This is a genomic window from Pseudophaeobacter profundi, assembly GCF_029697505.1.
In the GTDB taxonomy this organism is placed as follows: Bacteria; Pseudomonadota; Alphaproteobacteria; order Rhodobacterales; family Rhodobacteraceae; genus Pseudophaeobacter; species Pseudophaeobacter profundi.
In genome coordinates this window covers 569423-625961 of the sequence record NZ_JARJEF010000001.1, presented here as the reverse complement: position 1 = coordinate 625961, position 56539 = coordinate 569423, and the positions used below count along the sequence as shown (strand labels likewise).

Annotated in this window: 56 protein-coding genes (2 of these 56 cut by a window edge); 31 read left to right on the top strand and 25 right to left on the bottom strand. The window is 59.2% G+C overall.

Going from position 1 to position 56539, the window contains the following annotated elements:
• The 4 genes from P2081_RS02975 to fsa all read right to left on the bottom strand — a co-directional run.
• Positions 1 to 585: the 5' portion of a CDP-alcohol phosphatidyltransferase family protein gene (locus P2081_RS02975; protein ID WP_278921376.1), read on the bottom strand. Its footprint begins 108 nt before the window's first position; the window shows 585 of its 693 coding nt (coding positions 1–585); its start codon is at positions 583 to 585; the stop codon falls past the left edge of the window.
• A gap of 404 nt (positions 586 to 989) precedes the next feature.
• A complete protein-coding gene (locus P2081_RS02970) occupies positions 990 to 1931 on the bottom strand; it encodes a tyrosine recombinase XerC (protein ID WP_278921375.1) in 942 nt (313 codons plus the stop codon).
• Positions 1932 to 2030: 99 nt separating this feature from the next.
• Positions 2031 to 2741 carry a DUF484 family protein gene (locus P2081_RS02965; protein ID WP_278921374.1) on the bottom strand — a complete coding sequence of 237 codons (711 nt, stop codon included), beginning with the start codon at positions 2739 to 2741 and terminating at the stop codon, positions 2031 to 2033.
• 591 nt (positions 2742 to 3332) lie between these two features.
• Complete coding sequence (fsa, locus tag P2081_RS02960; RefSeq protein ID WP_278921373.1) at positions 3333 to 3986, bottom strand: fructose-6-phosphate aldolase; 654 nt, start codon at positions 3984 to 3986, stop codon at positions 3333 to 3335.
• A gap of 97 nt (positions 3987 to 4083) precedes the next feature.
• Here fsa and P2081_RS02955 point away from each other — a divergent pair, with 97 nt between their 5' ends.
• Entirely contained in the window at positions 4084 to 6279 is a 2196-nt protein-coding gene (locus P2081_RS02955; RefSeq protein ID WP_278921372.1) for a primosomal protein N', read from the top strand.
• A 21-nt stretch (positions 6280 to 6300) separates the two neighbouring features.
• Here P2081_RS02955 and P2081_RS02950 read toward each other — a convergent pair whose 3' ends face one another.
• Complete coding sequence (locus P2081_RS02950) at positions 6301 to 7374, bottom strand: YeeE/YedE family protein (protein WP_278921371.1); 1074 nt, start codon at positions 7372 to 7374, stop codon at positions 6301 to 6303.
• Between the two features lie 36 nt (positions 7375 to 7410).
• Here P2081_RS02950 and P2081_RS02945 point away from each other — a divergent pair, with 36 nt between their 5' ends.
• The 4 genes from P2081_RS02945 to P2081_RS02930 all read left to right on the top strand — a co-directional run bounded on the left by P2081_RS02945 (position 7411) and on the right by P2081_RS02930 (position 10216).
• Positions 7411 to 7548, top strand: coding sequence for a hypothetical protein (locus P2081_RS02945; RefSeq protein WP_278921370.1), 138 nt, complete (start codon positions 7411 to 7413; stop codon positions 7546 to 7548).
• 9 nt (positions 7549 to 7557) lie between these two features.
• A complete protein-coding gene (locus P2081_RS02940) occupies positions 7558 to 8793 on the top strand; it encodes an MFS transporter (protein ID WP_278921369.1) in 1236 nt (411 codons plus the stop codon).
• A gap of 101 nt (positions 8794 to 8894) precedes the next feature.
• Complete coding sequence (locus tag P2081_RS02935; protein WP_278921368.1) at positions 8895 to 9767, top strand: 50S ribosomal protein L11 methyltransferase; 873 nt, start codon at positions 8895 to 8897, stop codon at positions 9765 to 9767.
• 104 nt (positions 9768 to 9871) lie between these two features.
• Positions 9872 to 10216: a hypothetical protein gene (locus P2081_RS02930; RefSeq protein ID WP_278921367.1), complete on the top strand. Its 345-nt coding sequence runs from the start codon at positions 9872 to 9874 to the stop codon at positions 10214 to 10216.
• Positions 10217 to 10542: 326 nt separating this feature from the next.
• On the opposite strand, the gene P2081_RS02925 is transcribed toward P2081_RS02930, so the two are convergent.
• Complete coding sequence (locus tag P2081_RS02925; RefSeq protein WP_278921366.1) at positions 10543 to 10761, bottom strand: DUF1127 domain-containing protein; 219 nt, start codon at positions 10759 to 10761, stop codon at positions 10543 to 10545.
• Between the two features lie 348 nt (positions 10762 to 11109).
• Between P2081_RS02925 and ruvC the strand changes: the two genes are divergently transcribed.
• From ruvC to folD, 17 genes are all read left to right on the top strand, one after another.
• On the top strand, positions 11110 to 11607 hold the full coding sequence (ruvC, locus tag P2081_RS02920; RefSeq protein WP_278921365.1) for a crossover junction endodeoxyribonuclease RuvC: 498 nt from the start codon (positions 11110 to 11112) through the stop codon (positions 11605 to 11607).
• A complete protein-coding gene (gene ruvA / locus P2081_RS02915; protein WP_278921364.1) occupies positions 11604 to 12296 on the top strand; it encodes a Holliday junction branch migration protein RuvA in 693 nt (230 codons plus the stop codon). Before ruvC ends, ruvA begins: the two co-directional genes overlap by 4 nt.
• Positions 12297 to 12366: 70 nt before the next feature.
• Positions 12367 to 13398, top strand: a complete 1032-nt coding sequence (gene ruvB, locus P2081_RS02910) for a Holliday junction branch migration DNA helicase RuvB (protein ID WP_278921363.1) — start codon at positions 12367 to 12369, stop codon at positions 13396 to 13398.
• A 151-nt stretch (positions 13399 to 13549) separates the two neighbouring features.
• Complete coding sequence (locus P2081_RS02905; protein WP_278921362.1) at positions 13550 to 14185, top strand: hypothetical protein; 636 nt, start codon at positions 13550 to 13552, stop codon at positions 14183 to 14185.
• A gap of 108 nt (positions 14186 to 14293) precedes the next feature.
• Positions 14294 to 14680, top strand: coding sequence for a tol-pal system-associated acyl-CoA thioesterase (ybgC, locus tag P2081_RS02900; protein ID WP_278921361.1), 387 nt, complete (start codon positions 14294 to 14296; stop codon positions 14678 to 14680).
• Positions 14681 to 14857: 177 nt separating this feature from the next.
• Positions 14858 to 15553, top strand: a complete 696-nt coding sequence (gene tolQ, locus P2081_RS02895) for a protein TolQ (protein WP_278921360.1) — start codon at positions 14858 to 14860, stop codon at positions 15551 to 15553.
• Positions 15554 to 15556: 3 nt separating this feature from the next.
• On the top strand, positions 15557 to 16057 hold the full coding sequence (locus P2081_RS02890) for an ExbD/TolR family protein (protein ID WP_278921359.1): 501 nt from the start codon (positions 15557 to 15559) through the stop codon (positions 16055 to 16057).
• 15 nt (positions 16058 to 16072) lie between these two features.
• Positions 16073 to 17221 (top strand): energy transducer TonB, encoded by a 1149-nt coding sequence (locus P2081_RS02885; RefSeq protein ID WP_278921358.1) that lies wholly within the window; start codon positions 16073 to 16075, stop codon positions 17219 to 17221.
• A gap of 136 nt (positions 17222 to 17357) precedes the next feature.
• A complete protein-coding gene (gene tolB / locus P2081_RS02880; RefSeq protein WP_278921357.1) occupies positions 17358 to 18695 on the top strand; it encodes a Tol-Pal system beta propeller repeat protein TolB in 1338 nt (445 codons plus the stop codon).
• A 110-nt stretch (positions 18696 to 18805) separates the two neighbouring features.
• The gene (gene pal, locus P2081_RS02875) at positions 18806 to 19306 is read left to right on the top strand and encodes a peptidoglycan-associated lipoprotein Pal (RefSeq protein WP_278921356.1); all 501 of its coding nucleotides are present in this window, start codon (positions 18806 to 18808) and stop codon (positions 19304 to 19306) included.
• A gap of 4 nt (positions 19307 to 19310) precedes the next feature.
• Positions 19311 to 20165 carry a tol-pal system protein YbgF gene (gene ybgF, locus P2081_RS02870; protein WP_278921355.1) on the top strand — a complete coding sequence of 285 codons (855 nt, stop codon included), beginning with the start codon at positions 19311 to 19313 and terminating at the stop codon, positions 20163 to 20165.
• 5 nt (positions 20166 to 20170) lie between these two features.
• Positions 20171 to 21448, top strand: a complete 1278-nt coding sequence (gene tilS, locus P2081_RS02865; protein ID WP_278921354.1) for a tRNA lysidine(34) synthetase TilS — start codon at positions 20171 to 20173, stop codon at positions 21446 to 21448.
• Positions 21449 to 21522: 74 nt separating this feature from the next.
• Entirely contained in the window at positions 21523 to 23445 is a 1923-nt protein-coding gene (ftsH, locus tag P2081_RS02860) for an ATP-dependent zinc metalloprotease FtsH (protein WP_278921353.1), read from the top strand.
• Between the two features lie 142 nt (positions 23446 to 23587).
• Complete coding sequence (locus P2081_RS02855) at positions 23588 to 24163, top strand: MOSC domain-containing protein (RefSeq protein WP_278921352.1); 576 nt, start codon at positions 23588 to 23590, stop codon at positions 24161 to 24163.
• 187 nt (positions 24164 to 24350) lie between these two features.
• Complete coding sequence (locus P2081_RS02850) at positions 24351 to 26027, top strand: formate--tetrahydrofolate ligase (protein ID WP_278921351.1); 1677 nt, start codon at positions 24351 to 24353, stop codon at positions 26025 to 26027.
• A 58-nt stretch (positions 26028 to 26085) separates the two neighbouring features.
• Positions 26086 to 26391: a chorismate mutase gene (locus P2081_RS02845; protein WP_278921350.1), complete on the top strand. Its 306-nt coding sequence runs from the start codon at positions 26086 to 26088 to the stop codon at positions 26389 to 26391.
• 35 nt (positions 26392 to 26426) lie between these two features.
• On the top strand, positions 26427 to 27329 hold the full coding sequence (folD, locus tag P2081_RS02840; protein ID WP_278921349.1) for a bifunctional methylenetetrahydrofolate dehydrogenase/methenyltetrahydrofolate cyclohydrolase FolD: 903 nt from the start codon (positions 26427 to 26429) through the stop codon (positions 27327 to 27329).
• A gap of 210 nt (positions 27330 to 27539) precedes the next feature.
• Here folD and P2081_RS02835 read toward each other — a convergent pair whose 3' ends face one another.
• The 13 genes from P2081_RS02835 to P2081_RS02775 all read right to left on the bottom strand — a co-directional run bounded on the left by P2081_RS02835 (position 27540) and on the right by P2081_RS02775 (position 39649).
• Positions 27540 to 28847 (bottom strand): DUF8689 domain-containing protein, encoded by a 1308-nt coding sequence (locus tag P2081_RS02835; RefSeq protein ID WP_278921348.1) that lies wholly within the window; start codon positions 28845 to 28847, stop codon positions 27540 to 27542.
• Positions 28848 to 29069: 222 nt separating this feature from the next.
• Positions 29070 to 29576 (bottom strand): prepilin peptidase, encoded by a 507-nt coding sequence (locus P2081_RS02830; RefSeq protein WP_278921347.1) that lies wholly within the window; start codon positions 29574 to 29576, stop codon positions 29070 to 29072.
• 2 nt (positions 29577 to 29578) lie between these two features.
• On the bottom strand, positions 29579 to 30427 hold the full coding sequence (locus tag P2081_RS02825) for a tetratricopeptide repeat protein (RefSeq protein ID WP_278921346.1): 849 nt from the start codon (positions 30425 to 30427) through the stop codon (positions 29579 to 29581).
• Positions 30428 to 30452: 25 nt separating this feature from the next.
• Positions 30453 to 31061, bottom strand: a complete 609-nt coding sequence (locus P2081_RS02820) for a tetratricopeptide repeat protein (protein ID WP_278921345.1) — start codon at positions 31059 to 31061, stop codon at positions 30453 to 30455.
• A gap of 2 nt (positions 31062 to 31063) precedes the next feature.
• Positions 31064 to 32044, bottom strand: a complete 981-nt coding sequence (locus P2081_RS02815) for a type II secretion system F family protein (RefSeq protein ID WP_278921344.1) — start codon at positions 32042 to 32044, stop codon at positions 31064 to 31066.
• Between the two features lie 10 nt (positions 32045 to 32054).
• Entirely contained in the window at positions 32055 to 33023 is a 969-nt protein-coding gene (locus P2081_RS02810) for a type II secretion system F family protein (RefSeq protein ID WP_278921343.1), read from the bottom strand.
• Between the two features lie 2 nt (positions 33024 to 33025).
• Positions 33026 to 34474, bottom strand: coding sequence for a TadA family conjugal transfer-associated ATPase (locus P2081_RS02805; protein WP_278921342.1), 1449 nt, complete (start codon positions 34472 to 34474; stop codon positions 33026 to 33028).
• Between the two features lie 44 nt (positions 34475 to 34518).
• Entirely contained in the window at positions 34519 to 35757 is a 1239-nt protein-coding gene (locus P2081_RS02800) for a CpaE/TadZ family protein (protein ID WP_278921341.1), read from the bottom strand.
• A gap of 139 nt (positions 35758 to 35896) precedes the next feature.
• Positions 35897 to 36526: an OmpA family protein gene (locus tag P2081_RS02795; RefSeq protein WP_278921340.1), complete on the bottom strand. Its 630-nt coding sequence runs from the start codon at positions 36524 to 36526 to the stop codon at positions 35897 to 35899.
• 20 nt (positions 36527 to 36546) lie between these two features.
• Positions 36547 to 37929: a type II and III secretion system protein family protein gene (locus P2081_RS02790; RefSeq protein ID WP_278921339.1), complete on the bottom strand. Its 1383-nt coding sequence runs from the start codon at positions 37927 to 37929 to the stop codon at positions 36547 to 36549.
• A gap of 242 nt (positions 37930 to 38171) precedes the next feature.
• Positions 38172 to 39032 carry a Flp pilus assembly protein CpaB gene (gene cpaB, locus P2081_RS02785; protein WP_278921338.1) on the bottom strand — a complete coding sequence of 287 codons (861 nt, stop codon included), beginning with the start codon at positions 39030 to 39032 and terminating at the stop codon, positions 38172 to 38174.
• A gap of 116 nt (positions 39033 to 39148) precedes the next feature.
• Positions 39149 to 39325: a hypothetical protein gene (locus P2081_RS02780; RefSeq protein WP_278921337.1), complete on the bottom strand. Its 177-nt coding sequence runs from the start codon at positions 39323 to 39325 to the stop codon at positions 39149 to 39151.
• 105 nt (positions 39326 to 39430) lie between these two features.
• Positions 39431 to 39649 (bottom strand): hypothetical protein, encoded by a 219-nt coding sequence (locus tag P2081_RS02775; RefSeq protein WP_278921336.1) that lies wholly within the window; start codon positions 39647 to 39649, stop codon positions 39431 to 39433.
• Positions 39650 to 40010: 361 nt separating this feature from the next.
• On the opposite strand from P2081_RS02775, the gene P2081_RS02770 reads away from it, so the two are divergent.
• The gene (locus tag P2081_RS02770) at positions 40011 to 40904 is read left to right on the top strand and encodes a lytic transglycosylase domain-containing protein (RefSeq protein WP_278921335.1); all 894 of its coding nucleotides are present in this window, start codon (positions 40011 to 40013) and stop codon (positions 40902 to 40904) included.
• Between the two features lie 72 nt (positions 40905 to 40976).
• On the opposite strand, the gene P2081_RS02765 is transcribed toward P2081_RS02770, so the two are convergent.
• From P2081_RS02765 to tldD, 6 genes are all read right to left on the bottom strand, one after another.
• Complete coding sequence (locus P2081_RS02765) at positions 40977 to 42011, bottom strand: fatty acid desaturase (RefSeq protein WP_278921334.1); 1035 nt, start codon at positions 42009 to 42011, stop codon at positions 40977 to 40979.
• A gap of 347 nt (positions 42012 to 42358) precedes the next feature.
• Positions 42359 to 42988 carry a 3-oxoacid CoA-transferase subunit B gene (locus P2081_RS02760; RefSeq protein ID WP_278921333.1) on the bottom strand — a complete coding sequence of 210 codons (630 nt, stop codon included), beginning with the start codon at positions 42986 to 42988 and terminating at the stop codon, positions 42359 to 42361.
• A 3-nt stretch (positions 42989 to 42991) separates the two neighbouring features.
• Positions 42992 to 43714 (bottom strand): CoA transferase subunit A, encoded by a 723-nt coding sequence (locus P2081_RS02755; RefSeq protein WP_278921332.1) that lies wholly within the window; start codon positions 43712 to 43714, stop codon positions 42992 to 42994.
• A gap of 432 nt (positions 43715 to 44146) precedes the next feature.
• Complete coding sequence (gene topA / locus P2081_RS02750) at positions 44147 to 46843, bottom strand: type I DNA topoisomerase (RefSeq protein WP_278921331.1); 2697 nt, start codon at positions 46841 to 46843, stop codon at positions 44147 to 44149.
• 268 nt (positions 46844 to 47111) lie between these two features.
• Positions 47112 to 48398: a DNA-processing protein DprA gene (dprA, locus tag P2081_RS02745; protein ID WP_278921330.1), complete on the bottom strand. Its 1287-nt coding sequence runs from the start codon at positions 48396 to 48398 to the stop codon at positions 47112 to 47114.
• Between the two features lie 309 nt (positions 48399 to 48707).
• Entirely contained in the window at positions 48708 to 50129 is a 1422-nt protein-coding gene (gene tldD / locus P2081_RS02740) for a metalloprotease TldD (protein WP_278921329.1), read from the bottom strand.
• A 195-nt stretch (positions 50130 to 50324) separates the two neighbouring features.
• Here tldD and coxB point away from each other — a divergent pair, with 195 nt between their 5' ends.
• From coxB to P2081_RS02700, 8 genes are all read left to right on the top strand, one after another.
• On the top strand, positions 50325 to 51164 hold the full coding sequence (gene coxB / locus P2081_RS02735; protein WP_278921328.1) for a cytochrome c oxidase subunit II: 840 nt from the start codon (positions 50325 to 50327) through the stop codon (positions 51162 to 51164).
• Positions 51165 to 51277: 113 nt separating this feature from the next.
• The gene (cyoE, locus tag P2081_RS02730; protein WP_278921327.1) at positions 51278 to 52219 is read left to right on the top strand and encodes a heme o synthase; all 942 of its coding nucleotides are present in this window, start codon (positions 51278 to 51280) and stop codon (positions 52217 to 52219) included.
• Position 52220: 1 nt separating this feature from the next.
• Positions 52221 to 52385 carry a cytochrome c oxidase system small membrane protein gene (locus tag P2081_RS02725; RefSeq protein WP_278921326.1) on the top strand — a complete coding sequence of 55 codons (165 nt, stop codon included), beginning with the start codon at positions 52221 to 52223 and terminating at the stop codon, positions 52383 to 52385.
• Positions 52385 to 52984, top strand: coding sequence for a cytochrome c oxidase assembly protein (locus P2081_RS02720; protein WP_278921325.1), 600 nt, complete (start codon positions 52385 to 52387; stop codon positions 52982 to 52984). The genes P2081_RS02725 and P2081_RS02720 overlap by 1 nt, the downstream gene beginning before the upstream one ends.
• Before the next feature lie 11 nt (positions 52985 to 52995).
• Positions 52996 to 53808, top strand: coding sequence for a cytochrome c oxidase subunit 3 (locus tag P2081_RS02715; protein WP_278921324.1), 813 nt, complete (start codon positions 52996 to 52998; stop codon positions 53806 to 53808).
• A gap of 126 nt (positions 53809 to 53934) precedes the next feature.
• Positions 53935 to 54609: an SURF1 family protein gene (locus P2081_RS02710; RefSeq protein WP_278921323.1), complete on the top strand. Its 675-nt coding sequence runs from the start codon at positions 53935 to 53937 to the stop codon at positions 54607 to 54609.
• A gap of 4 nt (positions 54610 to 54613) precedes the next feature.
• Positions 54614 to 56002, top strand: coding sequence for a threonine synthase (gene thrC, locus P2081_RS02705; RefSeq protein ID WP_278921322.1), 1389 nt, complete (start codon positions 54614 to 54616; stop codon positions 56000 to 56002).
• A gap of 10 nt (positions 56003 to 56012) precedes the next feature.
• Positions 56013 to 56539 carry the start of a M16 family metallopeptidase gene (locus tag P2081_RS02700; RefSeq protein WP_278921321.1) on the top strand. 736 nt of this gene lie beyond the right edge of the window, so only the first 527 of its 1263 coding nucleotides appear in the window; the start codon lies at positions 56013 to 56015; its stop codon lies beyond the right edge, outside the window.

Sequence of the window (56539 nt, the reverse complement as noted above, 5' to 3'; positions counted from 1 at the left end):
GGCGGCCCAACCGGCAAAAAAGGTCCAGGCCAGCGCGATGGGCAGCGACAGGCGACGCCAACGCTCGGTGCGGACGGGATGGATGAATTTCAGCGGCAGGAACATGGCAACAGACAGTAGCGTTACCAGTACCAGAATGGTCCAGTGATTGGGTTCTAGCGCAAAAATCACCAGCACCAGCATATTCCAGCAGCCGGGAAATCCGGAAAAGGAATTGTCCTTGGTCTTCATCCGGGTATCGGCAAAATACATTGCGCTGGCAAAGGTGATGACGATGATCGCAAACCAGCCGGTCCATCCCGACATCAAGTCTGATTTGAACAGTGCAAAGGCCGGGATGAAGACATATGTCAGGTAGTCGATGATCAGATCCAGCAAGACGCCGTCAAACTGCGGCGCATAGCGTTTCACCTGATAGTGGCGGGCCAGCGGGCCATCGACACCATCCACCGCAAAGGCAACCACCAGCCAGACAAACATCAGGCTCCATTTGGCGTCCACGGCTGCCAGCATGGACAGCATGGCAAAAACAGCGCCTGTTGCGGTGAGAAGGTGAACGGAGAGGGCGCGGATCTGTGGTGTCATGCCCCCGTGATGGCGAATTTCATCCGCGGCTGCAAGGCTTCAGTGCAGCCAAACGGGCGATTCGTCGTGGGCCTGAAGCAGTTTTCTTGCATTCAACTGTGCCTGCCGCAGCACCATTCTGGCCCGGCTGGTGCCTGGAGCCGGTAGGTCGGGCCTGCGGTTTTTGTGTGGCATCTGGGGAAAGCGGATCTGCGAGGGTGCAGGCGAAGGCGCCGCTGGGGCAGGATGAAGCGAGAGCGTTTCAAATGTCATCTTTTGGCATCCTTTCTGGAGCATCGGGTGCCTTTAGATACGGGTGAAGGGATTAACCACTCATGCAGTCCCGCGTGAATATTAGCTCAAATTTTAGCGGGTGCCGGGGCAGGGGGTAGACGGGCCGCTGATGCCAGGCCGCTGATGACGAGTCACGCCTTGGGGTGGCTGCGGTTGTAAACTGCCATCAGATGGGCGGTATCCACCGCGGTATAGGCCTGGGTCGTCGACAGTGACGAATGCCCCAGCAGTTCTTGGATGGCGCGCAGGTCTCCGCCCGCTTCCAGCAGGTGGGTGGCAAAGCTGTGGCGCAGCGCATGTGGCGTGGCACTGGCCGGCAGGCCCAGCTGGGCGCGAGTCTGGGCCATCACCGTCTGGATCTGGCGGGGGTTCAGCGCCCCGCCGCGCACGCCACGAAACAGCGGCTTGTCGTCTTCTTGCGGATGGGGCGACAGGGCGAGATACCGGTCGACGGCACTGCGGGCGGCTGCGATCACCGGCACCAGTCGTTCCTTGCCACCCTTGCCTGTTATGCGCAGGCTGTTTGGCAGTGGCGCTGCGCTGCCGGGCAGTGCCAGCGCTTCAGAGATACGCAGGCCACAGCCATAGAGCAGGGTGACCACAGCCACATCACGTGCAGCCACCCAGCTTTTGCTCGATTGCATCTCGACGGTGTCCAAGACCGCGCGGGCGGCATCTTCTGCGAGGGGGCGCGGCAATTTCTTTTGAAACTTGGGGGCGCGTGCCGCCAGGACGGCTGTCGGTTCAAACCCTTCCCGTTCGGCCAGCCAGCGATAGAAGCTCTTCACCGCCGAAAGCTTGCGCGCCAGAGAGCGCGGGCCAGTGCCGCTGTTGCGCTCCTGTGCCATCCAGGCCCGCATATCCGAAGTGCTGATCTGCGCCAATGCGCCCAGTCCCTGACGCGCGCCGCTATGGGTGGTCATGAAGCTGAGAAACCCAGTCAGGTCCCCCTGATAGGCGTTGATGGTATTGGCCGCAGCCCCTTCGAGCGCGCTAAGCCCCTGTAGCCACAGCTGCAAGGCGTCGCGGCCGGCGGGGGAAATCAGAGAAGGGGCGGCGTCTGTCGTCTTCATGCGGGGCCCTTCATATGGAAGCCGTCATGTTTGTTTGCCAGTTCTTATTGTACCAGTGTTTCCGTGTGCCCATGGTACAGTGTCTCCAGGCTGCAGGGATCAGGACAACCAGCGGCACATGCTGCGTTCAAATACCCCGGCAAAAAAGGTCAGAAGATCAGTGCCATGCTGCGGGGTGAACTGGTTGGGATCCGCGGATCCCAGCACCAAGAGCCCCGGCAGGCGTCCGGTGCCCAGGTCCAGCCTCAGACAGGCCTCTGATCGGATGTCCTGCGCCTTTGCGCCAAACACACTGTCCGTGCCAGCCTGCAGCTGGCGCAGCAGAACGCGGCGCTGTGGATCGCCACGCCCGGTATCGGCGTAGTAGTTGACAAAGCCAGGGGCGGCGACTTTCAGCACTTCGCCCATGCGCGCAGCCGCGGCGGTGCCGTCATCCTGATGCGTTTCCAGCACGAGTGCCACGCAGTCTACCCGCAGGATCTCTGCCAGATCGGTGTTGAGTGTGTGCAAAAATCCGGGAAAATCGACAGGATCCAGCAGGCGCAAAACTGCGCGGTGGATCTGATTCGTGCCGGCCAGGTTTTCATAGGCCGCTGCAATCACCGAACGGTGGGTATCTTCCAGCCGATCCAGCCGTGCCTCCATACGTTCCATCGCAATGCCACGCAGGTCAACGATATTGGCCCCCATGGCACGATCACTGGCCGAAACCAGGGCATCCATCAGGCCCTGATCTTCGAGAACCGCGTCTGGCTTTGCCAGAATTGCATCGCGCAGGGGAGCGTCTAGTTTGGCTGTTGTGCTGCTCATTCTTGAACCTCTATTGGGCGTTTGGCCTAGGGTATAACACAGGCCTTGCGGCAAAGTGGCTAAAAAATCCTTACGGGCAGGAAAAGGCCTAAAGGCCCTGCGCAGCGCCAGAGGGTCGATTGCGGGAGGGCGGAACGGTTCTGTATGGGGCTGGGACAGGGCAAGGGGGCGCTCCCGCCCAGGGCGGCTGGATCAAAGATCCCTTGCCCCGGTTGGGCCGGGCGCCGGGCTTTGCCCGGCGCAAAAGACAGGGGCTGAGAAGCGGTTTAGGGGCTGGACTGCCCCTAAACGCGCCTTTGCAAGTCTATAAGGGCTATTGCGGCCTCAAGGGCAAGCCGCGCCAGAGGCGCGGGCGCTTGCGCGCCCCTTGACCCCGAAAAAGCAAAAAAAGGCAGCGACTGGGCTGGCAATGAGACCTGTCAGAGATGGGCTGGATGATTCGTGATCTGGGTCAACGGATATCGTTGATTGCCAAGCGCTGGCCAGGGCGCCGAGGCGGGATGCGGCGATTGTCGAGCCGCGCGGTGGTGGCCCCGATCTGTTGGAGCCACCATCACCAAGTTCATACCGGTGGGCGTATGCGCAATATCCTTACAGGATTTTGATATCGGCGGCTTTGATGTCATCCAGGAAAGTTGCCAGGCCCTTGTCGGTCAGTGGGTGGTTGGCCAGTGATTTGATCACGGCAGGGGGGGCGGTGATCACATCGGCACCGATCAGGGCGCTGTCGAGGATATGGTTGGCCGAGCGGATCGAGGCGGCGAGGATTTCGGTATCGAAGCCATAGTTGTCATAGATCTGGCGGATATCGTTGATCAACTCCATGCCGTCTAGGTTGATATCGTCGAGGCGGCCAATGAAGGGTGAAATGAATGTGGCGCCGGCCTTGGCGGCGATCAGCGCCTGATTGGCCGAGAAGCAGAGCGTCACATTGACCATATGGCCATCATCGGACAGGACCTTGCAGGCCTTGAGGCCATCCCATGTCAGCGGCACTTTGACGGCGATGTTTTCGGCGATTTCGACCAGCTTGCGGCCCTCGGCGATCATGGTCTCGGCGTCTGTCGCGGTGACCTCGGCAGAGACGGGGCCGGTGACCATGGCGCAGATCTCTTTGGTGACCTCGATAATGTCACGGCCGGATTTTTTGATCAGCGAGGGGTTGGTGGTTACACCGTCTACCATTCCAAGGTCGTTCAGCTCGGCGATGGCGTCGATTTCGGCGGTATCTACAAAGAATTTCATCGGCAGGGATCCTTTTGGGAAAGTTTGGCCTTGATTGCGCTAGCCTTTAGCGCATGGCGCAGGCATTAAAAAGCCCCGAGGTTTGGAGGCGGTACAGGTGAGCGGGCAGGAATTTTTCCATCAGGGCGACAGGGTGGCTGTACTGACCGCGCAACCTCTTGATCGGCTTTTGGATTATCGCGCCCCCGAGGGCGGTTGTTTTCGCGGTGCCTTTGTCGAGGTGCCGCTGGGGCCGCGCAAGGTTCTGGGGGTTATCTGGGGCGCGGGGGGCGGTGACTTTGATTCGGCCAAGCTGCGGCAGGTCAATCGGGTGCTGGATGTGGCACCGATGCGCGAAGAGATGCGCCAGTTCCTAGGCAAGGCCGCCGAATACACCCTGACGCCGATGTCGGCGATGCTACGGCTGGCTACCCGCGCGCCGGGGCTGGCAGATCCGCCGTCGATGCGCCGGGTGCTGCGTCTCGGCGATAAGGAACCCGACCGGATGACACCGGCCCGTGGCAAGGTGCTTGCGGTGATGGATGAGTTCGCCTCCATGGCCTTTACCCCGAAAGAGCTGGCCGACATGGCCGGGGTGACGCCTTCGGTAGTCAAGGGGCTGGTGACCCAGGGGACGCTGCGCGAGGAAGAGACCCCTCGGGATTTGCCCTATCCTGTGTTGGACCCCGCACGCCCTGGCAAAGAGCTGACAGCGGATCAGGCCAGCGCGGCCTTGACCCTGGCGGCGGGCGTCGAAAGCGGCGCCTATGGCACCACCTTGCTGAAGGGGGTGACGGGGTCGGGCAAGACCGAGGTCTATCTGGAAGCGGTTGCGGCCTGTCTGCGTAAGGGGCGCCAGGCGCTGGTGCTCTTGCCTGAAATTGCCCTGACGGCGGAGTTTTTGAAACGTGTCGAGGTGCGTTTTGGGGCCACCCCCGCCGAGTGGCATTCCGGTGCCACCATGACAGAACGCCGCCGGGTCTGGCGAATGCTGGGGCAGGGGAACGCGCAGCTGGTGATCGGCGCGCGGTCGGCGTTGTTTCTGCCATTTCGCGATCTCGGGCTGATCATTGTCGATGAAGAACACGACACCGCCTACAAGCAGGAAGAGGGGGTGCTGTATAATGCCCGCGATATGGCAGTGCTGCGTGCGGCCATGTGTTCGGCGCAGGTAGTTCTGGCCTCGGCCACGCCCAGCCTGGAAACCTGGGCCAATGCAGAGGCGGGAAAATATCAACGGGTCGATCTGACCGCGCGTTTTGGTACCGCCGTGCTGCCCACGATGCGCGCTGTGGATATGCGCAACGAGGATCTTGCCCCCGCCACCTGGATTTCGCCGCGCCTGAAATCGGCGATGCAGGATCGGATCAGCCGGGGCGAACAATCGCTGCTGTTCCTCAATCGGCGGGGGTTTGCGCCGCTGACCATCTGCCGCGCCTGTGGGGCGCAGGTGGCCTGTGACAATTGTGATGCGCGCATGGTGGAGCATCGCTTTATGAAGCGGTTGATGTGCCATCAGTGCGGCGAGACAAAGCCGATCCCCGAGGTCTGCCCCTCCTGTCAGGTGGAGGGCAAGATGGCCCCGGTTGGGCCGGGTATTGAACGGTTGGGAGAAGAGGCCGCAGCGCTGTTCCCGCAGGCGCGCATTGCGGTGCTGAGTTCTGATCTTTTTGGATCAGCCCGGGCGCTGAAGGCGCGGATCGAAGAAATTGCCGCCGGAGAGGCCGATATCATTTTGGGCACCCAGCTGGTGGCCAAGGGGCATAACTTCCCCCTGTTGACCCTGGTGGGGGTGATTGATGCGGATCTTGGATTGCAGGGCTCTGACCTGCGGGCCGGAGAGCGCACCTTTCAGCTGATGCGCCAGGTGGCGGGGCGGGCGGGGCGCGCGGAACGCCCCGGAGAGGCCCTATTGCAGACCTTTCAGCCGGAACATCCGGTTATTCGCGCGATCCTGAGTGGCGACGAAGAGGCCTTTTGGGCGGCCGAAGCGGCACAGCGCCGCGAAGCCGGGGTGCCGCCCTATGGGCGCATGGCGGGGATCATCCTGTCAGGAACGGATCTGGCGCAGGTGTTTGATCTGGGCAATGCGCTGGCGCGCAACGATGGCCCGTTGCGTCAGGTTGGAGCCCAGCTATTCGGCCCGGCGCCTGCGCCGATCGCCCGAGTGCGGGGGCGTCACCGGGTGCGGTTGCTGGTCAAGGCGGCCAAGGGGGTGCCGTTGCAGGTGGCCCTGACCCGGTGGATCCAGCCCTTTCGCATGAAGGGCGATCTGCGCCTCAGCATCGATATCGACCCGCAGAACTTTTTCTAAACCTCCGGGACGAGGCAAAGCCTAGGCTGTGGCGGGCTGGAGACGCTGATCAATCAGCAGATCTGTCGCCATTGCCCCGATCCACATGCAAAACAGCGCCAGCCAGGCGGTGCCAGCAAAAATGGATCCACCGGTGACACCTGCGCCAATGGCACAGCCACCGGCCAACATGCCGCCAAAGCCCATCAGAACCGCGCCCATCATCGCCTTGCGCATGGTTGCGGTATCGTCAAAGGCCTGCAATTTCATCTCGCCCGCAGACCAGGCCGCCAGCATCGCGCCGATAAAGACGCCGGGAACCAGGCCGATGTCAAAATCCAGAACGGCATTGCGGTCGAGAAAAAACATCAGCGTATGCGCCGAGGGTCCGGTGAAGGTGGCGCTTTCGATCTGCACCGGATCAAAGGCAACCTGGCTCAACCCATAGGTCAGCACCCAGCCCAGTGCCACGGCAAAGCCGACGCCAGAGGCAAAGACCAGCCGCGCCGCACTAATCCGATTGTGCCGCGACAGTGCCAGCGCAAGAGCCGCGATGGCCAGCCCAAGTGCCAGACCGCCCCAGTCGGGCAGGCCAAATTCCACCAGCAAATCCATATTGCGCCCGCCCGTGGTAACCCAGAGCTGGGCAAGTGTGTCGCGCAGCGGCGACAACATGCCAGAGAGGCTCATCTGGGCCACCACGGCAAAGATCAGCCCAGAGACAACTGAGCGCAGATTGCCAGTAGCGGCCAACACCAGAAGCCGCCCTGAACAGCCCCTGGCCAGCACCATGCCAACGCCAAAGATCAGCCCGCCCAAGATGGCACCAGACCAACTGCCCGGCACTGCCATCATTCGGGCGTCTGCCCTGTGCATCAGGCCCAAAAGCTCGGCCATCTGCACCCAGACCACGGCGGTGGAAAAGGTCAGCAGCCAGACAGCCATCCGATCGCCCAGCTGGCCGCGGGCAAATTCCACCGTGGCAGCGCGCAGGCAAAACCGAGAGCGCTGGGCCGCGATGCCAAAGGTGACGCCGGTCACCAGACCAAAGAGCGCCGCCAAGGGCGCTTCGCCCAGGCGTTCGGCCAGGGTCTCTATCAGCAGAAGCAAATCCATGCCTTGGCCCTTTCCCAGAAGAATTCAATAAATCATATGCGTGAAACTGATGCGGGCAACCTTGATGCAGATCAGTTTGCAGGCAGGCGGGGCTTGTTCCGCCTGCTGTGCGCGGATGCAGCGATCTATGTGCGCGATGTCTTTGCACTCGCGCTGGATCAGAAAGAGGCGTAAACCGCATCCATGACTACACCTCTTTCCCTGGAGGCGGCCCATGATCTGCCGCTATGGCGTCGCCCAACCACATTGCTGTTTGTGATGGCGATCTGCATGCCCATTGCCTTTAATGGCTGGTTTGCCTTGCTCAATAACTTTGTCATCGAGGTGGCACAGTTTGACGGGGCTGATATTGGCCTGTTGCATACGGTACGCGAAATCCCCGGCTTTTTGGCGGTGGGGGTCATCGCCATCATCCTGTTTGTACGCGAGCAGGTGCTGGGGCTGATTTCATTGGTGATGTTGGGCATTGCCACCATGCTGACAGGCTGGTTTCCCTCGCTCGGGGGGATCTTGATGATCACCTTGCTGAGCTCGATCGGGTTTCACTACTACGAGACGGTAAACCAGTCTCTGCAGCTGCAATGGCTGCCAAAGGACCGTGCACCACAGATGCTTGGCTGGCTTATCGCCACCGGGTCGGCCTCGACGTTGGTAGTCTATGGGCTGATCGTGCTGCTGTGGGAGACCTTCGATCTAAGCTATAACCTGGTCTTCATGACGGCGGGCGGTGTGACCACAGCAATTGCTCTGCTGTGCCTGCTGGTTTATCCGCAGTTCGATTCACCGACGCCACAGAACAAGAAGCTGATCCTGCGGCGGCGCTATTGGCTGTATTACCTGCTGCAATTCATGGCCGGGGCGCGGCGCCAGATCTTTGTCGTTTTTGCCGGCTTCATGATGGTTGAACGTTTTGGCTTTGACGTGCATGAGGTCACAGGCCTGTTTCTGATCAACCTGGTGATCAATATTCTGGTGGCACCGCTTTTGGGGCGCTTTGTCGCCTATTTTGGCGAACGCCGGACATTGGTCATCGAATATACCGGGCTGACCCTGGTCTTTGCCCTTTATGGCGGGATCTATTGGTTTGGCTGGGGGGTGCTGCTGGCGGCCTGCCTCTATGTGGTGGATCATGTGCTGTTTGCCTTGGCGCTGGCGCTCAAGACCTATTTCCAGAAGATTGCCGATCCGGCAGATATTGCGCCAACGGCGGCGGTGGCCTTTACCATCAACCATATTGCTGCAGTGTTTCTTCCGGTTCTGCTGGGGCTGTTGTGGGTGGTGTCGCCGGCGCTGGTCTTTGTGCTGGCCGCCCTGATGGCGCTGCTGTCGTTGGGCCTGTCCTGCCTGATCCCGCGTCACCCCAGCCCAGGAAATGAAACGATTTTTGCCAAGTTCCGCTTGGCAGCAGCGGCAGAATAAGGCCAGGCCGGGACCTTTCGTCAGAGGCTGTGAAAGAGCTTTGGTCTTGACCCTGCCAAAGCTTGGGCCTAGGCGCTTGGCAGCCCTGATGGAGATCTGACATGCCGACCTTTACCGCTTTGACCACCCTGCCTGGAAAACCTCAGGCGGAAGCCTTGGGCGCGGCGATGGAACATCTGATCCCCGAACCCACAGGTGTTGGCGTTTTTGAAATGGAAGATGGCTCTGGCCTATGGGAAGTCGGTGGCTATTTCACCGAAACCCCCGATCAGGCCGGCCTTGCCCTGCTGGCGAGCATGCATGGTGCCAAGGAATTTGCCGTGTCAGAGCTGCCGGAAACCGATTGGGTTGCGCATGTGCGCCGCGAACTTGCCCCCGTCGAAGCCGGGCGGTTTTATGTCTATGGCAGCCATGATGCCGAGACCGTGCCCGAGGGGCGTATCCCTCTGCTGATCGAGGCGGCAATGGCATTTGGTACTGGCCACCATGGCACAACGCTGGGCTGTCTCAAGGCGTTGGATCATCTGATCGACGAGGGCTTTACCGGTGCCAAGGTGGCGGATATTGGCTGCGGCACCGCCGTTCTGGCCATGGCCGCCGCACGGGTCTGGCAGGGAGAGTTCATCGCCAGCGATATCGACGAGGTTGCCGTAGAGGTGGCCGAGGCCAATCTCAAGGCGAATGGCATGGCCGGGGCTGTCACCTGCCTGGAAGCTGCCGGCTTTGACCATCCGGGCCTGAAGGCGGCGGCCCCCTATGATCTGATCTTTGCCAATATCCTGAAAGGTCCGCTGGTGGCCCTGTCGCCGGATCTCTGTGGCAATCTGCGGCTAGGCGGATACGCTATTCTTTCGGGGATTCTGAACGAACAGGCCGAAAGTGTGATTGCGGCTTATGCCGAAAATGGAACCAATCTTGTGCGTCGCGACATGATTGGTGAATGGACGACCCTGCTATTGCAGCGAAATGTCTAATTTTACGAAGGATTAAGTTAGATTTTAGGCAACTGCCTTGGAATTGCCTTAATTCAGTTCTATAAACTTTCATCCGCTGGTGGGGGCCAGTTCGGGGCAAGTTTATGACTGTTCAACATAAAGAGTTTCACGGCCGTGTGGCCCGTTTGCAGACAAAACACGCTGCTTTTTCACGGGGCTATACTGCACGTGTCCAATCGGATGGGCTTATCATTGTGGAGCCACGCAGGCTCCGTTCGCGGGTTTCTGGCCGTGTTTTCCTGTTGATATTGACCGGTTTTCTGATCTTCAAGGCCTTCCTGATGGCGGCCGTCGGATTTGCCAGCTATGATGAGCGGGTGAATAAACTGGCCTCTGGCACCATGATTGAAAAGCTGGGCGCGGTGCTGATGCAGGCGGATCCGGTTTCGACTTGGGGGGCGCAGAAAATGGGCCCCATCCTGCGCTGAGATCGGCCAGGTTCCATCCCGTTTGGCGGTGACGCCGGGGCAGAGACGCGAAACCATCACTTTGCCCGTCTGCCGGAGGTGCGGTCTGATAGGATTGCAGTCTGCAGGGGCCAGTCAAACAGGGCAGAGGGGCTGCAGCACCTAAATGACAATACGGTCGGTATGCAGGCAGGACTGGGTTTGCGCAGATCCGGTTCGACGCCGGTTTCGCATATAAAAACCGCCGCGGCCTGTTTGGCGCGCGGCGGTTTTGTTTTGCTCGGTATGCAGCGGGTCGCCCGCAAAAGGGACCGCTCTTGCCGGGTTTTACCTGAACGGCGGCGGCCTTAAAAGACGGGCTTGCCTGCCGCGATATCTTCGATGTCGCCGCGGCACAGACCGATGTCTGCCAGTTCGCGGTCGGTCAATGCTCCAAGGGTCTTTTTAGCCGTGCGGGCGTCACTCCAGGACATTACGGCGGCGGCTGCCGCGACAAAATATGTGCCGATACGGCCAAACAGGCCGGTGGAGCCATAGGTGGTGCGGGTGGTGTCAAATGCAGCCATATCCTCATCCTTCTTATTTGAGTGAACGTGCTTCTGCGCTGGCGATTTCCAGCATTGTGTTGTTACGGATTCCGGCTCTAGAGACGAATTTTCCGCCAGGCAAGAGCGAAATTTGCATGTGTTCCATGTGCAAAATGCATATCTTGAACATGACAAAATAAGGCAGTTTTTCCCTTGTTAATATAGGGCCGGAAAATGTCGCGACACCTGTCGCAAAGGGTCGGTTTTGGAACAGGATTCTGGTATTTTCCCAATCCGGGCACCTTGGGAAAGCAATTGGACATGTTCGCGTTTTGTGCTATTTGATGGAAAAATAATTCGAACACTCAGGCAAAGGCCGGGCAGCACATGCGTATTTTGGGAATTGATCCGGGGCTTCGCAACCTTGGCTGGGGGGTGATCGAATCACAGGGCAGCCGGTTGAGCCATGTCGCCAACGGTGTTTGCACGTCGGATGGCGATGATCTGGGCGAACGCCTTTTGTCACTGCACAATCAGGTCACCGAGGTCATAGAAACCTATCAGCCAGACCAGGCAGCGATCGAACAGACCTTTGTCAACAAGGACGGGGTGGCGACGCTGAAACTGGGCCAGGCACGTGGTGTTGCGCTGTTGACCCTAGCCAAGGCCGGGCTGCCAACGGGTGAATATGCACCCAACCGGGTGAAAAAGACGGTTGTCGGGGTGGGGCACGCCAGCAAGGAGCAAGTGATCCATATGGTCAAGCTGCAGCTGCCGGGCAGCAACCCAAAAGGGGCAGATGCGGCGGATGCTCTGGCGATTGCCATTTGTCACGCCTATTACGGGGGCACCCAGCAAAGGCAGCTCAGGGAGGCGCGGGCATGATTGGCAAACTGACAGGGCGTTTGGAGTATCGCGCCAGCGACCACGTGCTGATTGATGTGCGCGGGGTGGGCTATCTAGTCTATTGCTCGGAGCGCACCCTGATGCAGTTGCCCGGTGCTGGCGAACCTGTTGCGCTCTATACTGATCTGGTGGTGCGCGAAGACCTGATGCAACTGTTTGGCTTTACCTCCCTGGTGGAAAAAGAATGGCACCGCCTGCTGACCTCGGTGCAGGGGGTCGGGGCCAAGGTGTCGCTGGCAATCCTGGGCACCCTGGGGCCGGATGGGGTTGGCCGGGCGATTGCTCTGGGCGACTGGGGCAGCGTCAAGGCGGCCAAGGGGGTTGGCCCCAAGACTGCGCAGCGCATCGTGCTGGATTTGAAAGACAAGGCTCCCGGCGTCATGGCTCTGGGCGGCACCCTGCCCGAGGCGATGGAGGGCGTGGATCTTGACGCGGTGGTTGAACCGGCAGATCCGACCCCAGCAAAGAAGGCCGCGCGCAAATCAGTCGCCAAGCACCCCGCAGGCGCGGCAGCTGCTTCGGCAGGGGCGCTCTCGGCGCTTGGCAACCTGGGGTACAGTCCTGGCGATGCGGCTTCTGCTGTGGCCACTGCCGCAGGCGAGAATCCAGAGGCGGATGAGGCCGGGCTGATCCGCGCCGCCCTGCGGCTCTTGGCGCCAAAGGGATGAGTGCGGAGATGCCTGACCCAACCGTGCCCGCCGACCGTCAAGACGTGCAACGCCGCGAGAGGCAACTGCCATGATCGATGCGGATCCGACCCTGCGCCCCGAACCAATCCCCGAAGACAGTTCTGGGGAGGGGGATCGCGCCCTGCGTCCGCAGGGGTTAAGCGAATTCATCGGCCAGGCCGAGGCCCGCGCCAACCTGCGGATCTTTATCGAAAGTGCGCGGCGGCGCGGCGAGGCAATGGATCACACGCTGTTTCATGGGCCGCCCGGTCTGGGTAAGACCACGCTGGCGCAGATCGTGGCGCGCGAACTGGGGGTGAACTTCCGCATGACCTCGGGGCCGGTACTGGCCAAGGCGGGGGATCTGGCGGCGATCCTGACCAATCTGGAAGCGCGCGATGTCTTGTTCATTGACGAAATTCACCGGCTGAATCCAGTGGTCGAAGAAATCCTTTATCCGGCGCTAGAGGATTTTGAGCTGGATCTGGTGATTGGCGAAGGGCCCGCCGCGCGTACCGTGCGGATCGAGCTGCAGCCCTTTACCCTGGTGGGGGCAACGACGCGTATGGGGCTGCTGACCACGCCGTTGCGCGACCGGTTTGGCATTCCAACCCGGCTGCAGTTTTACACGGTGGATGAGCTGTTTGAGATTGTACGGCGCAATGCCCGCAAGCTCGGCACCCCGGCCGATGACGATGGCGCCCGTGAGATCGCGCGGCGCGCGCGGGGCACCCCAAGGATCGCCGGGCGGCTCTTGCGCCGCGTGGTGGACTTTGCGGTTGTGGAGGGCGACGGGCATATCACCCGAGACCTTGCCGATGGGGCCTTGACCCGGCTTGGCGTGGACAATCTGGGGCTTGATGGCGCGGATCGGCGCTATCTGCGACTTATTGCGGAAAACTACGGCGGCGGGCCGGTGGGGATTGAAACCCTGTCAGCCGCCTTGAGTGAAAGCCGGGATTCGCTGGAGGATGTAATCGAACCCTATCTGCTGCAACAGGGATTGATTCAGCGCACGCCACGTGGGCGGATGCTGGCACAAAAAGCCTGGACTCACCTCGGCATTGCCCCGCCGCAGCGGGCAACGGATTTGTTCGGCTAAACCGCGATCATCAGCAGCCATGCCGCTGCTCGCTGCCCCGTTCCCTTTCGTTGCTCAGCTTGGTCGGCGGGGCGGGGTGGTGCCTTGTCGTTTGGCGCGGCAGCAGGCATAAGCCCGCATTACGATGTTTCAGCCTTGATGGAGCCCTTGCATGTCCCTGGATCTGACGCCGGAAGAAATCCAAGCACTGTTCACCCGCAGCGATGGCTCTTACGGGTTTGCCCGCTGGGGGCGCCCGATTGCGCCAATTGTCTTTGGCGTGCAGGACGAAACCCTGAAGGTGGTGAAGGGGGCGATTGAAGCCGTTGCGACCCTTGCAGGGCAGCCCATGGCAGAGACCGATCCTGAGTTGGGATCCAACCTCATGTTCTTTTTCTTCCGCAACTGGGATGAGCTGCTGGATGTGCCCGATCTGGATCGCCTGATCCCGGATCTTGCGCCGCTGGTGGCGCGACTGCAGGCGGCGGATGCCAGCCAGTACCGTGCCTTTCGATTCGATGACACAGGGGCGATCCAGGCCAGCTTTGTTTTTTTGCGGATGCAGGGTGCCATGGCGGAACTGCCAGCCGAAACTCTAGCGCTGAGCCAGGCAACTCAAATCATCCTGTTGTGGTCGGATCAGGCCTTTGCCCAGACCTCGCCGCTGGCGATCCTGCCAGACACCGGCGCAACCATTCTGCGCCCCGAAATTGCCGCCATTATTGCGGCGGGCTATGATCGCATGATGCCCCCCAGCGCCAATGATGCCTCGCATGCGCTGCGGCTGTTTGCGCGGCTGCAGGGGTAGGCGGGGCAACATGTCGGGGCAGAGCAGTGATCCGCGCCTGATCCGCGCCGGGCTTGCGGGCCGGGGCGGCGAATTCTAGGGTGGCGCGACGAAACAGGATACTCTTTGATGCCGCATATCTTCCCGGTTCGGGTATATTACGAAGACACTGACATGGGTGGCATAGTCTATCATGCCAACTATCTGCGCTTTATTGAACGTGCCCGCAGCGATTGGGTGCGCGGTCTGGGCAATGACCAGAACGCAATGCGGGACGCTGGCGTGATCTGGGTCGTGCAACGGATAGAGGCGGATTATCTGGCCTCGGCCAAATACGATGACCTGCTTTCCATCGAGACCGAGGTGCTTAACCTTTCCCGCGCGCGGCTGACCATGGCGCAGCTGGTCAAGCGGGGGGAGGCTGTATTGTTTCGCGCCACTGTCACCGCCGTTTGTGTTGCCTCCGATACTGGTCGGCCCACCCGGCTTCCGGCAGAGATTCGCGCATTGCTGTAACATTCCGGTCCTGGGCGCGTTGTTTGCTTGGCTTTTGGCATGAAACTGAGCTAGCCTCGCGATAATGAAAGCCGCAACAGACGGCTCGGGGCTGAAGGCGCAGTGCTTCCCCTTTTGGGGGGCAGTAGGGCGAAAACGAGCAAGACCGGAGCGATCCGGCAGAGATAGAGCAGGCAAATGGAAGCAGAAACTCTGGCGTTGGCGCAAGAGATTGATTTCTCTATGTGGGGTCTTTTCGCGCGGGCCACCCTTACCGTGAAACTGGTGATGCTGTTGCTGACCGGGGCTTCGATCTGGTCTTGGGGCATCATTATCCAGAAGCAGATCAACTATCGCCGTGCCCGTCGGCAGGCTGCCCGGTTTGATCAGGCGTTCTGGTCCGGAGAGCCGCTGGATGGCTTGTTCGAACAGCTGGGCCCGGAGCCCTCCGGTCATTCAGAACGTATTTTTGCCGCAGGCATGAGCGAATGGCGTCGCAGCCATCGCAGTGATGGCGGCCTTATTCCTGGGGCGCAGGCGCGAATTGACCGCTCCATGGATGTGGCGATTGCAAAAGAAACCGAAAATTTGCAAAGCGGGTTGTCGGTGCTGGCAACCGTCGGATCAACCGCGCCCTTTGTCGGGCTGTTTGGGACTGTCTGGGGGATCATGACCGCGTTTATCGAGATCGCGCAGCAGCAAAGCACCAATCTGGCGGTGGTTGCCCCTGGTATTGCCGAGGCGCTTTTGGCCACTGGCTTGGGGTTGCTGGCGGCGATTCCAGCGGTGGTATTTTATAACAAGCTGAGCGCCGATAGTGATCGCATCCTTGGCGGCTATGAAGCCTTTGCCGATGAATTTGCCACTATCCTCAGCCGCCAGTTGGATTCCTGATCCATGGGCGCCGCTGTACAACAGTCTTCCTCTGGTGGGCGCCGTCGTGGACGGCGTCGCAATCGGGCCAAGCCGATGGGCGAAATCAATGTGACGCCCTTTGTGGATGTCATGCTGGTCTTGCTGATCATCTTTATGGTGGCGGCACCGTTGACTACGGTTGGCGTGCCGGTTGATCTGCCCAAAACCGCTGCAGGCGCCCTGCCGAGCGAACAGGAAGAGCCCTTGACGGTTACCATGATCGCCGGTGGTGAAATCCAGATCCAGACGACGCCAGTTGCACGCGAAGAATTGGTGGGCAAACTGCGGGCCATCGCGGCGGAGCGGAGCTCTGACCGGGTCTATCTGCGCGCAGATGGAGCGATTTCCTACCGCGACGTGATGCAGGTCATGGGGGCGCTGAATGCCGGGGGCTTTGCCAATGTCGGGCTGGTCACGGACACGGCGGGCCCTGCGTTGGACGGTGGCGCCACGGATGGTGCCTCAGTCGGCGCGACGGAATAGGCGGGGGCACGCAGCGTGCAGACCGGAACCAAAATTTCCCTTGCAGCACACGGGTTTCTAGTGAGCTGGGCGGCCCTGGGCGGCTGGTTTTCGTCGGAACCCCTGCCCATCAAGGTGCAGGAGGTCGCGGTGATTTCGGCGGCGGAATTTGCCAAGCTTAGCCAGCAAACCCAGGCCCCCGATGTAAGCGAAACCCCAAGCAGCCTAGCCGCGCCAGACCCCGCACCAGAGCCGCCGGAGGTGTCAATGCGCCCGGCGGACCGCCCCGATGTGACGCCCCCCGAAAGCACCGCCATCCCAGAGGTGGAGGCCCCGGTTCCCGCTGAGCCTCAGCCCGAACCGGAGCCAGAGGTGAGCGACAGCCTGCCCGATCCGGTGGTGCCGCCAGAAACGGCAGAGCCGCTGCCGCCGCTGCCGGACACAACAGAGCCTGAAGCGCTCCGCCCGGCGGATCGTGTCGCCCCGGTCCCGGTAGAGGCACCGGAGCCAGAGGTGGCGCTGGATGATCTGGTGCAACCGGAAGTGAGTCCTGACGCGGGCGCTGAAATTGCGCAAGAGGTGCAAGAGGCCACTGCGCCCGAGGCGGCCAGCGACCGGATTGTCACCGAAGCAAACGAGAGCGACGAGGCCGAGCCCGCGCCGCCCGTGACTGCCCCTGTGACTTCGGTACGGCCCAAAACGCGCCCCCGCAGGCCCACGCCGACGCCAGAGCCCGCAACAGAGGTGGCTGAAACCACACCGGAGGCGCCGGAAGACGAGGCGCAGTCTTCGGCGATTGAGGATGCGCTTGCGGCGGCCATTGCAGGCGGCGGCGAGGTGGCAGCGCCTGAACCTTCTGGCCCGCCGCTGACCCTGGGGGAAAAAGAGGCCCTGCGGGTGTCGGTCTCCAAGTGCTGGAATGTCGGCTCGCTGTCTTCTGAAGCGCTTAAGACCACTGTCGAGGTTGCGGTTAGCCTGGAACGAGATGGCCGCCCAAAGGTCGGAACCATTCGCATGGTATCCAGCACTGGTGGATCCAGCGGCGCGGCGCGGCAGGCCTATGAGTCGGCGCGGCGGGCGATCATCCGCTGCGGTAGTGATGGCTTTCAGTTGCCAGGCGATAAATATGACCACTGGCGCGACATCGTGATGACATTTAACCCTGAAAAGATGCGTATCAAATGAGACACGAAAAAGTGACAGCGCCGCAGGCTGGGCGCGGCTATGACACAGGGAAACGGGCGGGCGGTTTGCCTGCCGCATCCCGGCGCGGACCATCCAATACTCACATGACATTCATTTCTGAAAGGACGCGAGGCAAATGAGGCGCAAACTGACAGCCCTGGTGGCAAGTCTTCTGCTGGCGGCACCGCTGCTGACATCCGGCAGCGCAGCCCTGGCCCAGAATGGTCCCCTGCGGATCGAAATCACCGATGGCGTGATCGAGCCCTTGCCCTATGCCGTGCCCGATTTCCTGGCTGAAACCCCGGCTGCGGCCGATCTGGCCAATCAGATAACCCGGGTAATCGCGGCGGACCTGAACGGCACCGGATTGTTCCGCGAAGTGCCCGCAACGGCGCATATCTCAACGGTGAGCGACTTTAACGCGCCCGTGAAATTTGCCGATTGGAAAGCGGTGAATGCCCAGGCACTGATCACCGGGGCGGTGTCGGTCAATGGCAAGCAATTGACGGTGCGGTTTCGCGGCTATGACGTCTTTGCCGACAAGGAGCTGGGGGCGGGGCTGCAATTCAGTGGCACCACCGATGGCTGGCGGCGCATGGCGCACAAGGTGGCGGATGCCATCTATAGCCGGATCACCGGCGAGAGCGGCTATTTCGACAGCCGGGTTGTGTTTGTTTCCGAAACCGGCCCCAAGAATGACCGCCGCAAGCGTCTGGCAATCATGGATTATGACGGCGCGGAAGTGCAATACCTGACCAATAGCGCAGCCCTGGTGCTGGCGCCGCGGTTTTCGCCAACTGGAGATCGGGTGCTCTATACCAGCTATGAAAGTGGCTTTCCGCAAATCCATGTTCTGGATGTTGGCAAGGTGCAGCGGCGGGTCCTGTCGGCGGACAATGGCATCATGAGCTTTGCCCCCCGATTTGCGCCCGATGGCAAGATGGTGGTCTATTCGCAGGCCGAAGGCGGCAATACCGATCTTTATACCATGGATATTGCTACTGGCAGCCGCACCCGTCTGACCAATGCCCCCTCGATCGAGACGGCCCCCTCCTATTCGCCCGATGGCAGCCAGATCGTGTTTGAAAGCGACCGCTCCGGCTCGCCGCAGCTTTATGTGATGGCCGCCTCGGGCGGCGAAGCGCGCCGGATCAGTTTTGGCAAGGGGCGCTACGGTACACCGGTTTGGTCGCCGCGCGGTGATCTCATCGCCTTTACCAAACAGAACAAGGGGCGTTTCCATATTGGCGTGATGCGGGTGGATGGCAGCGAAGAGCGCCTGCTTACGGCGTCATTTCTGGATGAAGGTCCAACCTGGTCGCCAAATGGTCGGGTGATTATGTTTACTCGTGAAACCCAGGGGGCCAATGGTCGGGCGCTGCTATATTCGGTGGATATTCTGGGGCGCAACCTCAAACCGGTGCGCACACCGGATGGGGCCTCGGATCCGGCCTGGTCGCCGCTACAGCAATAAGGCACAGTTCGGCGTGATCCGGTGGCAAAAGGCAAGACAGAAGACCTGCATAGAATCGACCCCGCCTCTGTGGTAGGTTGTGGTCAGAAACCAAAGGAATAGGCATTGTGATGAGCGGTTTTAAAAAGGCATTCGTACTGGTTGCGGCCCTGGGGCTGGCAGCCTGTAGCAACACATCCTGGAATGATGCCGGAGCGGGCGGCGCTGGTGGCAGCGGAACTGCCGGGTCCAACCTTGATCCTGCCAGCCCGGCCTATTTTCAGGAAACCATTGGCGACCGGGTGCTGTTTCTGATCGATCAGTCCACCCTGAATCCCGAAGCCGAGGCGATCCTGCAGGGGCAGGCGCGTTGGCTGACCAGTAATTCCGACTATGTCGTCACCATTCAGGGCCATGCGGATGAACAGGGTACACGGGAATACAACCTTGCCCTGGGCGCACGCCGCGCCAACTCTGCCCGTGAATATCTGATCTCGCAGGGCGTTGCCGGCTCGCGCATTCAGGTGGTCAGCTATGGCAAGGAACGTCCGCTTGAAATTTGCTCGGCTGAAAGCTGTTATGCCAAAAACCGGCGCGCGGTGACCGTGTTGGCTGGCGGATTGACGGGGTAAGATGATGCGCCTGTTGCGAGCTGCCTTCCTTTTGACCACCCTTTTGACTGCGCTTCCTGTTGCGGGGCCCGTCTTGGCGCAGGACCAGCAAACCCTGGCGGATATCCGCCAGGAGTTGACAGTACTGCACGTGGATATCCAACGGCTGAAACGTGAACTGTCGACCACCGGCGGTGTCGGGTCAGGCGCAGCGGCGGGCAGTTCGGTGCTGGACCGCGTTGGTGCCATCGAGGCCGGGCTGCAGCGGCTGACCGCGCAAACCGAACAGTTGGAATACCGGATCAATCGCATCGTTGCAGATGGCACCAACCGGATTGGCGATCTGGAGTTTCGCCTGGTTGAACTGGAAGGTGGCGATATTGCCGCCCTTGGTGAAACTACCACGCTGGGCGGCGTAGAAACGCTGGAACAGGCAGGGGCTGGGGCTGGCTCCGGGGCAGGGGGCAACACCGCGGATGCGCAGGATACCGAACTTGCAGTGGGCGAACAGCAGGATTTCAACGCCGCCGTGCAAGCCCTGAGCGAGGGGGCGCATCAGGTGGCTGCAGAAAAATTCGCCATCTTCTCGCAATCTTATCCTGGCAGCCCATTGGCCCCAGAGGCAGATTTCAACCGAGGTAAGGCGCTGGATGGGCTGGGCGACACCCGCGAAGCGGCACGCGCATATCTGGCATCGTTTTCTGGCGATGCGACCGGCTCCATCGCGCCTAAGGCGCTGTTCGAGTTGGGCGCGGCGCTGGGGCGGCTGGGGCAGCTTGATCAGGCCTGCATCACCCTGTCCGAGGTTGGTGTTCGCTTTCCAGGGGATGAGACCGTAGCGCAGGCCAATTCTGAAATGGCCACGCTGGGGTGCTCTTGACGGGAATGAACCCGGATCAGACAGAGACGGAACAGCGGCGCCAAGCGCTAGTGGAGCATCTGCGCGGCCAGTTTTCGTCGGACCTGCCGGCGCGCATCGGCATTGCGGTGTCAGGCGGCAGTGATTCTGTCGCCTTGATGCATTTGCTGCAGGACTGTTTTTGCGACACCCCAGTGGAACTGATGGTGGCAACGGTGGATCACGGATTGCGCCCCGAAGCAGAGCAAGAGGCGGCGGAGGTCGCCGATATGGCGCGGGATCTAGGCCTGTCGCATACCCTGTTGCGCTGGACTGAGGGGCCAACAACGACCGGAAACCTGCAGGATCAGGCTCGCCGCGCCCGCTACGGGTTGTTGACGGGCTGGGCGCGTCAGAACGGCATTGCGAAGCTGGCGCTTGGGCATACGGCGGATGATCAGGCTGAAACTGTTTTGATGCGGCTGATGCGCGCATCTGGGGTCAAGGGGCTGGCGGCAATGCCGCGGCGACGCACCCAGGATGGTATCACACTGATACGCCCACTGTTGGGCCTGCGCCGCGCAGAGTTGCGGGCCTATTTGCGGTCTCGTGAACGGACCTGGATCGAGGATCCTTCGAACCAGGATGAACGGTTCGACCGCGTCAAAATCCGCAAAGCTGTTGGCGCCCTGGAGGATCTGGGGCTGACAGTCGAGGCGCTGTCAACGGTTGCTCAGAATATGGGCAAGGCCCAGCGGGCACTGGGGTGGTATGCATTTTTGGCTGCACGTGATATGATTCAGTTTGAGTGCGGTGCCATCGTGATTGAGTTGCGAAAGTTTCGCGCTTTGCCGGATGAAATCTCTCATCGGCTGATGTCTCAGGCGCTTTTGTGGATCTCTGGCAGCCAATACCCGCCCAGACGCCAACCAATGATCGAGGCTGTCGCACTTGCGCAAAGGGGCGGCTCTCTGACGTTGTCGGGCTGTCGTATCCTTGGCCATAAGGGCAAGATCTGGATCTGCCGTGAAGGTGCTGCTGTGCAAAAAACGACGGCCTTTCCAGGGCAGGTTTGGGATCAGAATTGGCGAGTTTATGCAGGTAATTTAAAGGCTTGCGAGGTCAGGCCGCTGGGCGAAGAGGGGCTGAAATCTTGCCCCGATTGGCGTCAGACCGGCTGTCCAGCTGCGGTTCTGGAGGTCACTCCGGCGCTGTGGCGCGGGGGGGGGCTGATGGCCGCGCCGCTGGCCGGAGTGAGCAATGGAAGCCGCGCAGAAGTGGTAAATAGTGTAGAAGAGTTCTACGCATCGCTTTTATCGCATTGAACCTGCCTGAATGTTCCTTATTTTATGCGTAACGAGGGCCCCCTGTGAGGGGCCCGGATATTGGGAGATATTCCTTGGGTAATGCACGCAACATCGCTTTCTGGGTTGTTCTGTTCGTCTTGATCCTGGCGCTGTTCAATCTGTTCAGTGGCTCAGGCGGAACGATGCAGAGCAATGAACGCACCTTTTCTGACTTTGTAACCTCGGTGGAGTCAGGTCAGGTTGCCACTGTGGTTCTGGATGGGGAGCAGGTTCGCTATTCCACTTCGGATGGCAGCAGTTTTGTCACCATCAAGCCAGCCGATGCAGAAGTCACCGCGCTACTGATCGAAAACAACATTCCGGTTCGCGCCGAAAAGCAGCAGCAGTCGGGTTTTCAGTCCTTCCTGATCACCCTGTTGCCCTTTGTGTTGCTGATCGGCGTCTGGATCTACTTCATGAACCGGATGCAGGGTGGCGGCAAAGGCGGCGCTATGGGCTTTGGCAAGTCCAAGGCGAAGATGCTGACCGAGAAACACGGCCGCGTCACCTTTGATGATGTTGCAGGCATTGATGAAGCCAAAGAAGAGCTAGAAGAGATCGTGGAATTCCTGCGCAACCCGCAGAAATTCTCGCGGCTCGGCGGCAAGATCCCCAAGGGGGCGCTGCTTGTTGGCCCTCCCGGTACTGGTAAGACCCTGCTGGCCCGTGCCATCGCAGGCGAGGCCGGCGTGCCGTTCTTCACCATCTCGGGCTCTGACTTTGTGGAAATGTTCGTTGGTGTCGGGGCGTCCCGTGTGCGCGATATGTTCGAGCAGGCAAAAAAGAACGCACCTTGTATCGTCTTCATCGATGAAATCGATGCGGTTGGCCGCCATCGTGGTGCTGGCTATGGCGGTGGCAATGATGAACGCGAACAGACCTTGAACCAGCTGCTGGTTGAAATGGACGGTTTTGAAGCCAATGAAGGCGTGATCATCCTGGCCGCAACCAACCGTAAAGACGTGTTGGACCCTGCCTTGCTGCGCCCCGGCCGTTTTGACCGGAACGTCACCGTAGGCAATCCCGACATCAAAGGTCGCGAAAAGATCCTGGGCGTACATGCCCGCAAGACCCCGCTGGGCCCTGACGTCGATCTGCGCATCATTGCGCGCGGCACCCCTGGGTTCTCTGGTGCCGACCTTGCCAACCTGGTGAATGAATCTGCCTTGATGGCTGCGCGCGTTGGCCGCCGCTTTGTCACCATGGAGGATTTTGAAGCCGCCAAGGACAAGGTAATGATGGGGGCCGAGCGTCGCTCTATGGTGCTGACCCAGGACCAGAAGGAAAAGACCGCCTACCATGAGGCAGGCCATGCTGTTGTTGGCCTGAAGCTGCCGGAATGTGATCCTGTCTATAAGGCAACCATCATTCCACGTGGCGGAGCCTTGGGCATGGTTGTGTCGCTGCCGGAAATGGACCGGCTGAACTGGCACAAGGATGAGTGCAACCAAAAGCTGGCCATGACCATGGCAGGCAAGGCAGCCGAGATTATCAAATACGGCGAAGACCATGTATCAAATGGTCCGGCGGGTGATATCCAGCAGGCCAGCCAATTGTCCCGCGCGATGATCATGCGCTGGGGGATGTCCGATAAGGTTGGCAATATCGACTATGCTGAGGCCCATGAGGGCTATAGCGGCAATACCACTGGATTCTCGGTCTCTGCGCATACCAAGGAGATGATCGAGGAGGAGGTCCGCAGCTTTATTCAGAACGGCTACGACCGCGCCTTTGAGATCCTGACAGAGCATAAGGACGAATGGGAGCGCCTGGCACAGGGGCTGTTGGAATATGAAACCCTGACTGGCGACGAAATCAAACGCGTCATGCGCGGCGAGTCACCCCATGAAAGCGGTGATGATTCCGACGAGGACGCGGGCAATTCTTCGGTGACGGCCATCCCAAAGGCCAAGCTTAAAAAGCCAGCTTCTGAAGGTGACAAGGATTCCGGGCTGGAGCCTGAACCCACCTCATAGGTGCTAAGAGGCCTGCGCCCCTGTGCCACGATTAACAAGAGAAAGCCCCAAAAACCGCTGCTGGTTTTTGGGGCTTTCCATTGGTTTCATTGCCTTTATGGTTGCGCGCAGAACAACTGCTGCAACAAGGATGGGAACGGACATGCCGGTCTTGCTGGAAACCGAATACAAAGGCGATGTGGTCTGGGCTGGTGCAACACCGGCTGATGGTGGCGTTTCGGCGACGCCTTCTGGGGCGCTGACCCTGGGGTTTCACGGGCTGCTGGGCGAACGCCACCAGGGTGAAAACCGCGCCTCGTGTGTGCGGGTCTCCAATCTTTACCCGCAGGGCACCACCATCCGCAACGTGCGACAGCTTAGCATCCTTTCCGAGGAAGAGCTGGCGCTGATTGCTGCGGACATGGGACTGGAGCAGGTAGATCCGGGTGCATTGGGGGCCAATCTGGTGCTGCGCGGGATCCCGGATTTTACCTTTGTGCCGCCCTCGTCGCGGCTGCAGGGGCCGGATGGGGTAACCTTGACGGTCGATATGGAAAACCGCCCCTGCATCTTTCCGGGGCGTGAAATAGAAAAAACGCACGCAGGCTTTGGACCCAAGTTCAAACCCGCAGCACGCGAACGGCGGGGAATCACCGCCTGGGTCGAACGCCCCGGCCAGTTGAAGATCGGCGACAGCCTGCGCTTGTTTGTACCCGATCAGCGGGCCTGGGCCCCCTGAGGACGGGCAAATTGGGGCAGGGATTTCGTTTGCACGCCATTCGTTTCCGGCAAACTTTGGAGGAACGCCGCTTCATGGCCGGATAATGTCGGAAATCACGCGCGCGTTGTGCCGCATTCTGTCTAGATCTGAAACAGAACCGGCGTTGACATGCCAATGATCTATACTCTCAGTCAGGAACCAGGCCATGAGCTACAAGAGTGATATCGAGATTGCCCGCGAGGCACAGAAGCTCCCGATTCAAGAAATCGGTGCCAAGATTGGCATTTCCAGTGACGATCTGCTGCCCTATGGCCACGATAAGGCCAAGGTGAGCCAGTCGTTCATCAATTCGGTGCAAGACCGGACTGATGGCAAGCTGATCCTGGTGACTGCGATCAACCCGACCCCTGCGGGCGAAGGCAAGACCACCACCACCGTGGGCCTGGGCGATGGGCTGAACCGCATTGGCAAGAACGCCATGGTCTGCATCCGCGAAGCCTCGCTCGGACCAAACTTTGGCATGAAGGGCGGCGCAGCGGGCGGCGGCTATGCACAGGTTGTGCCGATGGAGGATATGAACCTCCACTTCACCGGTGACTTCCACGCGATCACCTCAGCGCATTCACTGCTGTCGGCGATGATCGACAACCACATCTATTGGGGCAACGAATGCGAGATCGATATTCGCCGCGTGGCCTGGCGTCGTGTGGTCGATATGAACGACCGTGCTCTGCGTCAGATCACTGCCTCGCTGGGTGGCGTGTCCAACGGCTTTCCGCGCGAAACCGGTTTTGACATTACCGTCGCATCCGAAGTGATGGCAATTCTGTGCCTGGCCACCGATCTAAAAGACCTGGAGCGCCGCCTGGGCGATATCATCGTGGCCTACCGTCGCGATAAAACCGCCGTATATTGCCGCGACATCAAGGCCGAGGGCGCGATGACCGTGCTGTTGAAGGACGCGATGCAGCCAAACCTGGTGCAGACGCTGGAAAACAACCCCGCCTTTGTGCACGGCGGTCCCTTCGCCAATATCGCCCATGGCTGTAACTCGGTAATTGCCACCAAGACCGCGATGAAAGTTTGCGATTACGTTGTGACCGAAGCGGGTTTTGGTGCGGATCTGGGCGCTGAGAAGTTCATGAACATCAAGTGCCGCAAGGCCGGAATCGCGCCTTCGGCCGTGGTTCTGGTTGCGACTGTGCGCGCAATGAAGATGAACGGCGGCGTTGCCAAGGCGGACCTGGGCGAAGAAAACGTGGACGCGGTGAATAACGGCTGCGCTAACCTTGGTCGCCACATCGAAAACATCAAGAGCTTTGGGGTGCCGGTTGTTGTCGCGATCAACCACTTTGTCACCGACACAGAGGCCGAAGTCGATGCGGTCAAGGCCTATGCCGCGACCCATGGCGTCGAGGCAGTGCTGTCGCGCCACTGGGAACTGGGCTCGGAAGGTTCTGCCGCACTGGCGGAAAAGGTCGTGGAAATTGTTGATGCCGGTCAGGCCAACTTTGCCCCGATCTACCCGGATGAGATGTCCCTGTTCGACAAGATCGACACCATCGCCAAGCGCATCTACCGCGCCGATGAGGTGCTGGCCGATACCAAGATCCGCAATCAGCTGATGGAATGGGAAGCAGCCGGCTACGGTAATCTTCCGGTCTGCATGGCCAAGACGCAGTATTCCTTCTCTACCGACCCAAGCCTGCGTGGCGCCCCGGTAGGCCATTCGGTGCCGGTACGTGAGGTACGGCTTTCGGCAGGGGCAGGGTTTATTGTCGCAGTCTGTGGTGAAATCATGACAATGCCGGGTCTGCCCCGTACTCCTGCGGCGGAAAGTATCCGCCTGAATGATGGCGGCCAGATCGAAGGCTTGTTCTAAGACGTAAAATACGTCATCTGCGGCCCGGAGAGATCCGGGCCGCAAGAGTTTTGAACCGATGAGTGACCGCAAACCGCCAGAAGCCTGTGCCGACATGCCGGAACTGCGCCAGCAGATTGATATGCTGGATGCAGAACTGATACGGATGTTGACTGTGCGGGCAGGCTATATCGACCGGGCGATCAGGCTGAAGCAGCAAAACGGCTGGCCGGCCCGGATCCCGGATCGGGTTGAAGAGGTGGTCGAAAACGTGCGCCGCCGGGCCCTGGCCGAAGGGTTGGACCCTGATCTGGCCGAAGATTTGTGGCGGCCGCTGATTGATTGGTCGATTGCCCGCGAGGCGCGGGTTATTCGCGAGACGTGATCGGGCTGCAGGCCCGTGTCGAAAGGAAGAAAGCAATGGCAGCAAACATCATCGACGGCAGAGCTTTTGCCGCAACTGTGCGCGACAAAGTGGCAGGCCACGTGGCGCGTCTGAAAGACGAGAACGGCATCACCCCGGGCCTCGCCGTGGTCTTGGTGGGTGAAGATCCCGCAAGCCAGGTCTATGTCCGTTCCAAGGGGCAGCAGACTGTGGAAGTCGGCATGAACTCCTTCGAGCACAAGCTGCCTGCAGATGTCTCCAAGGAGGAGCTTTACACCCTGATCGACCAGCTGAACACCGATCCCGCTGTGCACGGCATTCTGGTTCAGTTCCCGGTGCCCGATCACCTGAGCGAAACTGAAATTGTTTCGCGGATTGATCCGAGCAAGGATGTCGATGGCCTGCATGTGGTCAACGCCGGTCTGCTGGCCTCTGGTCAGAAAGCCATGGTGTCCTGTACCCCGCTGGGCTGCCTGATGCTGCTGCGCGACCAGCTAGGGTCTTTGTCGGGTCTGGATGCCGTTGTTGTTGGCCGCTCGAACCTTGTGGGCAAGCCGATGGCTCAGCTGCTGATCCGCGAAAGCTGCACCGTGACCATTGCGCACAGCCGCACCAAGGACCTACCTGACGTCGTGCGCCGCGCCGATATCGTGATTGCTGCCGTTGGTCGCCCGGAAATGGTGCCCGGCGACTGGATCAAGGAAGGTGCCACGGTAATTGACGTCGGCATCAACCGCATCCCGGCACCTGAAAAAGGTGAAGGCAAGATGAAACTGGTAGGCGACGTTGATTTTGCCAGCTGTTCAGAGCGCGCAGGAGCCATTACGCCGGTTCCCGGTGGTGTGGGCCCGATGACCATTGCCTGCTTGCTGGCAAATACGGTCACGGCTTGCTGCCGCGCGAATGGTCTGGCAGAGCCCGAAGGCCTGACGGCCTGATCCTGGCCACGGCAGGTTGCGATTGAACAGGGCCCCCATTTTTGGGGGCCTTTATTGTGCCCGCTGTTGCACAGGGCCGGGTGCTGCGACATCAGCGGCAAAAGGGGCGGTGATTTTTGCATATGGTGGATGCTACGGCGGTGCCGATCAGTCGTAGCTACAAACCCGCCGCCCAGGGCTGCGGCCTGATGTAAGAACGGGTCGGCACCTCTACTTCACGATATGCTCGTCCTTGACAAACATATTGGCCCAGGCGCGGTCGATCAGTTCGGGGGTCATTTGATAGGGGATACCTTCGAATTCGCAGATGGCGATCATCTGGTCGATGAGAAAGATCGGCTGATAATTGGCATAGATGTTGTCGATTGTCGGGTACTTTGCTTTCAGCAGATGCACCAGCGCGCCTTCGTTCAACGGCATGCGCCGCTTGCGTGCGACCATGGCAAAGATCTTGAGAAAGTTTTCCTGGTTCGGCCCGTCGATCTTGATCTTGAAAAAGATCCGCCGCAGCGCCGCTTGGTCAAAGATCTCATTGGGGTGAAAGTTGGTGGAAAAGATCACCAGCGTGTCAAAGGGGACCTCAAACTTTTCCCCGGATTGAAGGGCCAGGATGTCCTTGTTTTCTTCCAGCGGCACAATCCAGCGGTTGACCAGCGATTGGGGGGGCTCTGCCTGCCGCCCAAGGTCATCAACGATGAAGATGCCGCCGGTTGATTTCAGCTGCAGTGGTGCCTGATAGGTGCGCGCGGTAGGGTTGTAGACCAGATCAAGCATGTCCAGCGACAGCTCGCCGCCGGTGATGACCGTCGGGCGTTCGCATTTCACATAGCGGCTGTCGAACCGTTTCGGGCGGCGCAGGGCGGTGGGGTCCTCGGGGGCTTCCTCTATCAGGCTGTGTACGATCGGGTCATAGACGGTAATCACCTGCCCGGCATATTCAATCGCCCGCGGCACATAGACATGATCGCCCAGAGCATCGCGAATACCGTTTGAAATTGAGGATTTACCGTTGCCTGGAGGGCCATACATCAGGATGGAGCGCCCGGCGCTGACTGCCGGCCCCAGATGATCAAGCAGGCTGTCCGGCAACACCAGATAGCCCATGGCACTGACCAGCTGCGCGCGGGTGACCATGATATTGCGGATCGATTGGCGTTCGATCTGCTCACGGTAGACCGCCAGAGGCACTGGCATGGCACCAAAGTATTCAGACTGGCTCAGCGCATCCTGCGCCCGCGATTTGCCCGCATCCGTCAGCTGATAGCCCATCTCATTGCCGCTGTTAGCGTTGAGCGTACCTGTTGCCTGCAGCAGTTTTTGTTCGCGGGCCAGGTCGATCAGCTCTTGGGTAACGGGGATTGGCAAGCAAATGGCCTCGGCCACTTCGCTGACGACATTGACGTTTTTGCGGTAGATCGTTTTCAGCAGGATATCCCGCATCATCACGATGGGAAGTTGCATCTGCGCCAAGCCCTTGGGGGCGGGGGGGGCCGTTACGGGGCTGTCGTGCATATTCATCGTAAAGGGCCTGCTGTTGTTGGCATTCCGGTAGGGCCGTTCCGCTTAAAAGCTGCGGGCAGGCGTGGGCAACAGTCTATTCAGCACTGCGGCAAGACTGAGGCAAAGCCATAGCATTTTGACGATAGGCTGCGGCGAATTTGAAATGGATTGGCGGCAATGGGCGATTTCTGCCCCAGCCTGAGGTTTGTCATCGGGGATCGCCGCCGTTAAAAATCGCCTTCAGCGCCCGAAACAGGCCACCAGTATCAGATAGATGGCCAAGGTCCCACCAAGGCTAAAGCCCATGGGGAATTTCTTGCCGACGTTCCAGCTGCTCCAACTGGGTGCGAGGCTGCGCAGGGGGGTAAATTTTGTCAGGCGATGGGTGGCAAAGGCGGCCAGCAGGTTGGCAGAGTAAATCATCACCAGAGCAGGGAGGTCTGCAAGGACAACCAGCGGCGCAGCCGCGCCGATGAATTTGGCATCCCCAGCCCCCATGACCCCGGCGGAAAAGAACACAAACCCCAGCGCCACGCCAATCGGCAGGTGCAGCAGTTGCCAGCCATAGTCAGCCCAAGTCGGCATGATGAACAGCCCAAGGATCACATAGACTGCGCCGAGGCTGTCATTGATCCAGTTGGGGATGCGCATCATGCTCAGGTCGGTATAGGCGGCCGCGAAACACAGCGGCAGCACAAAGGGCAGGAACCAGCGGGCAACCTCGGCCGAGCCGACAAGCCCCACCATGATCAGCTGTTCTCCAGGGCGTCCAACGCCTTGGCTGCGGCCTCAAAGTGCTGCGGGTGGGTGGCCACGGCCTGACGCAGCAGGCCTTCGCCTGTCTTTACATCGCCCTGTTTGACCGCTGCAAGCGCCAGCGTATGCAGCAACTTGGCCTGTTCGGTCTGGGTCATGGACATCACCGGCAGATCATAGTTGCGCTGTGCGCCGCGGGCCAGAACCAGATTGTTCTTTGCGGTAAACAGGCTTTGATCCTGATGGATGGCTTCGCCAAACAGCCGCTCTGCCTCGCGGTAGTCGCCGCGGGTCAGCTTGGAGTATCCCCAGTTGTTCATGATCTTGGCGGGGCTGGTGGTCAGGCCTGCGGCGATTTCATAAAAACTGTCGGCGCGTTTCCAATCCTCATTGGCATCTGCCACCATGGCTTCCAGGCGATAGCGTTGGTAGGTTTCATGGGTGGGCGGAATGGCGTTCAGTGCGACCTTGGCGCCTTCCCAGTCGCCGGTGCGGATCTGGGCATCGGCCAGACCGAGATGATCATCGTTGTTTGCCTCTGGCAGAGCGACCACTTTTTTCCAGGCCGCGACGGCTTCGGTGTTGCGCTTGGCGCGGATTAACGAAATGGCCAGGCCGCGCTGCAGATCGATCCTGTCGGGGCTGTCCTTGACGGTGTCGCGGAAGTAATTCACCGCCTGATTGGGATCAGCCACCGTCATCATCACGTCGTTGAGGTTGCTTTCGTCAATGACATTGACGTCCTGAAAGGCGCGTTCAACGGTTTCATCCGCATCTTTCTCGCAGGCCGACAGCGCCAGTGCGCCTGCCAGACATGCAGATGTTAGAAATACATGGCGCATTTTGCGTCCCTTTGCTGCTCTGCCTCTAGAGATCGGGGGTTTTGCGAATTGCGTAGCTTCCCCCGCCCTGTTGCACCAACTTATAGATGTTGCTTTCTGTGCTTTGCGGCCCAGTATGGGGGGTATTTTCAAATTTTTCGAGGGCCATGCGCAAATTATCCCGAATTGCGTCACTTTCGCCATTGTCGAGCGCATAGGCGCGCTTGAGAATTTGCACCGCCTCGGGGGTTTTGCCGCGTTCAAGCAGCACGACACCCAGATTATTGTGCGGGGCAGCCCAGTCAGGGGCGGCTTTGATGGCGCGCCGCAGCAGGTCTTCGGCCTGACCCAACCGCCGAAGCCCAAGGTTGGCAGAGCCGAGGCTGGACAGGATTTCCGGCGTCAGCCCGTGGTCCAGCGTGGCCCGCATAAACGCATCCAGGGCCAGTTCGTATTCTTCCGCCGCCATCAGGCGATGCCCCACCACCAGCGGATCTTCGCCCTCTTGCCGGGTGTCGACGCCCGGGGCCCAGGTGCCAGAGGTGTTTTCGGAAATTGCAGATGGAGAACAGCCAACTGCCACCCAGCAGAAAGCAAGGGCGGCAGTGCGCGGTCCATATCGGAAAACGGAAAAGATCCGTTTGAATGTCGTCATCATCAGTTGCCAGTGTTGCCCATATTCGCAATGTTTTGCATCGACGGACCAACGAGGATTATCAGCAGCGGCGGCACCGTCAGCATCATTGTGGCGATGGTCATCTTCACTGGCAACTTATTTGCGGCCTCTTCGGCGCGCATGACTCGTTTATCTCGCATTTCGGCGGCATAGACCCGCAGCGCTTCGGCGATCGAGGTCCCAAAGGCCGCAGATTGGATCATCACGGTCACAAAAGAGGAAATATCCTGCACCCCACAGCGGGTGCCCATGTCGCGCAGCACCTTTTCCTTGTCCTTGCCGGCCTTCATTTCCTGGGCGACAATTTCAAATTCAAAGGCCAGCTGCGGGTAGGAGGCCTGCAATTCAGACGCAACGCGCACGATGGATTGATCCAGTGATTGACCGGCTTCAACGCAGACCAGCATCATATCAAGCGAATCCGGGAAACCGGATTCGATTTCTTCCTTGCGCTCGGCAATGCGGCGGGTGACCCAGTATTTTGGCAGCAGATAGCCCGCACCACCGGGGCCAATGATCCGCAACACCATGGCCTGGGTGTCGAATTTGAAATCGGCGTTCAGCACATAGACATAGAATAGCCCGGCTGCCAGGCCAAGCAACCCCAAGGCCATCTGGGCAAAGTGAAACACCCGTACTGCATCCTTGGAGGCATAGCCCGCCTGGCGCAGCTTCAACTCCATCGCTGAGAGCTCTTCGGCGTTTTGTGGTTCCAGGAAGCTGGCAAATTTTTGCAACTGCTCGTTGCGGTTTTTTTGGCGCAGGCGCTCTGTTTGCGGCTTGTTGCTGGGGCCGGGGGCTATCTCGCGCTGCAGCTTGCTGAGTGGATCTTCTGGCTGGTTCAGCAGCAAAAGAACGGCCAGCAGAACCATAAACACGCCCAGCACCCCCAGTACCAAAAGCGGGCCAAAGGCGCCAAATTGGTCGGTCAGGAATGTTTCTATTGTGGTCAGGATGCTCATGTCGTGCTCCTCATACCTTGATGTTGGTCAGGACGCGCATGACAAACAGATTGACCGTTAGCATGATCCCAACAAAGAAACAGGCAGGAATGAACCAGGGGTGATCCATGACGCCGTCATAGTAGTGTGGATCCTTGACCAGGGTGCCAATCAGCGCCAGCAAGGGAAAGGCAGACAGGAATTTTCCTGACCACTGGGCCTCGGCCGTGATCGCCTTGACCCGGCGAAACAGGCGGAATCGTGCCCGGATCACCTTGGCCAGGCCGGCCAGCACTTCGGCCAGGTTGCCGCCTGATTGCTGCTGGATGGTCACCGCCACCGACAAAAACCGCAGATCCTGAATATCAAGTCGTTCGGCCATTTCCTTCAGGGCTTCGCCAATATCGCGGCCATAGGTGCTTTCATCTGCGATGATGCCAAATTCGGTGGCCAGCGGGTCTTCGATCTCATTGGCGACGATCTGCACAGTCGAATTGAACGGATGGCCGACACGCAGGCTGCGCACCATCAGCTCAACCGCATCGGGCAGTTGCTCTTCGATCATGCTCATGCGTTTAGCGGCTTTTTTGTTGACCCAGAAGAACACACCGCCAATGCCGATGACAATCGCGGCCAGGATCCGCGCGGGCAGGGGGGTGCCGGTGCCGATGCTCAGCCCGATAAAGGCAAAGGTGGCAAGGCCCGCCATGATCAGCATCAATTGCTTGGGACTAAAGGCAATTGCCGCCTTCTGTGCCCGTTCCGCCAGCAAAGAGTAGAGCGGGATGGTCTTGGATTTCCCATGTTGCCCCATCTCTTTGCGCAGCTGCTCCAGTACCTGTTGACGGGAACTGCCCTTTTCCATCATTTCAAGGCGACGGTTGACCTGGCTGTTCAGCCGGATGGATTTGCCAAAGGCAACCAGGTAGATGCCTTCGACCAGCACCACCACCCCAACAAAGATCAATAGATAGATGACCGGCTCTGCACTCAGTTGCATGTTCAGACCTCCACTTGGCTGGGTTCGTAGATCGACGGCGGCAGATCATAGCCCCAGAGGCGGAAGCGCTCGGAATAGTGGCTGCGCACACCGCTGGCGGTGAAATGGCCAATAATCTTGTTGTCGGGGGTCAGGCCTACGCGCTGAAAGCGGAACAGCTCTTGCATGGAGATTACATCGCCTTCCATGCCGGTGATTTCGGTGATCGACGTCATGCGGCGAGAGCCATCCTGCAGGCGCGAGGCCTGTACAATCACGTTTACCGCTGAAGAGATCTGGCTGCGGACTGCCTTGATTGGCATCTCCATGCCGGCCATGGCGATCATGTTTTCCAGTCGTGAAATCCCATCGCGCGCCGAGTTGGCGTGAATGGTGGTCATCGACCCATCGTGGCCAGTGTTCATCGCCTGCAGCATGTCGATGACTTCTTCGCCACGGGTTTCACCGACGATGATGCGATCAGGCCGCATCCGCAGGGCGTTTTTCAGACAGTCACGCGGGGAAACTTCGCCTTTGCCTTCCACATTGGGTGGGCGGCTTTCCATCCGGCCCACATGGGTCTGTTGCAGCTGCAGTTCGGCGGTGTCTTCGATGGTGAGGATACGTTCGGAATTATCGATAAACGAGGATAGCGCGTTCAACGTGGTGGTTTTACCAGAACCGGTCCCGCCCGAGACGATCACGTTGAGCCGGGTGGAGACCGCCGCCTGGAGGTAGGCGGCCATTTCTTCTGTGAAGGCGCCAAATTCAACCAGATCATCAATGCCGAGTTTGTCCTTTTTGAACTTTCGGATCGACACCAGCGAACCATCCACCGCAACCGGGGGAACCATGGCGTTGAAACGCGAGCCATCGGCAAGGCGGGCATCGACATAAGGGTTGCTTTCATCGACCCGGCGGCCAACGGCCGAGACGATCTTGTCGATGATCCGCATCAGGTGCTTTTCATCCTTGAAGGCGATATTGCTCAACTGCAGTTTACCGCTGCGCTCGATAAAGATCTGATGCGGACCATTGACAAGAATATCGCTGACCGTGTCATCCTGCAGCAGGGTCTCTAGCGGGCCAAGGCCGGTCACCTCGTCGTAGAGTTCCTTGTTCAGGGTCATGCGGTCTTCGCGGTTGAGCACAATGCCCTTTTCCTCGAGCAGCTCTGAGGCGATGGCCGATATCTCGCCGCGCAATTCCGCTTCCGGGGCGGTTTCCAGGGCTGCCAGATTGAGGTTTTCCAGCAGATCGCGGTGCAGCTGAACCTTGATGTCGCTCAGTCTCTCCTGGCGTTTGCGCTCTTTGTCCTGGGCTGTGGCCTCGGCGGCTATGCGCGCGGTTGTGGGGCGGCGCAGGCTTGCGCTCGGCTTGGCGGCAGGCACGGGGGCTGCGGCAGCTAGGGCCGCTGGTTTGGCGATTTCTGCTTTTGGTTTGGTGACTGGCTTCTTGTATTTGGAAAACATGAGAGACCCCCAAGGTTGCTCTATGACGTTTCAGAGGTTCGAAACTAGGCGGCGGCCTCGGCCTCACTGGCCCCCAGATCATGCAGAGAGCGCGCCAATTTGGCGATTTCTTTGCGCAGGGGGTTCTTGGCGTTGGACATGGCCAGTGGCAGCCCGTGATCGCAGCTTTGGGCGATGGGCTTACCGCCATCTGGCAGCTGCAGATCAATGGCAATGTCCAGGCTTTCGGCCATCCGTTTGACGCGGCTTTTACCGCTGAGATCGGTGAACTTTGGCGCCCGGTTCAGGGCAAAGCGCAGCTTGTCAAAAGGTAGGCCTTCGGATTGCAGCGCCCGTTTTAGCCGCAGCGCGTTCTGGGCAGAGCGCATGTCCAGCTCGATCAGGGCGAAATACACATGCGCCATTTGCAGGATGGTTTCAGACCATTGCACCAGCGTATGAGGCATATCAATGATGACAAAATCAAAATGGCTGCGGGCCATTTCCACCACGCGTTCCACATCTTCAACCGTGATGAATTCAAGCGGGATCATTTCGCTGGGTGCGGTCAGCACCTGCAGTTTTTCCTGAAACGGCAACAGGGCCTGGCCAAACATTTCGGCATCCATGTTCTCGGTTTCGTTGAACATCTCCATCACCACCTCTCGGCGGGGCAGGTCCAGATAGGTAGAGACAGACCCCTGCTGCATGTCGAAATCCAACAGGCAGACCGAAGGCGATTTCTGTGTGCTGATCTCTGCCAGTTCCCAAGCGAGATTCACGGCCAGGGTGGTCGAACCGGTGCCTCCGGCCAGCCCGTGGCAAACGATCACCGCGCCTTCACGGCGGGAGTTTTCCTGCAATGGGTGCAGGGTGCTTGCGGCGACGGGCTCTGGTTCAGGTGTGCTCAGCCGGTCAATTGCCGCCTGTAATTCGCGTTCGGGCAGCGGGTAGGGGATGAATTCATCAGCCCCCTGGCGCAGCAGGGTATGCAATGCCGCGGGGCTGACTTCTTCGGCGATCAGGATTACCTTGATGTCGCGCGCCTTGGCCTGGCTGATGATCTCTCCCATCTGGGCCAGGTTGGCTTCGTCTTCGCCATCCATCGCCAGGGCTACAAATTCAAGGGTTTCGGCTTCGGGTTGGGCAAAGAAGGCCAGGGTTTCGTTAAAGCCCAGATCGCCCCAGGCCTCGCCCAGGGCCGCTTCCATGTCTTCAATCAAGAGGTCAAAGTTCTGCACGTCGCGGCTGATGGTGCAGGCGACAATGGCAGGGGTTTCTGTTTGCGGCACTTCACTGCTCATCGACATCATCCTCTTGGTTTCAAGGTCGCCTGACGCAAGACGGAACGCAGGTTACCTCTGAGGCTCAATGTCGATGAAGATCTGGGCAAGATTGGGGCCAAAAAGCCCCAAATGTAGGGAATTGTTAAAGGAACCTTACCTATTCCAGGTTGGTGTTCAGCGCTTGATCGGAGGTAAGCGTGGTACTGGATACTGCGCTGGCCACATAGTCCCGGTAGATGATCTGCGCATATTTCCCATCCAGAACCGTAGGATGGCGCTTCAGAAAGCCGCTGACTTCGGTCACGGTGCGGCGATTGCGGCGTTCGGCCTGTTGGGTCAGGATCAGCGGCTGGCTTTCCCCCTGCGATACCATGGCCTCCAGGCGATTACGGCTGATACCACGGCTGACCAGATGGTTGACGGCAGCGCGGGCGCGGCGCAGGCCCAGACGTTTGTTGTAGCTGCTGCTGCCAACAGAATCGGTATGACCATAGACGCGGAAGCGCACTTCGGGGAATTGCTTGATCCAGCTGGCCTGACGATCCAGAACCGCGCGGGCTTCGCCGTCCAGCCTGGCGTCATCAAAAGCAAAATTGATGGTGGTTGGCACTTCCTCGGCAAAGCGCGTCGCCAGTTGGATGGCATAGGCGTCTTCGCCGCTCATCATCGCGGCGTTGTTGCGCGTCGATGCCCCCAGAAGGCTTTCATCAAGTGGCTCTCCTGCCTGATTATAGCTGCAGGCTGAGATGCTAAGAACCAGCCCAACGAGGGTCATGCTTTTGATCATTTTCCCGGTCATCCTTTAGGTCAGTCCATCACATAGCCGTAAGAGCCATTGAAGTCTTGCTTGGCAACTTCGCTGGCGGGGCCTTTCTGTGTATTGGCCGTACGGCCCAGCAGGAACAGTTCAGCCTCGCTTGGCGGCTTGATGCGATCGGTCGGCAGGCTGAGGGCTTCGCCACGGGTGGGCGTGACCAGATGGGCGCTGACAATGATCACCAGTTCGGTCTGATTGCGCTGATAGTCCGCGCTGCGGAACAAGGCGCCAAGCACCGGAATGTCACCGAGCCAAGGTACCTGGCCTGAGTTGTCGCGAAACTCGTCTTCAACAAGGCCCGCGATGGCAAAGCTTTCGCCATCACGCAGCTCAACCGTTGTTTCGGTTTCACGACGTGAAAATGCATTTACGCTTAGTCCTGCTGCAGTAATCGAATTGGCGGTATCAATCGCCGAGACAGCGGCGCGAAGTTCAAGATTGATCAGGTCACCATCCACCACCCGCGGGATAAAGTTCAACTCGATCCCGAAGGGTTTGAATTCAATGGTTACAACCCCTTCTTCCTGAGACACAGGGATCGGATATTCCCCCCCTGCGAGGAACTTGGCTTCCTGACCTGACAGGGCCGAAAGGTTTGGTTCTGCCAGGGTCCGGACCACGCCCTTTTTTTCCAGCGCTTCCAGGAGCAGACTAACCTGTGTTGATCCGACACCAAAATTCAATGCCAAAGCGCCTTCTGATCCGGGCAGACCAGTGCCGCTGAGAAGGCTACCAGTTACAGATGCGGCAGTACCGGTACCTGAATCGATGCTTCTGGACAGACCAACGGAGGAGCGCAGGGCCTTAGAGACCGAGCGCTGCATTTCGGCAAAGCGTACCTTGAGCATCACCTGCTGCACGCCACCGACGCTCATCAAATTGCTGACACGTTCGGGGGCGTAGCGTTCGGCCAGATCAAGGGCACGTTGCAGTCGGGCCGCGCTAGAGACATTGCCGGACAGCACGATACCGTCATTGGCCGTGCGGACCTCGATCTTTTCACCGGGCAGGATCTGGCCAAGGCGCTGTTTGAATTCCGACACATCTGCCGCAACCCGGACGTTTACATTGGTGATCAACTGGCCAGAGGCATCCAACAACGTCAGCGTGGTAAGGCCCGGTGATTTGCCCAGCACATAAATGGTACGATCCGATAGGGATGAAATATCGGCGATATTGGGGTTGGCGATGCTCAGCTCGGCAAAGGGGTCGTCGCTTTCGACCACCACTGCGCGGTTCATTGGCACGTCCAGGGTGACAGAGGTGCCGCGCTTGACAACCCGCAGCCCATTGGCCTGCGCCACATCTGGCGCACTCATGCAGAGCAGCGAAAGCCCAGTGAGCGCCGCCGTCATAATTCTACGAATTTTCATGTGACCTGCCTTTCCGATCACGCCTCAATTTCGGGTCTTTTTGCCCGGTGTTGTGGGGCACTGTGCTGCAATTTGTGAATTATTGCAAGAATCAATGGCTTCTGAGGCGGCTTTGCTGTGGGCCGATGGCAACAGACAAAACCGAGCCACCCTTTTGGGATGGCTCAGTATATGGGGCAATTTATTGAGAACACATCAGTTATCGCTCTGGCGAGATGGTGGCCAGGAGGGGGGCGACCGGATCAGTTGGTGCAGGGGATCGGGATCTCGACCACCTCTGCACCGCGTCGGGTGCGGATGGTGCAGACGCGTTTTTGCTCTACCGGCTCTGGTATCTGGCGTTCGCCCAGCCCCAAAAGACTGCGCTGGTTCACTTCTATGACGGAAGCAACAGTATCGTCACCGGCCCCAACAAGCGACAGCGACAGCCGCCCGGTTGTCTGCGCCTGTGCCAGCGCAGCAACCTGTCCGGGCTGTACCGCGACGGTCACGGTGCGGGCGATGGTTGCACCATTGATTTCAGAGCTGGCGCTTTGGTCAACGGCGATCAGTTCAATGCTGGGTTCAATCAGCCGGGTGATTTCCTGATTGCCGCCACTGCTTTGACCGCGTACCGACCCGGTCCAGTAAACGTCGACACGGTCACCGGGGCGCAAAAAGCCAGAAACGCCAGAAGAGACATCAACCTTGATCGCAAAGGCGCGCATGCCGCGCCGCAACTGCGAGGTAATCCCGGCACCCTGGCCCGGATTGGTCAGCTTGGCGGTCAGCAGGGCCTCGTCCTTTTCCATTGTCCGCAGCACAACCCGCAGATCGCCGGGATTGGCCGGAGGGAACAACTCGTCCAGCGAGGTAAAGGCACCTTCGGGAATGGATTCGCTGGGCCAGCGCACCTTGCGCACGGCCTCTTTTGTCAAGCGTTCGCCATATTTCAGCGGCTTGTTAGCAACAAAAACATCTGTTGTCGGGATCACTTCGCCACGATTGGCGCGTTCCCGTGCAAGCTCATTCTGGTAGGCGGTGATATAGTTCTTGGCCATCATCACGGCGCCACCGGCGAGGGCGACCCCGACAATCAGGACTAATCCAAACACTGCGCGCATGGTTGAGACCTCTCAATTATTGTCCAGACCGGGTCAGAGTTCCCTGGCAAGGTCGGAGCTGTGTCGTGGTAACAGGGCAGGCTCTGCATTCTGCAGCAGCCTGGCTGGCGATGGCGTCAGAAGAAATCGATGCTTTCCAGGTAGATTTGGGTATTCTCCGCCACGGTAGAGATCGCAGTGGGCATCATTGTGTAGATGATGGCAGCCAGTAGAACCACAACCGCCGTCATGACCACCCAGTCTACAGTCACGGCACCGTCGTCACTGGCAATGAACAACCAGAACTTTTTCATAGCACACTCGCAATCGTTCAGCCTAGGACAAGAGGCCGCGTCCTTTTGAAAGACGCGGCCTCGGAACTTATGCAGGCCTAAGCCAATAGCCTAGGAGACAAGACCTTATGGCGTCACGTTTGCGTTCGCACCACCTGCACCAACGGTGTTTACACCGGTGGTGGTGATGAAGCTTGCGGTGTCGCCAGACACGGTGTCTGTGGCGGTTTCGATGGCAGTGTATGCGGCACCGGCCAGGGCAGCGACGGCAGCGGTCAGAACAACCCAGTCAACGGTCACGGCGCCAGAGTCGTCTTTACGGAAGTTTTTGATGAACTTGATCATTGTGTTGTCCCTCCAAAGGATCACTAAATATATTCGATGTCCTGGCGACGTTGTTTCAGGGTCTGTCTCTCTCTCTCACCGACCCTGTGTCGCTTGGATGAATATATATAGCCGGGAGAGCATGGCAGCATTTGGGCTGGAATCTGGAAAACCCTGCCTAAATTTAACTTTTCCACAAGGAGGGTTTTAACTGGTTGATAATGTAGATTTTATTTCTTTACCTTTTATCAACCTCAGAGGCCGTTCAGCGGCAGAACAGGCGAAATAAGGCGATTTTGCCTGATTTGCCCCGCTAAAACTGGCATTTGTCGCCGCGATCGGCGAGTCTGCTGGGCAAAAGACCCTTTGAGCGAGCACGGATATGACCAAGAGATCAATATTGGGACTGCAGGTGTTCTGCGCAGCGCTTGCCCTGGCCCTGGCTCCAGAGCCCGCCGCAGCCCAGCAAAGTGGCAGCGCGACTGGCATTGGCACCGATAATGGCCACGGGGCGGTTGGTGCGAAATCGCCGCCGCCGCCCTTTCCCAGCTTTGAAGCGCGGCGTGTCACCGCGCCAAAGCCGGGTACACCACCAAAGATCACCATCCAGATTACCGAGCCCGCGCCTCTGGCTCGGGTCACCAGCCCAGAGATCACAAGCGGTCCGGCAGGGGAGGCAGCAGAGGTTGGCCGCTATGGCTGGTTCTGGCAGCGGGTCCCTGCCGGGCTAGAGGGCGAAGGGCAGCGCAATCGGCTAGAAAACGCCCTGGCCGCCCTGCAGACCGCGCCCACACCTGTTTCGACGCCGGGCCTGCAGCTGATGCAGCAGATCATACAAGAGCAGGCGGCGCCGATCCTGTTGTCTTCGGCGGGGACAAAGGTTTCGCCTGCGCTGGTCTTGGCGGTGATTGCGGTGGAATCCTCGGGCGAAAGCGATGCGGTGAGTTCGGCGGGCGCTGGTGGGCTGATGCAGCTGATGCCGGATACCGCCGCGCGCTTTGGCGTCGATGACGCGTTGAACGCCGCGCAGAATATCAGCGGTGGGATTAAATATCTGGATTGGCTGCTGGAAGAGTTCTCGGGGGATGCTGTGCTGGCGCTGGCGGGCTACAACGCCGGAGAGGGCGCGGTGCGGGCGCATCAAGGTGTGCCGCCTTTTGCCGAGACTCGCGACTATGTTCCCAAGGTGCTGGCTGCCTACCAGGTGGCACGGGCGCTTTGCCTGACCCCCCCCGAGTTGATTTCCGATGGCTGCGTTTTTCGCCAGTTGAAATAGGCATCTGCAGGGGCAGGGGAGGGAACGCGGGGCCAGTCCGTAAGAGCCCCGCGTCTATCGGTGCTGCGCGGCTTAGCCGTAAAGCGCACGCGCCTGAGAGAAAGACAACAGGCGTTTGCTATTCTCGTCCCAGAGATGCAGCCGGGCACAGGACAGGCTCTCTCGGATGGTGAGCCGGTTCTTCATCCCCAGTTCGGAATGATCGCGGATCACCTCTGTCAGGCGGTAAAACGGGATGCGGCTGTAAAGATGATGCACCTGGTGAATGCCGATATTGGCAGAGAACCATTGCAGCACTGCTGGCAGCACATAGTAAGAGCTGCCATTCAACGCCGCATCGTGCAGTTGCCAGTCTTCGGCCGTTTCCCAGTGGGTGGTTTCAAACTGGTGCTGGACATAGAAGAGCCAAACGCCAGCCGTGGCTGCCAGAATAGTCGAGGGCAGAAAGATCAGCAGCAGCGGCAGCAACCCGCCAAAATACCAGATCACCGCCAGCGCTGCCAGAATGGCCAGATTGGTGCCCATGGCGCTGGTCCAGTAGCGCAGGCTGTTCATCAGCCCCAGTGGAATACGGTTCTGCAACAGGAACAGATAGCTAGGCCCCAAGCCAAACAGGGTAAAGGGGCTGCGATAGACCCGGTAGTGCAGTTTGCCAAAGGTCGACAGCGCCTTGTATTCGGCCACGGTCAGCGTATGCACATCGCCCATGCCGCGCTTGTCGAGGTTCCCCGCCGCGCTGTGGTGCTCTGAATGGGTGCGGCGCCATACGTCATAGGGGGTGAGTGTCAGAACCCCCAGCACCCGGCCGACCCAGTCGCTCAGCCGACGGTTCTTGAAAAAGGCACCATGGCCGCAATCATGCTGAATGGTGAACAGGCGCAGCAAAAAGGCCGCATTCAGTACCGATATGCCAAAGGTCAGCCAGTAGCTGATCGAAAGCGCCCACCAGGCCAGGGCCCAAAGCAGGACAAACGGGATGGCACTGACACCAAGCTCAAAGCTGCTGCGTAGTTCATTCGGCTCGCGGTATTTTGCCAGAATCTTCACCCAATCGCGCGAAGACCGCTCCGTTGGTTGCGGTTTGGGAAGGTCATTGGGGTTTGTCATGCGCCTGCCGTATTATCGTTGGAATGTGGACCATCGGATAAACTACCTGTGCTGCTTGGCAAGGTATTTGTGACAGCAATCTGTGCACATGGTCTTTATGCTATCAAAAAAGACGCAGGTATTCTGGGTTTTGAGCTGTAGACCAGCCTTTGGATCCAATGGCCATCTGACGTTACGTTAAGGTCAGGATTGGCAAACACCAAACCGGTGCAATGACTTGGCCGTTCAGATGTTAAAAAGGGCCCAACTGCGCAGGCAGATGGACCCAGGGAATGTCTGCAAGGTCTGAAAACACCGCCGCCGATGCCTATTGCGGCCCGCTCGGCGGAAATCAGCGCTTTGCGGTTTCAGTTAACAAGCGTTGCCTGTGTTGCGGCCCGCAGCTCGTCTTCGGTGACGCCTTCAGCGCATTCAACGATTTTCAGGCCCCCTTCGACGACATCCAGCACACCAAGGTTGGTGATGATGCGATCCACGACCTTTTGACCGGTGAGGGGCAGGCTGCATTCCTTCAACAGCTTGCTGTCGCCGTGTTTGTTGGTGTGATCCATGACCACAACGACACGGCCAACACCAGCGACCAGATCCATGGCGCCGCCCATGCCTTTGACTAGCTTGCCGGGGATCATCCAGTTTGCCAGGTCACCGTTTTCGGCCACTTCCATCGCGCCCAGGATGGCCATGGCGATCTTGCCGCCACGGATCATCGCAAAGCTCTGCGCCGAGTCAAAATAGGCGGTCTGCGGCAGTTCGGTGATGGTCTGCTTGCCGGCATTGATCAGGTCGGCATCTTCTTCTCCATCAATGGGGAAGGGGCCCATGCCCAGCATGCCGTTTTCCGATTGCAGGGTCACTTCGACACCTTCGGGAATGTAGTTGGACACCAGAGTTGGAATGCCGATGCCGAGGTTCACATACCAGCCATCCTGCAGTTCCTGCGCTGCGCGGGCGGCCATTTGATTGCGGTCCCATGCCATGGATCAGGCCTCCTGTTTTGCGCGGACTGTGCGCTGTTCGATGCGTTTTTCGTGATCACCCTGGATGATGCGATGCACATAGATGCCGGGCAGGTGGATGCTGTCTGGATCAAGCGAGCCAGTGGGCACGATCTCTTCCACTTCGACCACACAGATCTTGCCACAGGTGGCGGCAGGGGCATTGAAATTGCGCGCCGTCTTGCGGAACACCAGGTTGCCGGTTGCATCTGCTTTCCAGGCCTTGATGATGGCCAGATCGGCAAAGATGCCCTCTTCCATGATATAGGTCTCGGATGCACCATCGGGGCCGGTGGGAAAATCCTTGTGCTCTTTGTGGTCGGCAATCACCGTGCCAACACCGGTCTTGGTGTAAAAGCCTGGGATGCCCGCACCGCCTGCACGCATGCGCTCGGCCAGGGTGCCTTGGGGATTGAACTCCAGCTCCAGCTCGCCGCTCAGGTACTGGCGCATGAATTCAGCGTTTTCACCCACATAGGATGAAATCATCTTTTTGACCTGCTTGGTCTGCAACAGGATGCCAATGCCGAAGTCATCAACGCCCGCGTTGTTGGAGGCAAAGGTCAGATCCTTGGTGCCTGCCTCCTTGATTGCATCGAGCAGAAGCTCGGGAATGCCGCAGAGGCCAAAGCCGCCTGCCGCAATGAACATGCCGTCATGAAGCACCCCATCGAGGGCTTCGGCGGCGTTGGAATAGATCTTTTTCATCGAGTTCTCCCATCAACTGCCAGTTGGGCTTGGTTCTGGTACCAAGACGGTCCAGAGTCAATAATACCGAGACCCGCGCGTATTACTACGGAGCGCCAGGGCCAGGGGGGGCTCCCGCGCGTTTGTGGTGTTCTGCTGCGCGAAAACACCACAAAACCCTTGGGCCGGGCGCCGGGCTGTGCCCGGCGCAGTCGCGCGATCCTGAGGGTGTGGTTTCGAGTGGAAATGCCACAATGGAGGAGGCGTTTGCTTGGGGGCACCCCAAGCAAACACGCCGCGCCAAAGGCGCGGCGCTGGGCCCAACGGGAGAGGGGGATCCAATGGATCACCTGATCCGGGCGGGAGCGCCCCGCTGATGACCTTGGGCGGATACGCCAATGACCTGGGCGGACACCCGGACGACGCGCCCAAACACGGGCCTAGGCTTCGCTATCAGCCTTCTGTGCCGGTGCCCTTTTGTGCTGCGGGGGCTTTTTTGGCAGCGGTTTTTTTTGCTGCTGGCTTTTTTGCTGCGGCTTTTTTGGCAGGGGCTTTCTTCTTTGCCGGCGCCTTTTTCTTGGCCCCGGATTTACCTGCCTTTTCCGCGATCCATTCCAGCGCCTGCTCCATGGTCACATCTTTGACCTCGACCTCTTTCGGGATCGTGGCATTGACCTTTTCCCATTTCACATAGGGTCCGTAGCGGCCGTCCATGATGTTTATCGCGCCACCGTCCGGGTGGTTGCCCAATTCCCGCAGGGCCTTGGCAGCAGCCCGGCGCCCGCGCCCCGGGTTGTTGCGCTTCTCGGTGATCATTTCCATCGCCCGGTTCATGCCGATTTCAAAAACGTCCAGCGTCTCTTTCAGATTGGCATAGACCGGTTTTTCCTCATCCGGCAGCTGGTGCATGATATAGGGGCCGAACCGCCCGAGGTTTGATGAAATGACACCGCCTTCGGGGTGGGGACCAATTTCACGCGGCAGGGTCAGCAGGGTGACAGCCTGCTCCAACGTGACCTCATTCGGCCCCCAACCCGGCAGGAAATCCTTGCCCTGCTTGGGCAGCGAAGAGCGCGGTGGCTTCTTGTTTTCGGGTGTGGCCTCACCGCGCTGGACATAGGGGCCAAACCGGCCGGATTTCAGATGGATTTCATCGCCATCATCCTCGCCCAGCACCCGTTCGTAGCCCTCGGCACCTTCACCTGAAATGGGACGGGTATAGACGCATTCGGGGTAGTTGCCGCAGCCGACAAAACCACCGGTGCGCGAAGTCTTCAGGTGCAGTTGCCCCTGGCCGCATTTTGGGCAGATACGGGGGTCGGTACCGTCTTCGCGCGGCGGGTACAGTTGCGGCGCAAGGGTTTCGTCCAGCACATCCAGCACCTCGGAGATGCGCAGATCAGAGGTTTCTGAAATCGCCGCCGAGAAATCGCGCCAAAATTTGCTCAGGATGTCTTTGTAGTCTCGCCCGCCGGCACTTACGTCATCCAGTTCGCCTTCCAGATTCGCGGTGAATTCATAGCCCACGTAGGTGCGGAAGAAGTTCAGCAGAAAGATGGTGACAATCCGGCCCTTGTCTTCGGGGTACAGACGGTTCTTGTCCTTGCGGACATATTCGCGGTCCTGGATCGTGGTAATCACCGAAGCATAGGTCGAGGGGCGGCCAATGCCCAGCTCTTCCATGCGCTTGACCAGGGTTGCTTCGGTAAAGCGGGGGGGCGGCTGGGTATGGTGCTGCAGGCCCAGAACCGCCGCATTGTCGGACAGGATTGCAGCTGTGGTGCCGGCTTTTTCGGCCTGCGCCCCAAGAGAGGAGGCAAATTTCAGTGCCTCGCCCTGCATGATCTGTGGCAGGCGCTTGTCGTCCTCATCCACCACATCATCGCGGCCCTCTTCATAGACCCGCAAAAAACCGTCGAACAGCATGACCTGGCCTGTGGCGCGCAGCATGACCTGGCCATCTTTTGACCCCAGATCAACGGTGGTACGTTCCAGCCGTGCGCCCTCCATCTGGCAGGCGAGTGTCCGCTTCCAGATCAGATCATAAAGCTTGCGTTGGTCATCTTCCGAGACCTTCAGGCTCTTTGCATCGCGGCTCATTTCGGTGGGGCGGATACATTCGTGCGCCTCTTGCGCGTTCTTGGCCTTGTTCTTGTAGATGCGCGGGCTGCTGGGCACATATTCGGCGCCATAGCGGGTGGCAATTTCAGCGCGCGCTTCCTGGACCGCTTCGGGCGCCATGTCGATGCCGTCTGTCCGCATATAGGTGATATAGCCCGCCTCATAGAGCCGCTGTGCCGTGTTCATGCACTGTTTGGCGCCCATGCCGAACTTGCGGCTGGCTTCCTGCTGCAGGGTCGAGGTCATGAAAGGGGCGGAAGGATTGCGCGCGGCAGGCTTGGCCTCGACCGATTGGGCAACCATGTCTCGGCTGGACACCGCCTGCACGGCCAGTTCGGCGGCGGTGGAATTGGCCAGGCTGTATTTGTCGAGCTTGTCGCCCCCAAGGACTGTAAGCCGGGCTTCGAATTCCTGGCCGCGCGGGGTGGCGAGGTTGGCCTTGACCGACCAATATTCCTGCGGATTGAAGGCTTCAATCTCCATCTCGCGCTCAACAATCAGGCGCAGACAGACGGATTGCACGCGGCCCGCCGATCGGGCACCGGGCAATTTGCGCCACAATACCGGCGACAGGTTGAAGCCCACCAGATAGTCCAGCGCACGGCGCGCCAGATAGGCCTCGACCAGGGGCATATCCACCTGACGGGGGTTGCGCATGGCTTCGGCCACGGCCTCTTTGGTGATGGCGTTAAAGGTCACCCGGCTGACGGGGGTATCCTTTTTGATCGACCGCCGTTTGGTCAGCGCCTCTTGCAGATGCCAGCTGATCGCCTCGCCTTCGCGGTCGGGGTCAGTTGCGAGAATCAGTTCGTTGTCTTCTTTCAACGCATCGGCGATGGCTTTGACATGTTTTCGGCTGTCGGCGCCGACTTCCCATGTCATCTCAAAGTCGTTGTCGGTATCAACTGATCCATTCTTTGCAGGCAGGTCACGCACATGGCCGTAGGAGGCCAGAACTGTGTAGTCCGAGCCCAGATACTTATTGATAGTTTTGGCTTTGGCCGGGGATTCGACGACAACAACTGGCATGTAATTCTTTGGCCTCTTATGTGCACTAACGGGCGTTCTATGGCTGCGCAAGTTCAGCGGCGCAAGGGGAGAATGTCAATGAGAGAGCATTGGACGCAGCCCAGACGCTGCAAGCAGAGGGCAAATTACTGGGTAAGCAGATCATAATTTCGGGTGGGTGCCCGACCTGTTTTCGGCGGATTGGCCTGTGCCAGATCGCGGTGCCCTTTTGTGCCCGTCTGGGTCCCGGTCCCGCGCGGCGGCGGGCGCTACAAGGCGGGCGCTGCGCTTAGGGCTTGGTGCTATGGCGGGCGAGGAACCCACCTGGGAAACGTTCGATCTTGCCTTCCAGCTCCAACTCAGTGATCGCGGGGGAAAAGGTCTGGGGCGAAACCTTTAGATCCCGCATGACCTGTTCCGAGGCCGTCGGGCTAGGCCCAAGGCGGGCCAGGATTTGTTGGTGCAACGCTGCGGTTTCTTGCAGGCTGCGGGTCTCGGGCGCGGCAACGGGCAGGTTTGACTGCGCCTGGTTAAGCGCGGAAGGTTGGCCCAACCTGCCTTGGGTCTTGTGGCGGCGCGCAGGCGCGAGGGCAGGCACCGCCGGGTCAGTGTCTGGCGGAAACAGGTCGGTGGCGGCCTGGGCAACCGGTGTTTCGGTTGGTCGGAGCTGCGTGTCAGAGCCAAGCGGCGGCAAGGCGGCAATCACATCCTCGGCGTTGCGTACCAGAATGGCCCCATCGCGGATCAGCGCATTGCAGCCATAGGCGCGGGCATCAAAGGGGTGGCCGGGCACCGCCAGGACATCGCGGCCAAGATCCAGCGCGTCGCGTGCGGTGATCAGGCTGCCAGACCGGCCGGCGGCCTCGACCACGATCACCGCCAGGGAAAGACCGGCAATAATGCGATTGCGGGCGGGAAAATGCCGGGCCTGGGGCGTCTGGCCCATTGGTTGTTCCGACAGGGTCAGCCCCCTGGCGGCAATGTTTTCAGCCAGCGAGGCGTTTTGCGGTGGATAGATGACATCACATCCCCCGGCGAGCACCGCGATTGTGCCATTGTCGAGGCTGGCAAGGTGCGCCGCAGTGTCAATGCCGCGCGCCAGTCCGGAAACCACCGCATAGCCGGCCGCACCCAGGTCCTTGGCAAGGCTGCGCGCCATACGCGTCCCGAGGGACGAGGCATTGCGGGCGCCGACAATGGCAATCATCGGCCGAGTCAGCAGTTGCAGATCTCCAATCGCCCAAATCAGCGGCGGGGCAGACGCAAGCTGCGACAGAGGGGCAGGATAAAGGGGGTCATCAAAGCACAAAAGCCGCGCTTTGGCGGCTTTTGCAGTTGATAGTTCTTTGGCTACTACTGGTGCAGGACATATTTCATACCCTGTGAACCCGGCAGCACGCGCCATTTTAGGCAACGCTTCCAGCGCATTCTGCGCTGAACCATGCTCTGACAGCAGGCGGTGAAAATTTACCGGCCCTACACGTCGAGAGCGCAAAAGACGAAGCCTGGAAAACAAAGTTTCTTCCGTGGTGGGTGGGAGTGGGGGGTGAGTGGAAGAATGTGCTTCTTCAGTCATCCGCGGCTCCGCCTATTTGCTGTTAATGAAATACCCCGGCAATGGTTAACAGGGTGTGAATGTCTGAAAATTATCCAAATTTTTTTGACAAAGACGTCATGCATTTCAGTCACCTCCGTCGTGATGCAGCAGGGCCTTGAAATCCAAAGTGAAAGATTGGATTCGCCGGGGCAAGTCTGCCCTGTATTGGCCTTTCTGGATCGTTAAAAACACAAAAAACGCGCCCATACGGGACGCGTTCTTTGGTCTTTGGGCCGCTGGAGCGCGGAAATCTGCGATGGAATCCTGATCTTCTTCCCTGGGATTCTCTTAGGTGGCAGAGCCACCAACCGTCAGCCCGCCCATCAACACGCTGGGCTGGCCAACGCCAACGGGCACCCATTGCCCTGCCTTGCCGCAGTTGCCCATGCCCGGATCCAGCGCCATGTCATTGCCGAGGGCGCGAATTTGTTTCAGCGCGGTGGCGCCGTCGCCAATCAGCGTCGCGCCCTTGACGGGTGCGCCAATCTTGCCGTTTTCCACCCGGTAGGCCTCGGTGCAGGAGAAGACAAACTTGCCATTGGTGATGTCAACCTGGCCGCCACCAAACCCAACGGCCCAGATGCCATCCTTGATATCGCCGACCAGATCGCCGGGATCGCTGTCGCCGCCTAGCATATAGGTATTGGTCATCCGCGGCATCGGCGCATGGGCATAGCTCTGGCGGCGGCCATTGCCGGTGGGTTCGACCCCCATCAGGCGGGCATTCTGGCGGTCCTGCATAAAGCCCACAAGGATGCCATCTTCGATCAGGGTGGTCTTTTGCGAAGGGGTGCCTTCATCATCTACCGTGATGGAGCCGCGCCGGTCTGCGATGGTGCCATCGTCCAGGACGGTGACACCGGGGGCCGCAATGCGCTGGCCCATCAGGCCCGCAAAGGCGGAACTGCCCTTGCGATTGAAATCGCCTTCCAGTCCATGGCCAATGGCTTCGTGCAGCAAAATACCCGGCCAGCCAGGCCCAAGCACAACTTCCATCGCACCGGCCGGGGCTGGGACAGCCTCTAGGTTGACCAGGGCGATCCGCAGGGCCTCTTTGGCTTTGGCCCCCCAGGCGGCGGGATCAATCAGCCCATCCAGGCCGATGCGGCCACCGCCCCCGGCCGAGCCGCTTTCGCGCCGCCCGTCCTGTTCGACAATCACCGAAATGTTCAGTCGGGTCATCGGCCGCGTGTCGCGCACACGCACGCCATCGGCGCGCAGAATTTCAATTTCCTGCAGAGAGGCGGCAATCGAGGCCGAGACCTGTACCACCCGTGGATCCAGGTCGCGGGCAAAGGCATCAATTTCGCGCAGGGTTTCGACCTTGACGGGAAAGGCGTGATCGCCAATCGGGTCGGCATCGCCATAGAGTTTGGTATTGGTGGGTTTCGGGGCATCGGCATAGGTGCCGCCACCGCTGCCAACCGCCAGCCGAGCCGTCTGTGCGGCGCGTTTAAGAGCAGAAATCGATACATCGGTCGAATGGGCATAGCCTGCCACTTCGCCGTTCACCGCCCTCAGCCCAAAGCCTTCGGCTGCATCATAGCTGGCGCTGCGCAGCCTGCCATCATCAAACATCAAGGCTTCGGACTTGTGGCGCTCGACAAAAATCTCGCCATCATCGGCCCCAGTGAGGGTCTTCCGCAGAATGGGCAGCGCCTCATTCTCGGGGAGAAGGGTTTCAAAGGGTCGAAAGGCTGGGTTTTCCATGTCACGGACCTCGGGTTTTTTGATCTAAATCAAGAAAGCGACGCTTTGACGCTTGCCTGCCTCTTTATCTGTACGCCTGAATATGATTTTAAGCAGCATCAAAGACAACGGGTCAGGCGCGTTTTGTGGAATCATCATTTCCGCGGGCGCGATCGGCTGTAGGAACAACACGATCAATAAAGATCAGGACATGATATGAAGAATGCTTTGATGCTTTCGGGCCTTTTTGCTGGCCTTTCCAGTCTTCCAGCCGCCGCGCAAGAAGGGTTGGAAACTATTGGTAAGCCGACAGATGGCGGCCTGAACTTCCAACCGGCGGGAACTGAACTTGCCGAAGGCATCCACCAACTCGACTGGATGATTCTTATCATCATCACGGTCGTTTGCCTCTTTGTCGCGGGGCTGATGCTCTACGCTATCGTGCGGTTCAACCGCCGCGCCAACCCAGAATCGGCGAGCTTTACGCACAACACCCCGATTGAAATCGCCTGGACCCTGATCCCCATTCTGGTGCTTGTGTTCATTGGTTCTTTCTCGCTGCCCGAACTGTTTCGCCAGCAGGAAATCCCTGAAGGTGACGTCACCATCAAGGTGACCGGGTATCAGTGGTACTGGGGCTATGAATATGTCGACCACGAGTTTGGCTTTGAGAGCTTCCTGCTGCCAAAGGACAAACTGGCTGAAAACGGTTTCGCCGAAGATGAATATCTGCTGGCCACCGACACCTCGGTTGTTGTGCCCGTTGGCAAGACCGTCGTGATGCAGGTAACAGGCGCGGATGTGATCCACTCCTGGACGATCCCTGCCTTTGGCGTGAAGCAGGATGCGGTTCCAGGCCGTCTGGCCGAACTGTGGTTCAAGGCGGAAAAAGAAGGCATCTACTTTGGTCAGTGTTCGGAACTGTGCGGTAAGGACCACGCCTATATGCCGATCACCGTAAAAGTGGTCAGCCAAGAGGCCTATGACGCATGGCTGAAAGGCGCAATCGACGAATACGCCGGTCTGCCCCAGTCCTATCAGGTTGCTTCCAACTGAGGCACGCCTCACCAATCGCCTCTTTGGGTGCGCAGAATGGCGCGCCGGGAGAGGCATGAAACCAGAGAAATGCGCAGGGTTCTGCGCATTTCTGGTCGACAAAAGGGTCTATGATGAGCGACGCAAGCATCAACGCCAGCACTCCCCGTGAAGACGAGGCCAGCTTTGGCGATTATTTCTCGCTGCTGAAGCCACGGGTGATGTCACTGGTGGTCTTTACGGCCTTTGTTGGCCTGTTGGCGGCCCCTGTTGGCGTGCATCCGGTGATCGGCTTTTGCGCTGTTTTGTTCATCGCCATCGGTGGCGGGGCCTCTGGCGCGCTGAACATGTGGTGGGATGCCGATATCGACCGGGTGATGAAGCGCACCAAATCGCGCCCCATTCCGGCGGGCAAGGTTGAAGCGGGCGAGGCGCTTAGCCTCGGGCTGGCACTGTCGGGTCTGTCGGTGATCATGCTGGCATTGGCTACCAATGTGCTGGCCGGGGCCTTTTTGGCCTTCACCATCTTTTTCTATGTGGTGGTCTATACCATGTGGCTAAAGCGGGCGACGCCGCAGAACATCGTGATCGGTGGCGCTGCGGGGGCGTTCCCGCCAGTGATTGGCTGGATCGCAGCCACTGGCACCATGTCGGTGGAACCCTGGCTGATGTTTGCCCTGACATTCATGTGGACGCCGCCGCATTTTTGGGCGCTGGCTCTCTTCATGCGGTCGGATTACGATGATGCCGGAGTGCCGATGCTGACGGTGACTCATGGGCGCCGCTCTACACGGGTTCACATCCTCGTCTATACGATCTTGCTGGCTGTTCTGGCCGTTGGAACTGCGTTTTCCGGTATTGGCGGGCCGATCTATCTGGCCGTCGCTTTGGTGATGAATGCGCTGTTCCTGCTGGGCGCCTGGAAAATTTTCCGCCGCGACGAAGACAACTCGGAAGCGGATAACTTCAAGGCAGAGCGCGGCTTCTTCAAGCTGTCCTTGCTCTATCTGTTTTTGCACTTTGGTGCCATTCTGGTGGAAGCAAGCCTGAAACCCTATGGACTGGGAGGCTGGTAAAATGGCTTTGAATAAAGAACACGATCTTCACAAACGCCGCTTTGGCCGCAATATGGGCGTCGGCCTTTTGTTGGGCAGTTTCGTGGTGCTGGTGCTGGCCCTGACTATGGTCAAGGTGACCTCGAACGGGTTTCAGTTTCCGCAGGAACAGGGGGTACAGGACTGATGGCGATGCAGGGTCCACAAAAGACGGTTCTGCAGTTGGTGGCCGTCGTTATCACCATGGGCGCGCTCTCCTGGGCTTCGGTGCCGTTTTATGACTGGTTCTGCCGGGTCACGGGCTTTGGTGGTGTCACAGGCGTGGCCGCGCGCGGTTCCGACACCATCCTGAACGATACCGTTACAGTGCGCTTTGATGCCTCCAAGGAGCGGGACTTTGCCTGGGAATTCAAACCCGTGCAGCGCGAAATGGAGATCCAGATCGGTGACACCGGCCTGGCGTTCTATGAAGCCTACAATCCAACGGACCGGCCTATTGCAGGCCAGGCCTCTTACAATGTGACGCCCTATTCCGCAGGTGCGTTCTTTGAAAAAATCGATTGCTTCTGCTTTACCGAGCAGGTGTTGCAACCGGGGGAACGGGTGGAAATGCCCGTAACCTTCTTTGTCGACCCGGAAATTGTTACCGACCGGGACGGAAAATTCGTGCATACGATCACGCTTTCGTACACGTTTTATGAAATCGATCTGCCCGAGGGCTATGCCGCCCTCGAGACCGGGGAAAACACCGGGGCAGATCTTACCACGAACCAGGCCGATGGGTGAGGGACACTTAAATGGCGCACGCTAAAAATCACGATTTTCACATTCTGCCTCCATCGATTTTGCCGCTTATGGCGTCTGTTGGTGGTTTCATCATGCTTTTCGGGGCAGTTCTCTGGATGCACGGCATCACCGCCTGGATGTTCTGGATCGGCCTGGTTGCCGTTCTGTACACTGCCTTTGACTGGTGGTCCAAAATGGTCGTAGAGGCCCGCGAGGGCGATCACGCCCCAGTGGTCCGGATTGGTCTGCGCTACGGCTTCATCCTGTTTGTGATGTCCGAAGTCATGTTCTTCTTTGCCTGGTTCTGGTCGTTCTTCAAACATGCGATCTACCCGATGGAGACCTATGTCGGCACCGAATATGTCGCCCCTGCGATCCATGCCGTTGATGCATTCCATCTGCCGCTGATGAACACGCTGGTGCTGCTGCTTTCGGGCTGTGCCGTCACTTGGGCGCACCATGCGCTGGTGCATGACAACGACCGCAAGTCGCTGGTACAGGGCCTGGCCATCGGCATCGTTCTGGGCGTCTTCTTCACCCTGTTGCAGGCCTATGAATATTATGAACTGCTGGCGCATGAGGGCTGGAAGTTCGGCGAGGATGAGTTCTACTCGAACTTCTTCATGGCGACGGGCTTCCATGGTTTCCATGTTCTGCTGGGCACCATTTTCCTGATCGTCTGTCTGATCCGTGCGATGAAGGGCGATTTCACCCCTGAACAGCACGTCGGTTTTGAAGCCGCAGCCTGGTACTGGCACTTTGTCGATGTCGTCTGGCTGTTCCTGTTCTTTGCCGTCTACCTCTGGGGTGCCCCTGCCATGTAATCTGGCAGCTGTGTCCGGCCGAATGTACCGGGTACATGTTTGAGGTTTTAAAACCAGGCAACAGACCGTATCAAGCACAGCGCATGGGGAAACTCATGCGCTGTTTTTTATGGCAACGGGACTGATATGCAGCGACTGGGTTTTCTTGCGGTCATTGGTGGGCTTGGGCTTGCAGCCCTGGTAAGCCTTGGCATCTGGCAGGTGCAGCGCCTCGCCTGGAAAGAGGAGCGTCTCGCAACGATCCAGGCACGTATTACGGCCGCGCCCGTGCCCCTTCCTCCCGCGCCCAGCCCTGACAGTGATGCCTACCGGGCCGTGGCCCTTCGCGGAGAGATCGAGGAGCCGGAGCTGCATGTTTTCTGGGTCACCAAAGAGGCTGAGACCGGCTATCGCATCATCGCGCCGCTTGTCACGCAGGAGGGGCGGCGGATTCTGTTGGACCGCGGTTTTGTGCCATCAGCGGCCAAGGGCAGGCTCCGTAGCGTCGGGGCCAGTGCGATCACCGGGAACCTTTTGTGGCCTGACGAAGGTGATTGGACAACGCCTGCGCCCGAGTTGGACACAAACATTCTATATGCACGCGATGTCACCTATATGGCAAAACGCTTGGGCACAGAGCCAGTGCTAGTTGTCGCGCGCAGCGTGTCGCCCGAAACCGCAGTTCAGCCGCAGCCCGTGACAAGTGCTGGCATTCCAAACAACCACTTGCAATATGCGATCACCTGGTTTTCGCTGGCCTTCATCTGGGCCGCGATGACTGCCTCTTTCCTATGGCGCACAAACGCTAAATCCGAAGGTTGAAGCGATGAAATATATCTCTACCCGTGGCCAGGCGCCCGAACTGTCATTCGAAGACGCGATGCTGACGGGGCTGGCCCGTGATGGCGGGCTGTATGTGCCAGCCGAAATCCCACAGATGAGCCAGGCAGAGATCGCAGCCCTTGCCGGATTGTCTTACGAGGAAACCGCCTTTCGCGTGATGCGCCCTTTCTTGGGCGATTGTTTCACCGATGACGAATTTCGCGGCATTATCGAACGCGCCTACGCCGGGTTCAACCATGCCGCCCGCGCGCCGCTGAAACAGCTGGCGCCGAACCATTTCCTGCTAGAGCTGTTCCATGGCCCGACGCTGGCCTTCAAGGACTTTGCCATGCAGTTGATCGGCCAACTGTTTCAGGTGGCGCTGGAACGGCGCGGCGAGCGGGTGACCATTGCCGGCGCGACATCAGGCGATACTGGATCCGCCGCGATGGAGGCCTTTCGCGGCCTCAGCAATGTCGATGTCTTCATTCTCTATCCGCATGGTCGCGTGTCCGAGGTGCAGCGGCGCCAGATGACGACGCCTGCTGACAAGAACGTTCATGCCTTGGCGCTGGACGGCGATTTCGATGATTGCCAGGCGCGCGTCAAAGACATGTTCAATGATTTTGAGTTCCGCGACGGGGTGAAGCTGGCCGGGGTGAACTCGATCAATATCGCTCGGGTGCTGGCGCAGGTGGTCTATTACTTCTCTTCCGCCGTCAGCCTTGGCGCCCCTGCGCGCGAGGTGAGCTTTACCGTGCCCACCGGTAATTTTGGTGATATCTTCGCCGGCTATATCGCCAAGCAGATGGGCCTGCCGATCAAAGACCTGGTGGTGGCCACCAATCAGAACGATATTCTGCACCGCTGCCTGAGCGGGGCAGGCTATCACAAGGGGGACACCGTGCCTTCGATTTCTCCGTCGATGGATATTCAGGTCTCGTCAAACTTTGAACGCGCCTTGTATTTTGCCTATGACAAGGACGCAGGCGCGGTTGCGCAATTGATGGAAGAGCTGAAGTCGGGCGGATTTGAGGTGAGCCAGGGTGCCATGCAGGCCCTGTCCGAAACCTATAAATCGGGCCGCGCATCCGAGGCGGAAACCCTGGCGACGATCAGGTCTGAACTTGCCGCGTCGGGAGAGTTGCTGTGTCCGCATGGGGCCGTGGCGGTCAAGGTCGCTGCAGAGCATCGCGAATCCAAGGTGCCGATGATTACCCTGGCCACCGCCCATCCCGCCAAGTTCCCTGCCGCCGTCAAAGAGGCCTCTGGCCTTCATCCGGCGCTGCCTGAACGGATGGCCGATCTGTTTGAACGCGACGAACGGGTCAGCCAGATCGCCAATGAACTTGGCGCCATTGAAGCCCATATCAGAAAGAACATCACAGAGTGAGAAACAAACAGTGAGCGTCCAGCAACATCAACTTGCCAATGGCTTCCGTCTGGTGACGGAGTCCATGCCGGGGCTGCAATCCGCCTCTATCGGGATCTGGGTCACAGCTGGTGGGCGCAACGAGCGGCTGGAGCAAAACGGTATCGCCCATTTCCTTGAACATATGGCGTTCAAGGGCACCAAGCGGCGGTCTGCGTTGCAGATCGCCGAGGCGGTAGAGGATGTCGGCGGTTACATCAACGCCTATACTAGTCGCGAGGTCACGGCCTATTATGCGCGGGTGCTGAAGGATGATGTGCCGCTGGCGTTGGATGTCTTGGCCGACATCCTGCGCAACCCGGTGTTTGATCCGCGCGAAATCGAGGTAGAGCGTGGCGTGATCCTGCAAGAGATCGGCCAGGCGCTGGATACGCCGGATGATGTGATCTTTGACTGGCTGCAGGAAGAAAGCTATCATAATCAACCTCTTGGTCGCAGCATCCTTGGCCCGGCAGAACGGGTCAGCGCCTTCAGTCGCGAAGATCTGACTCAGTTTGT

Coding starts and splice junctions, on each gene's coding strand:
- P2081_RS02970 (WP_278921375.1), bottom strand. CDS start 1,931: ATGAAGACGACAGACGCCGCCCCTTCTCTGATTTCCCCCGCCGGCCGC.
- P2081_RS02965 (WP_278921374.1), bottom strand. CDS start 2,741: ATGAGCAGCACAACAGCCAAACTAGACGCTCCCCTGCGCGATGCAATT.
- fsa (WP_278921373.1), bottom strand. CDS start 3,986: ATGAAATTCTTTGTAGATACCGCCGAAATCGACGCCATCGCCGAGCTG.
- P2081_RS02950 (WP_278921371.1), bottom strand. CDS start 7,374: ATGGATTTGCTTCTGCTGATAGAGACCCTGGCCGAACGCCTGGGCGAA.
- P2081_RS02945 (WP_278921370.1), top strand. CDS start 7,411: ATGCGTGAAACTGATGCGGGCAACCTTGATGCAGATCAGTTTGCAGGC.
- P2081_RS02940 (WP_278921369.1), top strand. CDS start 7,558: ATGACTACACCTCTTTCCCTGGAGGCGGCCCATGATCTGCCGCTATGG.
- P2081_RS02935 (WP_278921368.1), top strand. CDS start 8,895: ATGCCGACCTTTACCGCTTTGACCACCCTGCCTGGAAAACCTCAGGCG.
- P2081_RS02930 (WP_278921367.1), top strand. CDS start 9,872: ATGACTGTTCAACATAAAGAGTTTCACGGCCGTGTGGCCCGTTTGCAG.
- P2081_RS02925 (WP_278921366.1), bottom strand. CDS start 10,761: ATGGCTGCATTTGACACCACCCGCACCACCTATGGCTCCACCGGCCTG.
- ruvC (WP_278921365.1), top strand. CDS start 11,110: ATGCGTATTTTGGGAATTGATCCGGGGCTTCGCAACCTTGGCTGGGGG.
- ruvA (WP_278921364.1), top strand. CDS start 11,604: ATGATTGGCAAACTGACAGGGCGTTTGGAGTATCGCGCCAGCGACCAC.
- ruvB (WP_278921363.1), top strand. CDS start 12,367: ATGATCGATGCGGATCCGACCCTGCGCCCCGAACCAATCCCCGAAGAC.
- P2081_RS02905 (WP_278921362.1), top strand. CDS start 13,550: ATGTCCCTGGATCTGACGCCGGAAGAAATCCAAGCACTGTTCACCCGC.
- ybgC (WP_278921361.1), top strand. CDS start 14,294: ATGCCGCATATCTTCCCGGTTCGGGTATATTACGAAGACACTGACATG.
- tolQ (WP_278921360.1), top strand. CDS start 14,858: ATGGAAGCAGAAACTCTGGCGTTGGCGCAAGAGATTGATTTCTCTATG.
- P2081_RS02890 (WP_278921359.1), top strand. CDS start 15,557: ATGGGCGCCGCTGTACAACAGTCTTCCTCTGGTGGGCGCCGTCGTGGA.
- tolB (WP_278921357.1), top strand. CDS start 17,358: ATGAGGCGCAAACTGACAGCCCTGGTGGCAAGTCTTCTGCTGGCGGCA.
- pal (WP_278921356.1), top strand. CDS start 18,806: ATGAGCGGTTTTAAAAAGGCATTCGTACTGGTTGCGGCCCTGGGGCTG.
- ybgF (WP_278921355.1), top strand. CDS start 19,311: ATGCGCCTGTTGCGAGCTGCCTTCCTTTTGACCACCCTTTTGACTGCG.
- tilS (WP_278921354.1), top strand. CDS start 20,171: ATGAACCCGGATCAGACAGAGACGGAACAGCGGCGCCAAGCGCTAGTG.
- P2081_RS02855 (WP_278921352.1), top strand. CDS start 23,588: ATGCCGGTCTTGCTGGAAACCGAATACAAAGGCGATGTGGTCTGGGCT.
- P2081_RS02850 (WP_278921351.1), top strand. CDS start 24,351: ATGAGCTACAAGAGTGATATCGAGATTGCCCGCGAGGCACAGAAGCTC.
- P2081_RS02845 (WP_278921350.1), top strand. CDS start 26,086: ATGAGTGACCGCAAACCGCCAGAAGCCTGTGCCGACATGCCGGAACTG.
- folD (WP_278921349.1), top strand. CDS start 26,427: ATGGCAGCAAACATCATCGACGGCAGAGCTTTTGCCGCAACTGTGCGC.
- P2081_RS02835 (WP_278921348.1), bottom strand. CDS start 28,847: ATGAATATGCACGACAGCCCCGTAACGGCCCCCCCCGCCCCCAAGGGC.
- P2081_RS02830 (WP_278921347.1), bottom strand. CDS start 29,576: ATGGTGGGGCTTGTCGGCTCGGCCGAGGTTGCCCGCTGGTTCCTGCCC.
- P2081_RS02825 (WP_278921346.1), bottom strand. CDS start 30,427: ATGCGCCATGTATTTCTAACATCTGCATGTCTGGCAGGCGCACTGGCG.
- P2081_RS02820 (WP_278921345.1), bottom strand. CDS start 31,061: ATGACGACATTCAAACGGATCTTTTCCGTTTTCCGATATGGACCGCGC.
- P2081_RS02815 (WP_278921344.1), bottom strand. CDS start 32,044: ATGAGCATCCTGACCACAATAGAAACATTCCTGACCGACCAATTTGGC.
- P2081_RS02810 (WP_278921343.1), bottom strand. CDS start 33,023: ATGCAACTGAGTGCAGAGCCGGTCATCTATCTATTGATCTTTGTTGGG.
- P2081_RS02805 (WP_278921342.1), bottom strand. CDS start 34,474: ATGTTTTCCAAATACAAGAAGCCAGTCACCAAACCAAAAGCAGAAATC.
- P2081_RS02800 (WP_278921341.1), bottom strand. CDS start 35,757: ATGAGCAGTGAAGTGCCGCAAACAGAAACCCCTGCCATTGTCGCCTGC.
- P2081_RS02795 (WP_278921340.1), bottom strand. CDS start 36,526: ATGATCAAAAGCATGACCCTCGTTGGGCTGGTTCTTAGCATCTCAGCC.
- P2081_RS02790 (WP_278921339.1), bottom strand. CDS start 37,929: ATGAAAATTCGTAGAATTATGACGGCGGCGCTCACTGGGCTTTCGCTG.
- cpaB (WP_278921338.1), bottom strand. CDS start 39,032: ATGCGCGCAGTGTTTGGATTAGTCCTGATTGTCGGGGTCGCCCTCGCC.
- P2081_RS02780 (WP_278921337.1), bottom strand. CDS start 39,325: ATGAAAAAGTTCTGGTTGTTCATTGCCAGTGACGACGGTGCCGTGACT.
- P2081_RS02775 (WP_278921336.1), bottom strand. CDS start 39,649: ATGATCAAGTTCATCAAAAACTTCCGTAAAGACGACTCTGGCGCCGTG.
- P2081_RS02770 (WP_278921335.1), top strand. CDS start 40,011: ATGACCAAGAGATCAATATTGGGACTGCAGGTGTTCTGCGCAGCGCTT.
- P2081_RS02765 (WP_278921334.1), bottom strand. CDS start 42,011: ATGACAAACCCCAATGACCTTCCCAAACCGCAACCAACGGAGCGGTCT.
- P2081_RS02760 (WP_278921333.1), bottom strand. CDS start 42,988: ATGGCATGGGACCGCAATCAAATGGCCGCCCGCGCAGCGCAGGAACTG.
- P2081_RS02755 (WP_278921332.1), bottom strand. CDS start 43,714: ATGAAAAAGATCTATTCCAACGCCGCCGAAGCCCTCGATGGGGTGCTT.
- topA (WP_278921331.1), bottom strand. CDS start 46,843: ATGCCAGTTGTTGTCGTCGAATCCCCGGCCAAAGCCAAAACTATCAAT.
- dprA (WP_278921330.1), bottom strand. CDS start 48,398: ATGACTGAAGAAGCACATTCTTCCACTCACCCCCCACTCCCACCCACC.
- tldD (WP_278921329.1), bottom strand. CDS start 50,129: ATGGAAAACCCAGCCTTTCGACCCTTTGAAACCCTTCTCCCCGAGAAT.
- coxB (WP_278921328.1), top strand. CDS start 50,325: ATGAAGAATGCTTTGATGCTTTCGGGCCTTTTTGCTGGCCTTTCCAGT.
- cyoE (WP_278921327.1), top strand. CDS start 51,278: ATGAGCGACGCAAGCATCAACGCCAGCACTCCCCGTGAAGACGAGGCC.
- P2081_RS02725 (WP_278921326.1), top strand. CDS start 52,221: ATGGCTTTGAATAAAGAACACGATCTTCACAAACGCCGCTTTGGCCGC.
- P2081_RS02720 (WP_278921325.1), top strand. CDS start 52,385: ATGGCGATGCAGGGTCCACAAAAGACGGTTCTGCAGTTGGTGGCCGTC.
- P2081_RS02715 (WP_278921324.1), top strand. CDS start 52,996: ATGGCGCACGCTAAAAATCACGATTTTCACATTCTGCCTCCATCGATT.
- P2081_RS02710 (WP_278921323.1), top strand. CDS start 53,935: ATGCAGCGACTGGGTTTTCTTGCGGTCATTGGTGGGCTTGGGCTTGCA.
- thrC (WP_278921322.1), top strand. CDS start 54,614: ATGAAATATATCTCTACCCGTGGCCAGGCGCCCGAACTGTCATTCGAA.